Origin of the sequence: Bradyrhizobium sp. AZCC 1577 (assembly GCF_036924575.1) — a bacterium.
Taxonomy (GTDB): domain Bacteria; phylum Pseudomonadota; class Alphaproteobacteria; order Rhizobiales; family Xanthobacteraceae; genus Bradyrhizobium.
In genome coordinates this window covers 3821969-3879639 of record NZ_JAZHRQ010000001.1, presented here as the reverse complement: position 1 = coordinate 3879639, position 57671 = coordinate 3821969, and the positions used below count along the sequence as shown (strand labels likewise).

Below are 57671 nucleotides of genomic sequence, written 5' to 3'. Positions count from 1 at the left end.
CCCAATGAAGAATGCTCTCGCTCAGCATTCCCATCGCATTGATCACCTGCGAATTTCGCGCCAGCGACTCGGCCGCCGCATCGGCCTCAGCAGCATGCAGGCCTGCCTCGCTCAGACGCTCCGAGGTCGCTTTCTGGTTGAGCACCGCAATCAGCACCAGTGCCAAGCCCGACACGACAGCGATTAAGCCGAGATCTCGGTGAATGAGAAATATGACTCCGAAGTAGAGGGGCGAGAGCGGCGCGTCCATCAGCATAAGCATGACGGGGCTCGAGATGAATCCCCGCACCTGGTGAAGGCTACGAATCGCCTGGATGGTCCCGCCCTCGCCGGCCCTGGCGTTGTTGATGCTGCTCGCCAGCACTGCACCGCCGAGCACCGCCTCCATCTTGGTCGCAAAACGCCCCAGCACCTGCCGACGCAGAATGTCGATGATCGAGAGGATGCCGATGAACGCCAGCGCGAGAGCCGAGAGCATCAGCAGTGTTTCGAGGCTGCGGCTCGTCAGCACGCGATCGGAAATCTGGAACAGGTAGATCGGCAGCGTGAGCATCAGCAGATTCACGACGACCGAAAATGCAGCGACCGCAATCAGGTTCGTGCGCGCGACCGAACGCCAGGTGGCCAGCGGATTGACAGGTCCAACATAGTCGCGGGCCTCGCCGCCGGGTGTGACGCGAAGGTGATCTGCAGAATGGCTGCGCGGCGGATTGTCCAGTATCTCGACGGCCGCCATGTTCGCCCCCGCTATAGGATAGCAAGTTCAGGGTCTGTTGGCTGATTCGTATCCGCGATCTCGGGAGGCGGCGGCGCAGTGTCAGACGCCGACGCGGCGTCGGCCGAAGACCCGGTATCCTGCGGTGGAACTGCGCTATCGCTGCTAAGGTTAACGCCGTAATCGGTGTACTCGGTTCCGGTGTGCAGAGCGTTTTCTGGTGGCGGTGGCTCATCGTTCAAGGCGATCACGTCGCCTGCGGCCTTATCGACCGGCGCCGCATCCGCAACAGTGTCGCTGGCCACGGTCCCGGTGTCGGCCGGATCTGACACGTCGCTGGCCGGATCGCTCACTGTGGCAGCTGTTGTCGTCGGCGCCGGCTCGGTCGTCTCAACTGGCGCCGCATCCGCAACAGCGTCGCTAGCCACGGTCCCGGTGTCGGCCGGATCTGACACGTCGCTGGCCGGATCGCTCACGGCGGCAGCTGTTGTCGTCGGCGCCGGCTCGGTCGTCTCAACTGGCGCCGCATCCGCAACAGCGTCGCTGGCCGCGGTCCCGGTGTCGGCCGGATCTGACACGTCGCTGGTCGGATCGCTCACGGCGGCAGCTGTTGTCGTCGGCGCCGGCTCGGTCGTCTCAACTGGCGCCGCATCCGCAACAGCGTCGCTGGCCGCGGTCCCGGTGTCGGCCGGATCTGACACGTCGCTGGTCGGATCGCTCACGGCGGCAGCTGTTGTCGTCGGCGCCGGCTCGGTCGTCTCAACTGGCGCCGCATCCGCAACAGCGTCGCTGGCCGCGGTCCCGGTGTCGGCCGGATCTGACACGTCGCTGGTCGGATCGCTCACGGCGGCAGCTGTTGTCGTCGGCGCCGGCTCGGTCGTCTCAACTGGCGCCGCATCCGCAACAGCGTCGCTGGCCGCGGTCCCGGTGTCGGCCGGATCTGACACGTCGCTGGTCGGATCGCTCACGGTGGCAGCTGTTGTCGTCGGCGCCGGCTCGGTCGCCTCAACGACTGGCGCCGCATCCGCAACAGTGTCGCTGGCCGCGGTCCCGGTGTCGGCCGGATCTGACACGTCGCTGGTCGGATCGCTCACGGTGGCAGCTGTTGTCGTCGGCGCCGGCTCGGTCGCCTCAACGACCGGCGCCGCATCCGCAACAGCGTCGCTGGCCACGGTCCCGGTGTCGGCCGGATCTGACACGTCGCTGGTCGGATCGCTCACGGTGGCAGCTGTTGTCGTGAGCACCGGCTCGGTCGCCTCAACGACTGGCGCCGCATCCGCAACAGCGTCGCTGGCCACGGTCCCGGTGTCGGCCGGATTTGACACGTCGCTGCTCGGATCGCCCAAGGTGGCAGCTGTTGTCGTGAGCACCGGCTCGGTCGCCTCAACGACTGGCCCCGCATCCGCAACAGTGTCGCTGGCCACGGTCCCGGTGTCGGCCGGATTTGACACGTCGCTGCTCGGATCGCCCAAGGTGGCAGCTGTTGTCGTGAGCACCGGCTCGGTCGTCTCAACGACTGGCCCCGCATCCGCAAGAGCGTCGCTGGCCACGATCCCGGTGCCGGCCGGATCTGACTCTGACACGTCGCTGGTTACGTCGTTGGTCGGATCGCTCACGGCGGCAGCTATTGTCGTCGGCGCCGGCTCGGTCGTCTCAACGACCGGCGCCGCATCCGCAAGAGTGTCGCTGACTGCACTTAACGGTTGTGCCACGTCACCGGTCACCGGCGCGATCGTCCCGCCCATGTCATCGGTCAGCGTACCCGCGCTGTCGCTCACCGTTGCGAGCACCGGCTGCGCCGCCGCCTCGACCGGCGCGATCGTCCCGCCCACGTCATCGGTCAGCGTGCTTACGGTGTCGCTTACCGTTGCCAGCACCGGCTGCGCCGCCGCCTCGACCGGCGCGATTGAGCCGCCGACGTCATCGGTCAGCGTGCTTACGGTGTCGCTCACCGTTGCGAGCACCGGCTGCGCCGCCGCCTCGACCGGCGCGATCGTCCCGCCCATGTCATCGGTCAGCGTACCCGCGCTGTCGCTCACCGTTGCGAGCACCGGCTGCGCCGCCGCCTCGACCGGCGCGATCGTGCCGCCGACGTCATCGGTCAGCGTGCCCACGGTGTCGCTTACCGTTGCCAGCACCGGCTGTGCCGCCGCCTCGACCGGCGCGATCGTCCCGCCCATGTCATCGGTCAGCGTACCCGCGCTGTCGCTTACCGTTGCCAGCACCGGCTGCGCCGCCGCCTCGACCGGCGCGATTGAGCCGCCGACGTCATCGGTCAGCGTGCTTACGGTGTCGCTCACCGTTGCGAGCACCGGCTGCGCCGCCGCCTCGACCGGCGCGATCGTGCCGCCCATGTCATCGGTCAGCGTACCCGCGCTGTCGCTTACCGTTGCCAGCACCGGCTGCGCCGCCGCCTCGACCGGCGCGATCGTCCCGCCCACGTCATCGGTCAGCGTGCTTACGGTGTCGCTCACCGTTGCCAGCACCGGCTGCGCCGCCGCCTCGACCGGCGCGATCGTGCCGCCCACGTCATCGGTCAGCGTACCCGCGCTGTCGCTTACCGTTGCCAGCACCGGCTGCGCCGCCGCCTCGACCGGCGCGATCGTGCCGCCGACGTCATCGGTCAGCGTCGCCGCGCTGTCGGTCACCGTCGCCAGCACCGGCTGCGCCGCCGCCTCGGCCGGCGCAATCGTGCCGCCGACGTCATCGGTCAGCGTCGCCGCGCTGTCGCTCACCGTTGCGAGCACCGGCTGCGCCGCCGCCTCGACCGGCGCGATCGTGCCGCCGACGTCATCGGTCAGCGTGCTTACGGTGTCGCTCACCGTTGCCAGCACCGGCTGCGCCGCCGCCTCGACCGGCGCGATCGAGCCGCCGACGTCATCGGTCAGCGTGCTTACGGTGTCGCTCACCGTCGCCAGCGCCGGCTGCGCCGCCGCCTCGACCGGCGCGATCGTGCCGCCGACGTCATCGGTCAGCGTGCTTACGGTGTCGCTCACCGTTGCCAGCACCGGCTGCGCCGCCGCCTCGACCGGCGCGATCGTCCCGCCGACGTCATCGGTCAGCGTGCTTACGGTGTCGCTCACCGTTGCGAGCACCGGCTGCGCCGCCGCCTCGACCGGCGCGATCGTCCCGCCGACGTCATCGGTCAGCGTGCTTACGGTGTCGCTCACCGTTGCGAGCACCGGCTGCGCCGCCGCCTCGACCGGCGCGATCGTCCCGCCCACGTCATCGGTCAGCGTACCCGCGCTGTCGCTCACCGTTGCCAGCACCGGCTGCGCCGCCGCCTCGACCGGCGCGATTGAGCCGCTCACGTCAGGGGTCAGCGTACCCACATTGTCGGCCATCGTCGCGAGCACCGGCTGCACTGCCGTCTCGGCCGGCGCAATCGTGCCGCCGACGTCATCGGTCAGCGTAGCCGCGCTGTCGGTCACCGTCGCCAGCACCGGCTGCGCCGCCGCCTCGGCCGGCGCAATCGTGCCGCCGACGTCATCGGTCAGCGTCGCCGCGCTGTCGCTCACCGTTGCGAGCACCGGCTGCGCCGCCGCCTCGACCGGCGCGATCGTCCCGCCGACGTCATCGGTCAGCGTCGCCGCGGTGTCGCTCACCGTCGCGAGCACCGGCTGCGCCGCCGCCTCGACCGGCGCGATTGAGCCGCCGACGTCATCGGTCAACGTCGCCGCACTGTCGCTCACCGTTGCGATCACCGGCTGCGCCGCCGCCTCGACCGGCGCGATCGTCCCGCCGACGTCATCGGTCAGCGTCGCCGCGGTGTCGCTCACCGTCGCGAGCACCGGCTGCGCCTCGACCGGCGCGATCCCTCCCACCACGTCATTGCTGAGACTGTCGACAGCTCCAAGCAGGGGAGCAAAGCCGATCATCGACGGGCTGAAAGAGTAGCACGTTGGACTGAACGGACTCGAGCGTTGACCCACCATGCATTTGAGTGCTTCCGAGGTGGGAATCCGCTGATAGCGGGTTGAGGGAACTATCTTCGATTGAGATGTGAGCGTTATGATGGCGGGACTCGGCATCATCGCCGCCTCCGCCGCCCCCTCGGCGGCGACTGCCTCATTGCGGGCCGTGCCCGGCTTGAGCGCATCGTCATGCGGCTGCGACAAAAGCCCCGTCGGATCGAGCTGGGCCGCAGGCGCCCCCGACGAGGCGGTGGGCCTTTTGACCGTCTCATCCTCTGCGCCCGTTTTCGAGGAATCAATAACCGGCGGATGGTCATTCGCCATCTGCGGCGCGGCGCCTGCCTGAGCCGTTTTGGCGACCTCCTGCTCGGCCGCCGCGGATTTGAAAATGCCGACAAGAAACTCGTCGCAGGCAATCAGCGGGGCAAGGAAGAACGACCAGGTCAAGAAATTGAAAGAGCCGGATCGCTTGTCCGCACGCTGCACCCCAGCTTCGAAGATTTTCCGCTCTTGTTCGAACAGTTCGCGTTTTTCTACTTCGTTCATCACTGCCGCCTTTTTTCTCGTTCGAATCAGAAATTACTCTCGCGCATTCCGTGCCGGGCGGGTCTTTCGGCGCATCAGGCGTCCGTGTCGTGCGACATGTCTGCCGGCATATGGAAATGCCCTCCATCAAATTGATCCGCGGGGCCCATTTGGGCGATCGCGTATTCGAGCGCGTCGTCGGACGACATCGAAGCGAGCGCGACCTGCATGTCACCCGAATGATCCGGACTATGCGCGCCGAAATTACCATGTGAGAAGTCGAACTTGGCCAACGCGTCACCCGGGTTACGATAAGTGTCGCCCTTGCCGCAGTCGTCGGATGGTTCGGGGTCGCAATAGTCCTTCTGCGGCGGGCCGTCGTCGTTCTTGGAGTCCTTCCAGCCGCCATCGTGCTTGGAGTAGTCCTCGCGACCCTCGTGAGCGTCATTCCACTTGACGTGCTCGCCGTTGCCGCCGTCGTCGAGCGTGGTTGGCTTGTGTTCCTCGCGTGGGACGCCGATTTCCGGAATCTTTGCCAATCCGAGAACGCTCGTAACCCAGCTCAGGATAGACATGGTTTCGCTCCTAACTTCGCGGTTGCGACGGGCCCATGCCTGCTCCGGATCCCGGCGCCCTCCCCCTACTGTCGTCGACGCGCCCCGATGGATGCAGCGCGCAAAACAAATTCACTCCTCATTCGAGCTGCCGCCGCATGGCCACGAGTTCTCTCCGGATCCACGCCTTGACCGTTCCCACCGGAACCCGGAGGTATTCGGCGATCTCCTCATGCGTATGCCCGTCGATGATCGCCAGAAGCAGGCTCGCGCGGCGCTTTGGCTCGAGTTGATCGAGCATGGTCCGTAGGGTCATGCTGTCTGGGATGCGAGACGCGGGGTTCGAAACCGTCTGTTCCCGCTCGCAGACGGCGTTCAGCGTGTGGTCTTCGAGCGCGAGTTCCCGCCTGGCGTTCTTCTGCATCCTGAGTGCTGTGTGACGGACGATCGCGTAGATCCAGCCCCGCGCGGATCCGCGTGCAGGATCGAAGCTTTTGGCACATCGGAGAATTTGCGCGAATGCATCGTGGATGACGTCCTCCGCACGCGACCTGTCGTGGACGATCCGGTGCGCCACCGCGCGCAACTGGTCCTTCTCCCGGGCGTAGATCTCGCCAACGGCAAACTGCGATCCGGCGGCGCACTCGATTAGCGCCGTTTCGTAATTCAGAGCCGTCTCGCAATTGAGATAGGTATCATCCTGCGCTGCGTCGGAGCGAGACTCTACCTTTGTGAAGTCGGCTCCGTGGTGGGGCATGGTCGAAGTCACCCCTTCGTAACGCAGACGCAACTATTCCCGTGCAGCGAATATCGCTGGCTTGCATTTCCAGAACACTGATGGCTTGCATTTCCAGAAAACTGGTGGCTTGCATTTCCTGATGCGGAATGAGCCGTTGGAGGAAATCAACTTTGATGCTGAAAATTGTTTCAATCTACGCCATCACAAAATCGTGACGCTTTCGTCAGGGCGCAGCCGGCGCTTAACACTTCATGCTCGCTTGCCACGCGAGTGATGCTCACTTGCCACGCGAGCCGCGGTGACCTGCACGCGATGGACATGATTTTGATTTTGCAATTTGATTTTGCCCCGGCGAGTAACACTTCTTGCTCGCTTGCCACGCGAGTGATGCTCACTTACCGCGCGAGTCGCAGTGACCAATCGCAGCCCGCGAGGGACATGATTTTGATTTTGCCTCGGCGAGGGTTCCAGCCTCGCAGCACCGATAGACAATCTCGTCGACGGATTTCAAAACGCGAAATTTTAGAGCCAGTCATGGCGCATGAAGGTCCAATGTTTTCTTAGTTCGAAGTGCGCGCCAGGAACTGGACGTCGCTCGGAACCTTAAGGGGCCTGGACGTGCCATCTCGCTTGATCGAGGAGGAGTGGCGTGAGCGCCTGCAGTGATTTTGATTGCGATCTCCTCGAGTTCACACGGCATCGACAAGCGTTATTGAACGACAAGCGTCATTCCTTATCGGCAAAATTCGAGCGACGTTGCATCCAGATTGGCGGTTTCTGACTAGAGAGGTGGATGGCAGCTGTTACTACAGCGCCATCAACACCCAAGGAATGTAACATGACGGCACAACACGTTGACAGCGACCTTATCCTGTTTGAGGGCTGAGCACATGGACCTGCACGATGATACCATCGACGAACTGAGCGGCGACGGCGCGATCATCATCGGCCAAGCGAAAGCGGGCGCCATCTGCTACTGGCTCACGATAGTACCGGTGGCAGGACCTGTCGTCGCAGAAGGCTCCATCACTGGGCCTGAGGAGTTCATGAGGATGATCATGAACGCGACTGGTCCGAAGTTGGTTATGCAGGATGGTTATGTCGTAACGCTCCGATGCGAGGGCGGCGCTACGGGCGTTCGATGGGTGAAAGCTCTCGCGGACTGTGATCCGACAGAACAATGCCCTTCTCGGAACGATGCCCTCCCAGTCCTGTATTGAGTGTTAGAGGGCAGCGCTTAGGTCTCGCTCCGAAGCCGAACGGAATTGGCGAATCGAATCGTCACCATCGAAAACGCAGACATTCCGGTGAACAGTGTTTCGCATGCTTCCAGGATGGGCAAGTCCAAGCCATCGCTGGACCCCAATCAGAATGATTTAGATGCACCTCATTGACCCAGCCTGGACTTGTAGCTGGTCAACTCGGCAATGGCAGCACCGATCGCCTATCCGGTCGGCGGATTGAAACGTGAATTTAGGGACTCGTTGTCCCGCATGACGGCCATTGTTTTTGGCTGCTGGAGTGCGCTTGATCGAGAATGGCGCGAGCGCTCGCAACGAGCTTGATTGGGATTTCTTCGACGACGAGCGGCATCAATGGACGGCAAGGGTTATGCCGCGCAAAAATTTACGCGACGTTGCATCCAGATTGGCGACTTCCGACTAGAGGATAGTGGTAGCCGTTAGTAACGGCGCCATCAACATCACGAGAGAGTACAAGGAGAGTAACATGCATGAACTTACCCACCCTGTTGAACTGCGCGACGAGGAACTCGAGCTCGTAGCCGCTGGCTCCGGCTGCCGCTGCCACAACGGCTCACTCATCAATGTCAGCGATAACGTTGTGCAGGCCAACGTCGCTGGAATCGTTGTGGGTGACAACAAGCAAACGAACTTCAACATCGGCTAATGCAATGAATTGGCGCGAGAACCGCTTCTCCGTAGCGGAGAGCGGTTCTCGACCGCATTGTGCGGTACCCATCCGCAGCCGTGCCGCGGCGGAGAGATACTACGCGCAGCCCTTGAATTGACGAATGAGAGCGTAACAACAAGGTGCGACCATGGCGACACGGCCAGCTCTATTTCGCCAGGAAGCAATCGACTTTCTGCATCAGCGCCACAGCTGGGGCGAGGTCGTATCGCTGCAGCCGATATCGAGCATGATGCTCAGCTGGACTCTCGCGGGCCTTGTTGCATTCATTTTGGTTTTTATCTCCATCGCTCAATACGCCCGCAAAGAAACCGTCACGGGCTATCTAACTCCCACCTTCGGAACGGCCAAAATTTTGGTGCCGCAACAGGGCTTCATCAAAGAACTCCACGTCAAGGAGGGTCAGGAGGTTGCCGAGGGCGCCCCGCTCCTGACGATAGTCACTTCCCAAATCAGCGCCAACGGCGATGACGTCAATGCCGCCGTTCTCGAAGCGCTGACGCGGCAACGCAAGGTGGTCGAGCGACAGATCGCTGCGGAAGAGCGCCGGACCACCTCCGAACACGAGCGCCTCGCCTCTACGACCAAGGCGATCGAGGGGGAGATTGCCCAACTCGAAGACCAGCGCAATATCCAGAACGAACGGCTGAAGCTTTCCGAGAGTTTTGTATCGACGGGCGCTACGCTAATAGCGAAGGGGGCGTTGCCGGCCATCGAGCTGAAGCGCCGCGAGCAGGCGGCGCTCGAGCAAGCGCAGAACCTAGCGTCGCTCGATCAGCAGATCACTGTACGACGCAGCCAGTTGACTGATGCCCGGCATACGCTCGAGCAACTTCCGACCGTTGCCGCAGAAAGGCTTCGCGTACTGCGCGGCGATCTCTCCTGGATCGAACAGCGCAGCGCCGAGGTAGACGGACGACGGGCCTACGTTATCAAGGCGCCGACGAGTGGGCGCGTGTCCACGCTGCAGGCGACCGTCGGCAAGGTCGCTGATCCAAAGCATATGCAGCTCGAAATCATCCCGCTTGATTCGAGCTTGCAGGCGGAGCTGTTCTTTCCGACGCGCGCGTCCGGATTCGTGCGCCCCGGCCAGCAGGTCAGGATACTTTACGATGCGTTTCCCTATCAGAAATTCGGCACCTACCGCGGCACCGTGGCAAGGGTCTCTCACACGATCCTGACCGGCAATGATGCTACCGGGCCGATCACCCTCAAAGAGCCGGCGTACCGCGTGACTGTGCTTCCCGAGCGGCCCGATATCGATGCCTATGGGCGCAAGATGCCGCTTCAGCCAGGCATGCTGCTCAAGGCCGACGTGATCCTCGAGCAGCGCTCGCTGATGTGGTGGCTGCTTGACCCAATGTTGAGCGCAAGGATGTAGCCACATGCAGGGACTGTTGAACTTCAGCGGACGCGGGTTCCTCCCGGTCATCAGGCAGACAGAGGCAGCGGAATGCGGGTTGGCATGCCTTGCCATGGTAGCGTTCTATCATGGCCATCGAACTGACATGAATAGCCTGCGGCGGCGGTACGCAGTCTCGCTGAAGGGTGTCACTCTCCGCGACCTCATGGAGATAGCGGCTCACCTGGGCCTCGCGTGCCGGCCGCTGCGAATCGAGGTTGACCATCTGTGCCAACTGCGTCTCCCGGCTATCCTGCACTGGGACATGGATCATTTCGTTGTCCTGAAGGCGTGCAAGAAACACGGAATCGTGGTTCACGATCCGGCCGCCGGCGAGAAATGGTTCCCCATCACGGAAGCATCGAGACATCTCACCGGAGTCGTACTTGAACTCTCACCCACCGAAGAGTTCTGCCGCACAGACCAGAGAGTGCGACTACCGTTCTCAGCATTCTGGAGCGGAATGAGGGGAAACTCTCATGTCTTAACGCAGATATTGGTTCTCTCGGTGGTCATCGAGATCCTTATCCTCGCCGCTCCCTTCTACATGCAGCTCACGGTTGACGAGGTCATCGCCAGAGGCGACGTCGATCTTCTGCTCGTACTCGGGCTTGGATTCGCGCTACTCGTCCTGATCAAAGTCGCGTCGACCGCGACCCGCTCGTTCATTGTTCTTCTTCTGCAGAATACGCTGAGCTTTCAGATCGGTGCCCGGCTGTTTCATCATCTGGTGCGTTTGCCTCTCTCATTTTTCGAAAAGCGGCACATCGGCGACATCCTGTCGCGCTTTGGCTCGATCGAGCCCATCCGCAACATGCTCGCGGAGGGACTGATCACTGGCTTGATTGACGGTCTCATGTCCGTGTTGATGCTGGCGTTGATGTTCGCATACAGCGTCCAGCTCGGATTTATCGTCCTGTTCGCGTTCGCGCTGTACGCCGCTTTGCGACTCGCTCTCTTCAGGATCTTCCGACAACGGAGCGAAGCGGCCATTCACAGCAAGGCACAGGAAGACTCCACCTTCATCGAAACCGTGCGGGCGGTGCAGAGCCTGAAGCTCCTCAACCGAGAGAACGAGCGGGAGAGCCAGTGGCTGAACCGCTATGCTGAGTACGTAAATGCCAACGTGCGGCTAGGCCGGGCGAGAATCAGCTTCAAAGCCATCAACGACACGATATACGGCCTGGAGAACGTAATCACAATCTACCTTGCCGCTCGCCTCGCACTAGACAACCTTATCACGGTTGGCATGATATTCGCGTTCGTCAGCTACAAGCTGCAGTTTGCCGAACGGACGGCGCTGCTAATCGAGAAGCTGGTGGACCTGCGCATTCTCGGACTGCACCTGGAGCGCCTCGCCGATATTGCGCTCACCCCCCTAGAGCGGGGGCACGACCAGGATTTGTCGTATGTGCGACCGATCCGCGGCTCGATCGAGCTGCGCAACGTGTGCTTCCGCTATGCAGAAGCAGAGCCTCTGATTCTCAACAACGTCAATCTGTGCGTTGCGCCGGGACAATTCGTGACGATCATGGGACCTTCCGGCTGCGGCAAGACAACTCTAGTCAAGATTATGCTTGGGCTGCTCGAGCCAACGAGCGGAGAAGTCCTGATAGACGGCCTTCCGCTAGGCCAGATCGGACCGCGCGTTTATCGCGAACACATTGGCGCGGTGATGCAGGAGGATCAATTGCTGTCAGGATCTATTGCCGACAACATCTGCTTTTTTGAGACGACATTCGATCGGCAATGGATGATCGAGTGTGCGCAGATTGCCGGCATCCACGACGATATCATGGCAATGCCGATGAGCTACAATAGCCTCATCGGTGACATGGGAAGCTCATTATCCAGCGGGCAGAAACAGCGAGTACTGCTTGCGCGCGCGCTCTATCGCCGACCAAAGATCCTGTTTCTGGACGAGGGCACGGCACATCTGGACACCGAAAAGGAAAAAGAAATCAATGCCAATCTCCAGCATTTAAATATGACTCGTGTGAGTATAGCACACCGACCTGAAATCGCCCACGGAGCGGACATGATCATCCGTCTTTCCACGGCGGCAGGGCCGTTTCAGGTCGGAGTCTCAGGTAGCAGACCAGCAGCGGCGCCTGCGCGCGATGCTGGCCACACCGGATTTGCCGCCGAAGGTGCGAAATCGACCAAGCTCGCGCAGGGCCACGACAACTGCTCCGATGACGGCCGCAAAGGCGACTATTCGAAGAAGGCCGGGAAGTTCGACTACTCGAAAGACGGCAAGGGTGAGTGCTCCAAGCACGATGGTGGCTGGAAGGACGCCAAGAACGATGACGGCCAGCCGCAGAAGGATTACTGCGGCCCGAAGCCATCCGACGGTTGCGGCAAGGGCGACATGGATCGTAACCCGGGTGAAGCGCTGGCCAAGTTCGACTTCTCACATGGTGATTTCGGCTCGCGTGGTCCGGATCATTCGGGTGATATGCAGGGCTCGGCGCGTCGAGATGGGGGTCGTTCGTAGGAATTTCCTGCGTGCTGCGCATGGCCAAATCTCCGCGACGGTGCATCCAGATTGTCGCCTTCCGACCAAAAGTAACATGGCAGCCGCTACAGCAAGCTGGCGCGCCGGGGGCTGGAAGCAACGGTGGACGCCCAACCGCATACCCTGCGCGAAAGGCAGCTCTGCGTGAGTTTCTCCGTTTTGAGGGTGAACCGATGGACGTGCATGAAGAGGCAATCGATGATCTAATCGGCGAAGGGCTCGTCGTCATAGATGGACGCAATGAGAAGGTCTCTTATTGGCTCACCGTTTCTCCTGAGGCCGGTCCCGTAGTTGCTGAGGGCTCAATCACGGGACCGGAACGGCTCATGAGAAGTGTTAGGAAGGCGAAAAGGGTCAAGCTTGCGCTGGGCGACGGGCCGGTTGTCACCCTCAAATGCCAAGGCGGCTCAGGCGACGTACAATGGGTTAAGGCTTTGATGGCCGAAAATCACAAGACTAATGTCGACTCACGGCGTACATCGCGGTTGCCGAGGGCAACTCCTCCAGTGCGTATCATCTGTACGCGGACCGGCTGAGGCAAGGTAGATGATGCTGGCGAGATCGAGATTGGCGTGCGGCTGGGATTTGGCCCATTACTGAAATGCGCCAACAGTATCGTCGCTCGATAACACCATCAGGTGATTGCCATCGGTAAAGATCACCACGCTGGCGTAACGCCTTATCCGCTTGCCATCTTCCTCGCTTGTGAAGCGATATGGCAGTTGCTCTCCAGCCGGACAGCGATAGGCGTCCTCCTCCGGCAAATAGACAAAGTCCTGCTTGCCGAAGCGCCCACCCTTCTGAACATCGGTCAACTTGGCCTTTGCGGCCTCCAGGGCGACACGGGCGTCATCGAGTTGCTTCGTGATCTTGCTCATCGGTAAGTTCGTCCTTGGGTGGGAGGCGGGAGATAAAGCCCGAGCGAGTTGGCGGCGAGGCTACGCCGGAGACGTCCCACCGACGTCCCGCTGCGGCTGTTTCACGTCCCATAGCGTCCCATTCGGCCGCAGAAACGCAGCAAACCGGCTGCGCGAGATCCGGTACTCTGCTTCGTCACCATCGAAGTAGGCGAATCCATCGGCGTTGCTGATTGGGTGAGCACGGCAGAGGCGATGCAACGTTGACTTCGGAATGGCGAACTCGTGGATCACATCGCCCGGCCTCATAAGGTCGCCGGGGAGACCATCGTCGCCTTGCGCCGGCGCGCGTTCCGACGGCAGCGAGTCCCGTATAGCTTTGACCGCTGCCTCGATAACATCAAGTCGCGCGGCGATTTCGGCAGCGTCGGTCATCGTTGGCCCACCCCGGGTTTGGCTAGCTCGAATAATTTGTGACCACGCCGCGCGCCCATGCGACGCGCCTTGCCGACAAATGCGACCTTGCCGGAGGACACCAAACGCCGGAGCGCTCTCCGGGTTGCGACAACTTCGGCATTGGTCGGTATGCGCCAGCCCGGCCGAATCATGGGCCGCCGAAAGCAATAAGCGCACGATGCGAGCTCGCGGGCTGTGAGGCAGGGACGCTGGTCTAGAATGTGAAGGATCGCCCGCCGCAGCGCCTTGGGGGCGGAACGCGAAACCCCTAGTCAGCCGAAAGTACGATGCCATAGGAATATTTCCTGACAACGAAACCGCGATTTTGAGCGGCCCAAATATAGTGAACACGGGCAAGGCTCGGCCTCGCGGTGCGTATCCCTCCATACCGGTCCCTTGGAAATTTCGGCGGTTGATGGCTGATTGACGGGCTTGCCGTGCCCCTGGCGCGCCCGATCGATCTCGACCGCAAGAACAGCGGCCAGGCGGCCGTGCGCGCATGAGTGGCGACTGTAGACGGTCGATTGCTGGCGATTACGGACGTGCTGGTGCGGCTTTGCTTCCTGCTCGGTGTCAGGCCCGCTCGATTGCTGTGTGTCGTGTACGTCTCGTGTTCGTGCATCTCTCCTCACTCGTAACCTTAGAGGCATAGCTTCGCCCCTTTCATCCCTTGAGAATGGTAGAGCCCTCTACCCTCAAGACCGCCGACCAGGCGGAAGCTTCAAAGCGAAGCCCGATTACTCAGTGTCCTTTCCCGGCGTTGCCGGCACGACGTTGTCCCCGTCGTGATCCCTGAGCGCTTTCTTCGGCACGCTCGGTCTTGTTCTCGCCGCGCGGTCGGAGGTCATCCCGATTGACACGCGGCGGAGCCTTTTCACCGTCCCCGGGGTTGCCGGGTTCCTCATTGGTCGCGGGTGTTATGGGTCACACTTGCCCGCACTACTTTGTTTCCGGTCGCGCGACGGCGTTTAGCGTCCGGCTCGCTGCCGCTAATTGAGCGCGCGGCGCGCTGCGGTCATTCATCTGCGGGCGTGGGGTCCCCACGTTTCCGGCGACGAGATCATGGCCGATCTCGACTTGTCGCTATTGTCGCGACGATCGATCCGTGTTCGTTTGATTGCGGCGGGAGCCACCGAGCAGACCCGCGATCTCGCGCACTAGGTCGACCGAACGCGCGTGTTCGATCAGCGCAAGCGGTCGCTCATGACGGCGCCCTGCTCGGAATTTGCTTGCAAAAAGCGATACGCTGGCGTATCCATACTGTTACTCATTGGTTGCGGTGCTGGTCACACCCGAACGACGCCTCCGGTTTTTCCGGAGGCGTTTTTCGTTTGTGGAGTGACCTATGGTTGGCCATGGCGACGGCCTCGGCGAATGATCGCGCCTCAAATGGCCCCAGCGGCTCAGCCAGCCCGACCTCGAATAGGCCGTCGTCACGCTCGAAAACTTGCGCGGAGCTCATGCCGCACATCCATCGTTGTCGCGAAAATCGTGGTGATAAATCCCGCCACGCCTCTGCAGTTTTTCGTAGGCACGCTCGATGGCTCGCAAGCGGTACAAGCCGTCCAACACGACGGCAAGTTCCTGCCGGGCGGCCTTCGATCCGATTTGCTTCCAGAACTCTGGTAGGCCGATCTCGTCGATGCGATCGATAATGGGATCGAGTGCGCACAGACCGACGCGCAGGGCGTTGGCGAGGCCTGCCACTTCGGCAGGACCAGGAGGATTGCTGCCGTCGCTCTGCGGGACATCAGCCTTTGATGGCGGTTGGTAGTTTGGGTTTTTATTGGAGGAGCCAGCGCCGGTGCCGGCACGATGACCGCGCATCGCCGCTTCTGTAACGACCTGACGCAGAGCCGCCTTTGTCGGCTCCTCGCCCTGCGCCAGCCTTTCGTCGATGCTGCGGCGGACGATGCCAGGGTCGGCCGCCTCCGCGTCGCGGATGATGCGCGCTTCGTGAAGCTGGTCTGGCTTGATGCCTTCAAGTTTGGAGCTCTCAAACTTGAACTCGTCAGTCTTCCTATCGCCGCCGTGGCCGTTGATCTCGCCCCGCTCTTGCGCGGCGTCGTACTCATCCGCCAGTCGGTGCTTTGCTCCGGCTTCCAGTTCCAGCGCGTCTCCCTGCGCGCGGTGAGCGGCGGCGACCACCTCATCATGCGCTCCTTTCGCGGCGGCCATGCGTGCGGCCTTCTTCGCGATGTCATAGATGATGCTGGCCTCGTCCTTGGCTTCAAGGATCTCCGCGGCTGTCCGAGCATTGGCCAGCGCCTGTCGGGCGCGATCGATCAGTGCGGGGAGCGGTGTGGTGACGGCAATGTTCATGTCAGGACGCGCCGACCTGATCGAGCCCTAGCTGCCGGCGCAGCACCGCCGTCGGGACCTTCAGCCGACCGCCGATTCGGATCGTCGGAATGTCGCCCTTCGCTGCGGCGTTATAGGAGCCGTTGCGGCTAAGGCCGTAACAAATTCGGCCGACGTCGGGCACATCTGCGGTGACCCCGGAAAGCAGGTTCCTCAGCTCTTCGTTCATGGTTATTCCCTTGGAAAAGTGTTGGCCGATGTACACCTCTTCACACCTAGGTGGAGATTTTTGATTCGCAATGGATTATTGGTGTACAACGTCCAATATTTTGGTACTGTTTCCCATGTCCAGCTTGAAGACGTATCTCCACGGGATCGCCCCGATCATCGGCCTCACCCCTGGCGCGCTGTACGAACGGCAGCGCTCGCTGGTGAAACTCGGCCTATTGACGCCCGCCCCGGGACGAGGCCCGGGAAGCGGAGTTCTCCTCACCCCAGAGAACGCCGCCGCGGTCATCATTAGTGCTCTGGCGGCGGAGGGGCTGAGCGATGTGGACGCGCGTGTCGTCGCGCTTTGCGAGGCGCGGTACGGTGGCACTCTCTCGAGGGGTGTACATAGAGCGCATTGGGGAGCGGCTGGGAAGCCGACATTCCGTTCCGAAGTTGCCAGCGTTCTCTCTGGCCAGAACATTCGCTCTGGGCCCGCTTACCGATACTCTGAATATCACGGCATCCGCGTTTCTCGCTGTTGGCGCGGCCAAATCATGCGCGGCCATGGCCCGGTCGCGATCGATTTTTTTGTCGATGGGTACGATCGCCAGGTTTCATGTCGCCAGATTAGCGTCACGGCCGAAATCGAGACTGAGATGCTTCATTATCTGGTTGCCTACACCCAAGACGCGCTTAGCCAAACCACCGAGCTTGACGAAGAGGGCTAGCAATGAAGCGATCACACGGCGACGGCAGCGTTCAGAGGCGCGGCGAAAATTCTTGGCGGCTGCGCTATTACGTCGGCGACGTCAGGCACTCCCTCACCTTCCGCGGCACGCGAAAAGAAGCGGCAGACAAACTTCGCGGTCTGCTGGCGGATGCAGGCAAAGGCGTGCACGTTGCCGCCGACAAGAAGACATTGTCGCAATGGGCCGACGATTGGATTGCGCTCAAGACGGCAGAACGCCAGCACAAGACGGTGGCGCGCTATGAGGACTTGCTCAAGAAGCATGTGCTGCCGAGATTGGGCGAGCGGCCGCTACAGCAAATAAAGCCGATCGAAATCCAGAAGCTGTATGCCGAGATGACTGCGCTGGCGCCTCGCACCCGACATCACGTCGCGACCGTGCTCAAGGCTTGCCTGCAGGCGGCCGTTGATATTGGCAAGCTGCTTCAGGCTAGCCCGGCAGCCGCGATCAAGAAGCCATCGGCCGGCGACTCCGATATCGGCCAGGCGCTCGAGCAAGAGAAGATCACGGCATTGGTCGAGGGCTTTCGCGGGTCCACGCTTTTCGATTTTACGTTCTTGATGGCGTTCACGGGCATGCGCCGCGGTGAATCGCTGGCGCTGCGCTGGTCCAACTTCAATCCGACCGCAAAGACGCTGCGCATTGAGCGCGCCCTGGAATACACAAAGAAGCACGGGCTTCAATTCAAGGAGCCGAAATCGGAGCGCGGCAAGCGCACGATCGTACTCGACGACACTCTCGTCGCGCTGCTGCTCAGCTTGCGGGCGCGCTTTCAGCGGTTGGTCGCTGGTGCACCCGACGGCATCGAGGTTGACCTGAGCCTTGTGCGCATTCCGGATGACTGGCTGGTGTTCCCAACCCCGGATGGCCAGCCGAGCGAGCCCCGGCATCCTGACAGCGTCACGAAGCAGTTCACCAAGCGGGCTGAGAAGATCCTCGGATTCTCGATCCGCCTGCACGATCTTCGGGTATCGCACGGAACTTGGCTCCTCGATCAAGGGACGCCTGTGCACGTCGTGGCAAAAAGGCTGGGCCATGACCCTAGCGTTTTGCTCAAGGTCTACGCTAAGAGAACCCAAAAGGGCGACGAGTCGGCCGCCGAGAAGATCGGCCTTCTGACGAAGGGCTTGATCATTGGGCCAATTTAGGACCAAGGTTGCTGAAACGTTCGATCGTGAATATCAACAACCCCTTGATAAACTAGATATTCGCCGGTTTAGCTCAGCGGTAGAGCAGCGGTTTTGTAAACCGAAGGTCGGGAGTTCAATCCTCTCAACCGGCACCATTTAAGAGCGTCAGGCGGACGAAACCGTTCGACCGAGCCAATACCCGTTCAGGCCTCTACCATTGCTGGGAATTCCACGGGAAGTTGTTGGGGGAACACCATCTCTGCCGATGTCCCGAGCTCTGCCGATTTTCCAAGGCTCCGCGTTGAATAGGGATCGAGCGACGCTTTCCGATTGCTTACCCGCTCTACACGCAACTGCAATCCGAACGCCCCGAGAATCGTCAGGACAGTCGTAAATTCGGGAGAACGATCGCCCATGAACGAGCGGTAGAGACGTGTTCGGCCAATCTGTATTCGTCGCGCGAACTCAGTAACATTCTCCTGGGCTCGGATGATCTCACCAAAGGTAGAACAAATGGCGCGAAAATTGGATGTTGCAAAGGCAGGATTCAAGAGCTCGGCAACTCCCGCCGGAGTGCTGTAACGTAAATGGCCATGCACTGGCTGTTGAGAGCTATATCTTTCGACCGTGGATGCGGACGGTTGCACTGTAACCAGCCTCAGACGTAGTGCCGTAATCACCTTCGTCACCGTGGAAAGCCGCGGCCCCCTCTCTGATGCAAAAGCCCCGTAGAGGTGTGCCCGCTCTATTCCTGATTCGATAGCGATCGTCGTGACATTTTGGGTCCGGACTGCTTCACCGAGAGCCAGGCAAACCTGACGGCTATCGGTGGTTTGAAACGCCTGATTCAAGAATTTTTCAAGCTGAGCCGTGCTAGCGTATTGAGAGCGACGAGCCGTCTTGGCCATCTGGTGCCATCCGAGTCTGCACCGGGCGCAATCAGAAACAGCCCTCAAGAGGCCGAAAAACCTCTGGCCGGGCATGGCCAGAGGTTTCGGAGGTATTTCTGAAGATGCTGGTGCGCTTCTCCATGAGAAGCCGCCAACCGATTTGGCGGCTACGCCTTAAAATAATACATGAGTTACTCAAGTTATTACAACATATATTTTAGTTACACACATCGGCGCACCGCTCCGGCGGAGACGCTTTGCCCGGGCTTCGATGGTGTGCGGGGCGACAAGGCTTCGCTGAAGGCTCGTCGCTCGATGCAGCGTTCAACGGCGCGACGGAGATCTCGCGAACATTCTGATGACGGGACGCACTTCCGAGTCTTTGAGCGCTTCAGCAAGCTTGCGCGCCGCTTTTGCGCCAGCAGATTTCTTCTCAAGAATGTTTCGAGTATTTGGCTGAAGTTTGAGAACGGAGTGCTGGCGTGGAGCTTTCCAAAAAGAGACCCCCGGCAGTGAAACTGCCGGGGGTCATTGCGATAGTTCAGATCAGGATCAGAAGTTGCGCTGAGCGCGAATGTTCAGGAACACAGTGCTCTGGTCCCGGAACTCGTAGGTCGCACTCGGCTTCGGGCTGGTCGCGCCCGGAGCTTGTGCCGTGATCGCACCCGTCATCTTCTGGTCAAGGAAGAACGCGCCGACTTCAGCCGAGAACGTCAGGTTCTTGACAGGAGTCCAGCGGGTGACCGCACCCACCATCGCAACATCGAAGTCCGGGTTGCAGGTGAAGTCGCCACTGAAGCTGCGTGCGGATATTACAGGACCGCCCGCAGCGGGGCCCGCAAAGGCCGCACAGTAGGCCGCGGTCGCTGTACCATTGTAGCGAACCTGGGCGTAGCTGCCCCAGAGGCTGGTCGACCAGTAGGGATCCCAGTTGTGGTTGAACGCACCACGGACGCCCCAGGCATCCGTAAGCTGGATATCGCCACCCGGGACATAAACGCCGTCACTGGTGTAGCCAACGCCGTAGCTCTGATAGGCTCCCGCACGGCTGGTATCACCGAACATCGCAAAGCTCGGCGACGTGCCGCTGGTGGAGATCACCGACTTGGTGGAGCCCTTGGCGTAGGTGGCGTCGATCTTGAAGTCATCGCCCGCACCGGTCGGCAGATTCTTGATCTGCAAGGCCGCCATCACCGCACCGCCCCACTTGCTTTCGGGGTGACCGGAGATTTCCGACAGAGCGGTCGGCACGCCCGTCGGGCCTAGCACGTTGTACGAAGCGTTCACGAGATGCGCCAGACCGCCGATCTGGAACAGACCCCAAGCCTGGTCGACCCGGATGTTGCCGACGATGTCGGGCGCATGCACGCCGCCATAGGCGTTCGGCGCAATTCCGAGCGTCGAGACCGAGCTGGCCGGATTGGTTGCGAGTGCCGTGGGAGTAGCAGCGGTTGCCGCGAAAGTTGCAAGATATCCGATGCCCGTGCGGCTGTACACGGTCGGTTCGTCCAGACCGATGGTGCCCGACACGCCGTTGCCGAACTGAGCGGTGTACTGGATGTTGTTGACGCCGGTCACGTAGTCCGGACCGCCGATCAGGTTCGAGTTGTTGTTGCCCGGATAGCCGTTCCACGGCGACGCAAAGGCCGAAACCGACTTACCGAAGGTGAAGCCCGCGAACTGCAGGAAGATCTGGTCAATTGACACGTAGCCGTTGCCGGCGGAGTCAAGCAGGTTCGTGTTGTTGCCCAGGCGCGTGTCGAGCGAGTTCGGATTGAAGGTGTTGTTGCCGAGTGTGCTGAACTGGAAGTTGGCCTGACCGAAGGTGCGGACAACGCCGTATTCAGTGGCGGTGCGGGTATCAACCGACAGCGACATACGGGAGCGGGCCGCGAAGTAATTGGCGTAGCGGTTGCCCTGACCGATGTCGCCGTTCCATGCCGGCGAGCCGTAGATGCCGCCGTTGAACGTGGTGTCGACGCGCAGGTAACCACCAATCTTCATGCAGGTGTCGGTGCCGGGGATGTAGTAGAAGCCAGCGCCGTACAGGGAGCAGATCTTCACGTATTCGACCGCTTTGGCCTTGACGGGAAGATCGGCGGCCTGTGCTCCACTCACGGCGATGAGACCCGCCGCTGAGCCGAGAACAAGGCTCTTGATCATAGTCATGTTAAACCTCCAAGTTGCTCTGCCAGGACGAGGACGGACCTGTGGCTGTTCCCCCAGGAAAGATCCGCCCTCGCCTTTGAAAAACCGCTCAGTCGTTTCGCGTCTTCGGACACACCCGCATGAACGCGAGGGACTTAAGCGAACCACCTGCAACGGAACGACCCAGGACCCCCCTCGGCCGTCTTCAGAACTATGCATGCGCAACTTACGTAATCAAAATAGTTTATGAACTCATCTATCTCTATCCTGTTCGACTGTGTCGCTGTGGCAACACCGGCTGCTCGCAAAATCGTGTTCGGGGAACCGCCAGAAAGGCGTCCACTTGGATGATATTGTTAGGTAAATCAGTTAAGTTAGTAAACGCTCGCTCGGATGAGAGAAACTATGGGACAAGAACTCCGCAAGGGATCGGACTCATCGAGCCGCGGCAACCGCGGAGGGCCGAATGAGGTCGGCGGAAAGAATCAGGACATCGCCCGGCAACTCGCCTGGGAGATCGCCGCCATCAACGTGCACCTCCAGGAGATTCGTTACTTCTGGGCAAAAGCCCTCGGCATCAGCGGCCCGCAATGGATGATCCTGATGGCCCTGGCCGATCTGGATAAAGGTGAGGGCGTCCCGGTGAAGGTCGTCTCAAAGATGCTTCACGTAGACCCGTCGTTCGTCACGACTCAGTCGAAAATGCTCGAGAAGAAGGGTTTCATGCGCCGGAGGACGTCGGCAGACGATGCAAGGGTTGTGCAGATGTCGTTGACGGACAAGACTTATAAGCACATTGCGAACCTGGCCTCCGAGCAGGAGGCCCTCAACAACTTCGTCTTCGCGGAATTCAGCGACCGTGAACTCAGCGAGCTCACCGGCAAACTCGCGACCCTGAAGAGCCGTCTCGAGAAGGCGAGCCTGAAGATAGCGATGGGTATATGACCTCTCTGACGGTAACGAGCTAGACCGGTACCGAGTCAAGGCGATCGGCCATCCAATCAAAAATGAACTCGTTGGCGAGCGTGGGATTATCGCAATGCCCATGCGCGGCAGCAGTTTCAGAGCTATCGAAAATCCTTAGTGAAATGTCGGGCTGGCTGGTCTTGAGTCGTTCGAACAGACCGGTCACATGGTTGCTTTCGAGCCAGCCCTGCTCACCCATGGTGATCAGAACCGGGCAGCGAAATTTTCGCCGCGGCCAGCCGCCTTCGCCTCCTTTACACGCGGAACCCAGCGAGAGGCGGTCCATCAAGAAGGTGCGCTCGTGCATATCCCAGATTCCGCCGTCACAAACCGCGGCAGCGAAACGATTGTCGAGAGCGACGCCACGCGCCACAAAGGACGATCCCGGACCGTCGCCGAGAATCGCCACCCTGTTTTCGTCGATGTCGCCCCTCGTCGTGAGGTAATCCATCACGTGGCTTACCGCCATTTCGAGATCGGGACGGCCCATGACCTCATCGAATTTTGCGCCGGTGCCGGATCCAAGGAGATCCACGGCCAGCAGCGACAATCCCCTGTCGCGGGCGTAGCGCGCCACCTTGAAGAGATATTCTTCCTTCCGATGCCCGGGATCGCCCATGCACACCACGACAGGCGTTCGATGCGGAGCGGCCGGGGCAGGCAAAAAGTAGCCTTCCAGCGGATAATCTTCCTGCCAGGGAATCTCGACGACCTCGCCGGCGGGAGTGAGATCCGCAATGTAGCGGCGGGCGCAGGCCCGCATGGTTCTGAGCACGCCTTGCTGTTTCTCGTCGGCAGCGTCGAAATCGAACGCTGATGCCTGATAGTAATTGATGGCACGGAGCCAGTTGCTTTGTGCGGTCAGCACGTGACCGCGCTGGAAGGCAGCGTTGGCGCGCTCGTTGCTGATATCAGCCATCCTCAGCCATTCCCGATACCAGGAATCGCCGCCATCCTTTGGGTCAATCCGACTTGCGACAAGGAAGCATTCCGAGATCAGCGAGCCCCCTTCCTGAGCCAGGCCGAGCAGCCTCATGAACTCGATTGAGAACTCTTCGCTGTCTGGCCATTGAACCCAACCCGCCGGACCAAAATGAATCTTCATGCCGGAAGCAAACCTGTGAACCTCAATTGATAAAATTAGTTATAGATTGTAACTTAAATCGTGAGGTCGACATGCTGCAAGCCCCCCAAACGTCCCATGCCGCAGATATGGTTAGCCCGACCGAACGGCTCCCAGCCTCAATAGCCAGGCTGTGTACGGCCATCGCCTGAGAGGCACCTCGGAAAATGTATTGCACCGGGCGGAACTAGGGGAAAGTGCTTGTTGGCCCATTTATGGGGCAACGTGCTGTTTTTTCGGCGATTCCCGTAGTTCTACGGTGCTGAATGCGCCACCTGGCGCATTGTCAGCGCGGCTTCTGGCCTGGACGAGATAGTAGTTCAACGTACCGGCCGATGCGCCACCCGCGGTTGTGGGATCGGACACTCACTCTCTGACTGGCCAGGAAACCAACCCCCACCTCCCGCGTTTTCCCGGCATGAGAATTCGCGAAGAAAACTGCAACATGGTGCTGCTCGCTATCGTCGCGTGTTTCAGCGTGACGATTGCCGGTGGCGCTATGCTGCTCGGGTTCGACGACAAGCCGGTCCGGTTCGCCCACCGGACAACCGCCGGCGTCGAGCGTTCGCCGGCAGCCGACCAGCGGATCATCTATGTCGGCGACCAGCCGCCGGTGCGTATGATCGGCGCGCCCTTTGTTCCGAACACCAATCCCCGCGACCGCTAGTCACTCCGCTTCGCGCGATCAGGTACATCACCCTCATGCGCCCGCGCCATGTCCACGTTGGCAGTCACGAACTGTCACCGTTTTGTCACCTCGCGCGCAAAAGAGCGGCAGTTATCCCCAGTTACGTCGCCGCCCGCTTGATTCCACAAAAGCCGTTTGGTGGAATGACTTGGGCCGAGGTGTCTCATGAAATGGATGAGGGAACGCGATCTCCTGATCGCGCAGACGATGGCGTTTGTTCAATCGGTGACCGGCAAGCCGCCGGAGGCCGAGAAGACGGGCACGACGTCGGTCACCGTCCTCTCCGTCCAGGCATCCGAGCCCACCCGTCCAGCCGCGCCGCTTTCTGACATCCAGGCCCTGCTGGCGGAGACGATGCCCATTGCCCAGGCGCCAAAGGAAGCGTCGAGGGAAATAGCGAGGCTGGCCCCTCTCGCGCGTCCTGACCTGCGGGACGACATCCAGTCCGAGATCAAGGCGCGGGTCGCGAGTTTCCGTGCCCATCAAGAGCGGTTCAACCGCGAGCGCGAGGCCTATTGCACCGCGACCATGGCAAAGGTGCACGCGGCGCTCCGAGAAGGCGAGCCGCTGGCGCGGCCGACTAAGTAGATCCCAGACATCTTGCTGCGTTCTCCGCCCCCGCCCCCGATGTTCAGAGCCAGGCATAGACCAGCGCCATGTTGGCTGCGCATGCAGCCAGCAGGCACACGGTCAGCGTGAGTTGGACACGCTCGCAGGAGGTCTGGAGGCTCGTTCTCATGGCCGGAAACATCCGGCGATTCTGGCGACTGAGTCTCGGGGATTCTTTTTTCGGGAGTTTACGGCTCGTTAAAGACTCAGAGACTCCACGAAAATGGGCCGAAGCGAGCCAATTTGCTCCCGAAACAGCCTGTGGAATGGCCGCATGGCAGCCAAGCCTGAAACCCGGCCCCCGCTTCCGCGTTGACCGTTTTTACCGGAGCTAACAATGCCCTACGCGCTGTTCTCAAACGATGCCAAGCTGAGCAAGGCCTATCCAACCGCAGCCGATGTCTGGAAGATCGCCCAGAAGAGCGGTCTCGTCGTCGACGTCATCGCCGGGCGAGACAACACGGGTCCCCGTCCGGTGCTGGACCATGACTACGAGATCAAGCCCTGCCAGCTTGAGCCGCACGAAGACCCCGCCCGCAACAAGGCCGACGCCGAGCGCGACGCGCAGACGGAATTGCAGCTCGCGTCGTAAGGTCGGCCGCAAGCGGCCGACACGCGACAGGTCCCCGCGAATGAACCGATTCGTCGGGACGACATCCGAGACGGAAAATCGGATCCTACGGCGTCGCCGAGACCAGCGATACCTGTTCCGAAGCAAGGGTGACGCAGGCCTTGCGCCGCTGCAGTCCCCTGATCGCACCGGTTACCTTGCGCACCTTGCCGGCCCCGCACGAGGGATCCTGCACGAAGGCGACTTCATAGGGAGCAAGGATAAGCGGTTCGGATTTCAGGACAGTTTGAGCAAGGCACGGAGACGCCGCTGCGGAAAAGATCAGCCCTAACGCAAAAGCACGCATGTTACGATGTCCAACCAGCCGGCTGAGACCATAATAGCGCATCATGACGAAAAGTTGCGTGCAGCGCGAAAAATTTTTTGACGCGCTCTGAGGACGCGCGCGGCGAGGCAGGCCGCACGCGGCCGCTCGGCATTCGCTGACAAAAAAGCCGGCGTAGCGCCGGCCTTTCGTGTCGATACGGAGGGCCGCATCAATATTTGGCGGCCGGACCACCCCAGCCGAACCGGTAGTTCACGCCCACCTTGGCCGTATGCTCGTCGTTGCGGAAGGTGCGACCGTTGATGTCGGCAGGACCGGACGTGAAGGTCGTGTCGCCGAAATTGTAATACTGGTACTCGGCCTTGGCCGACCAGTTCGGAGCGAACATGTATTCGAGGCCGCCGCCGACCGTGTAGCCGTCCTTGTGGTTGCCGTTGGTGGTGAAGCCTGCGGGCACCCCGGCCACCGATACGCCAAGATTGTTGCTGTCACGCCAGGCGTAACCGCCCTTGGCGTACAGCAGCGCCGGACCCCAGGTGTAGCCGAGCCGGCCGGTCACCGAGCCGATCTGATCGGTGTTGGAGGTCACGAGCGTCCCGTTCGGAAACAGCACGCCGTTATTATTGTTGCTGGGCAGCCAGCTATACTGGGCTTCGGCGCCCAGCACCCAGTTCGGCGCGAACTGATAGTCGAAGCCACCCTGCACGCCGCCGAGGAAGCGGACGTCGCTGCCCTGCAGGGAGTTGTCACCCGCGAAGGCGCCACCGGCATGGCCGCCGATATAGAACCCGGTCCAGTTATAGACGACCTGAGGCGCCGTATAGGCAGGCGCCTTGGTGTACGGCCGGGGCGGCATGTCGGCCGCAAAGGCTGGAGCCGCCATGACGGCCAGCGCGGCAGCCCCGAGCAGTATCTTCTTCATCCTATTTCCCCGTTACGAACGTCGCGGATACCAATCCAAACAACGTGACTTCATTTAGGTTGCTTTGCGGCAAGCGCCCGCGACCGGATGGCGCGCCACTGTGATGGCACAGCAACAAAGCGGTTTAGTTCCCTCGCACGCCAGGCTTTTTCCCGGGTTAAGAGGTGATTCCCCCGCTTAGCTGGTGTCCGGGATGACTAAGGCAAGGTTCAACCATCGCCGAAAAGTGATCCGATTTCGTTCACGGTTCCTTCCGGGGAATACTTCCCCGTGCCGGCAGTCGTCGCGACTGCCGGCTGCAAGACCGTCCGTCTTCAAGAGCGAGCCGCTTCGACGACGGCGTCGGCAAATGCCTGCGGCGCCTCCTGCGGCAGATTGTGCCCGATCCCGCCGGCGATGAGACGGTGGGCGTATCTGCCGGAGAACTTCTTGGCGTAAGCCTTCGGGTCCGGATGCGGTGCGCCGTTGGCGTCGCCTTCGAGGGTGATGGTGGGCACGGTAATGACCGGAAATTCGGCCAGCCGTTTTTCCAGCGCGTCGTATTTGGTCTCGCCCGGGGCGAGACCAAGCCGCCAGCGATAATTGTGGATCACGATGGCGACATCATCCGGGTTGTCGAAGGACGCCGCGCTGCGTTCGAAGGTCGCGTCGTCGAAATTCCATTTCGGCGAGGCAAGCTGCCAGATCAGCTTGGAAAACTCGCGCCGGTATTTTTCGTAGCCCAGCCGGCCGCGGTCGGTCGCGAAATAATACTGGTACCACCACTGCAGCTCGGCCGATGGCGGCAGCGGTTTTGCGTTGGCTTCCTGGCTGCCGATCAGGTAGCCGCTGACCGAAACCAGCGCCTTGACGCGTTCCGGCCAGGCCGCGGCGACGATGCCGCCGGTTCGGGCGCCCCAGTCGAAGCCAGCCACCACCGCTTTTTCGATCTTCAGCGCATCCATCAGCGCGATGACGTCGGTGGCAAGTGCGCCCTGCTGGCCGTTTCGCGGCGTATCGCTTGAGAGGAACCGCGTCGTGCCGTAGCCGCGCAGATACGGCACGATGACCCGGAAGCCTGCCGATGCCAGCACGGGAGCCACGTCGACGAAGGCATAGATGTCGTAGGGCCAGCCGTGCAGAAGAATGGCGACGGGACCATTGGCGGGCCCGACTTCGGCGTAACCGATATTGAGAACGCCGGCTTCGATCTGTTTCAGCGCAGCAAACGAGGCGTGGGCGCCCAGCCTGCCCGCGCCTGCTCCTGCGTCGCCGGACTGTGCGAACAGAGCCCCGCTTGTGGCAAACGGTGTGGCCGCAAGGGTAGCTGCCACGATGCCGAGGAAGCGGCGGCGGTCAGGCGTGATGGAATGGGACATGGTCTTTCTCCGCTCTATATCTCATGCGATCAAATCGCATGCGATATAAATGGTCGGAGATGATATGTATAGGCGCGAAGCATCACACTCTCGTGTGAAGCTCACGGCACGCGCGCGAATCTAGCGCGTCAGTTTCTCCAGTTCCGCAAATGGCGCGTAGGCCAGCCCCGCACAGGGCTCCGCGGCGTTTTCGATGATGCGGTCTAGCCGGCCGTCGACAAAAAGGATGGCGCGTTCGCGCGGCTCGCGGTAGCCGCCGTCGGATTCGCGCGGGCTGAATCGGAGACAGACGACATAGCGCAGCCGCCCGCCGACCACGCGCTCGGTCGGCTCGGCCATCACGGCGCCGCGTACGCCGACGGGATCATTGAGATAAGTCTTCAGGAACGCCAGCACTTCCGTGCGGTAATTTTTCGGAAAAGGCTGGCTGGAGACGCCGCGATCGTCGGTAAACGTGATCGGCTTGCTCTCGTCGCTGGCGGCGCAGGCCGACAGCGCGAGCGGCAACAGTATCACCGCCGCAATTTTGACTGAACTTCGCAAGCGAAATGCTTCCCCCGCCCCCGTTGGGCCGTCTCATAGACTGCCCGGCGGCGAAATGGAATTCGCATCTCGGTTACTGGTCCCGAACAGATCGAAGCAGCGCCAGCCCACGGCCATCGGGGAAGCAATGGCACGTGGGCTGGTCCGATATCCGCCGACGCGGGGGCGAAACGCGCCGGCGGATCAGATTCGATCGCGCTGGTTCAACTGCGCTTGGCGGCAGGCGCGGCGGGTTTGACCACGGCACGCTTCTTCGAGAGGCCGACCTGCTTCTTGTGGCTGCTCGCATTCGCGTTCAGCGCCTTCGATTTTCCCTGTTCGGCCTTGGTGGCCGGAGCCTGCGTACTCTTGTTCACCGGAGCTTGCGCGGTTTTGCCCGCAGTGCCGGCAAACACGGGCGCGGCGAGAACGGACACGGCAACGAGCGCTGCAGAAAAGGTCTTGAGCATAGCTGTCTCCTCTTCCATGGGGACCTGCGGGCTCTCCGGTCCGAATGGCCGGGCTCGCCGATCATGCGCGCGACGTTAGGCACGGCGCAGTGAACCCGTCCTGAATCGAACGTGCGGACTTCGTTCATCTCCATGGCAAGTTCGCCATCTTTTGAACGCGAACTGCGGCCGCCAAATCGGCAGAATCCAAAATCGGAAGAATCGAAGGCGGATGGCGGGAATGTTCTCAACTGCCGGGTGTTCACATCAACGGCCTTCGGTGTAGGATTGTGGAACCGGCCATCAGGAGAGATGCATGAACAAACTAGCGATCAGGCTTTTGACGCTCGCAATGTTGTCGCTTACGCTCGCGGCAGCTCCTGTCGTCACCGCCGTCTACGCAAATCCAGACAACGAGCCGCCTCAGCCGCCGAAGAAGAAAAAGAAATCCAGCGAAGCCCGCCCGGCCATTGAACAAACCGCATTCGTCGATGGCTATCGCGCTGCTTACGCCGCGATCTACGAGCGCCACGACTATGCGTCGGCGATCGAGCAGTTGAAGGCGCTCGGCCGTGACGACTCCGCCGCCGTCGCCAATCTCATCGGCTATTCCTATCGCAAGCTCGGCGACTACAAGGTCTCGCAGATCTGGTACGAGCGCGCGCTGAAGGCCGATCCGAACCACGTCAAGACCTGGCAGTATTACGGCCTGTGGCAGGTCGAACAGGGCAACCGCGATCAGGCGCAATATCACCTGAACCGGATCGCGCAGCTCACCGGCACCTCAAGCGAAGAATATCGCTCGCTCGCCGCCGCGCTCGAAAAGCCGCCGGGCGCGGGATTGGTGTACTGAGGCACGACTTTCTCCGCGTCATTGCAATGACGAAGGAAACACCGGCGTAGTCATCAAGACTGCGCCGGTTTTGTTTGAGCGCTACTTCATCACCTTCTCAACTTCCGCGCGGAATGCCTGGCGCGCGCCGTCGCGCGAATAGAACATGTGGCCGCCGGGATAGACGACGAGTTTGACCCGGTCCGACCGCGCATAGGCCGGCAACTGGTCGAGAACTACCTTCGAGGCAAAATAGGGCGTGGCGAGATCGAAAAGCCCGTGACCGACCAGCAATTTCATTTTCGGGTCGAGCGCGAGAATCTGGCGAAGCTCCGAAACCGACTCGGCCGGACCGCGACCGAAATCCCAGGCCCTGTACACAGCTGAGTTAAGCAGGTGATACGAGCCATCGGGACGCCAGTTGAGTTTGCGCGTGGTGAGGTCGACGGCTGCGCTCGTCAGCGGCGCCGTCAGGGAATCGCCGGAAGGATCGCCGAAATGCGCGTTGTTCGAATCCGGATAGGGATCGAAACCTGAGACCGAGCCGTCATAACGTCCCGTCACACGGCCGTTGCGGCGGTCGAATTCTCTGCGGAACTCGCCGACCTCGAAACGCCCTCCGAGTCTGCGGCTCACCGTTTGATCGATGCCGGTCAGCGCGGCCACCTTGTCGGCAAGTCGCGTCGCGGCCTCGCGGTCCGCCTGCCCCTTGACGAGATCGGTCACAAACTCGCCTTGCGCGTAGCGCTCGACGTCAGCGAGATCGGCGCGCGTCACCGGTCCCTTGGCTTCGCGCGCCACCGCCGCCATGCTTGGCAGTGTGTTCATATACTGCAACAGGCTCGAGCCGGAAAAATCGCGATAGTCGAACAAGGGTGAGACCAGGATCAGCCCGCGCACGCCGACGCCCTGCTGGGTCTGCAGGTTGCGAACGATTTTGGGTCCACGGATGCCGCCATAACTTTCGCCGGTCACGAATTTCGGCGAGAGCAGACGATCATTCTTTTCCAGCCAGCGCCGGATCACGAGTGCGATGGCGCTGACGTCGCCGTCGATGGAGTAGAATCGCTTGCGCGTGTCCTCGCCGGTCGCGACGAAACGGCTGTATCCGGTGCCGACGGGATCGATGAATACGAGATCGGTAAAGTCGAGCCAGGTCTCGGCGTTGGGCAGCAAATCGGGCGTCGCTGACGACACTGCGCCCTCACCCGTGATCGATATGCGCCAGGGTCCGGCGTCGCCGAACTGCAGCCAGGCCGAGGACGCGCCCGGGCCGCCGTTGAACAGAAACGTCACCGGCCGGCTTGCGCGATCGGTGCCGTCGAGCTGGTAGGAGGTATAGGCGATATCAGCCTGCGGCTCGCGCTTGTCGTCGAACAGCCGGATCGAGCCGGCGGTGGCGGTGAAGTTGAGCGTGCGGCCGGGCAGCGTCAGCGTTTGCCGGGTGGTGGAATCCGGCGGCAGGCGATGTTGTTCGGCTGCCGGCGATGGCGTCGCGGCGGGGCCCCGCCCTGCTTCACCCTTCTGGCCCGACGGAGACGGCGATGGCGTCGCTGCGGCGGGCTGCTGCGAAGTCGGCGAACTCGCCTCCTCGGCGCGTATGCCGGTCGCGCAACACAGGACCAGAATCGCGGCGGCCAGACGCATGGGACGCGTTGCCATAAAACGAGAAGCCATGCCGTTCACTCCCAATCTGCGCCCGACAGCGCTGTTGGTACACAAGGGCAGGAAACCCGCGGAAATCACAATCCCGACAGCATCGCGTGAGAGGGTTGGAATGCCCTGCACTGCGCCCGATGGCTGTCCTCGGCGGCCGTTAGGTGATATCGGTCGGTTCCGCTGGCCTACCGGCCAGATATTTTGATCTATCCATGAAACCATTCGAGCGCTGGCGCGACTAACGAACCTGCGCTTTTTTATGGGGTCTTAGAATGAAACGTTCGATTGCTGTTTGTCTCGGCCTGCTGGCGCTGGCTTCTCCGGCGGCCGCAGATTCGCCGGCCGCGGTGGTCGAAGACATCAAGGGCAAGGTCACCGGTGCGGAATTCATGGACTATGTGACGCCCAAAGCGGTCATCAAGATCGGCGACGGCGGCTCTGTCATTCTGAGCTACCTGAAGTCATGCCGGCGCGAGACGATCAGCGGCACCGGCACCGTTGTCGTCGGCACCGAGGAGAGCGCCGTTCACCTCGCCGAGGTCAAAGCCGAGAAAACCAATTGCGATGCCAACCAGGCCAACGTGACCACGCGCGAAACCAGCGGCGTTGCCGCCACCGTGCTGCGAAGCGTCGACAGCAACAAGGCGGCCTCCCTGCCGCAGCCGCAGCTCACGCTTTACGGCGCCTCCCCGCTGGTGGAAGCCAAGGGACGCGGCAAGCTGATCATCCGGCGTCTCGACGCGGCGGGCGAGCGACAGCAGATCGACCTCGGCGGCACCCAGCTCAAGGGACGCTTCGTCGATTTTGCGAGCGAGAATGTCGCGCTGGTTCCCGGCGGCCTCTACGCCGCTTCGTTCAAGTCATCGCAGATCGTGTTCCGGGTGGACGCAGATGCCAAGCCCGGCGCAACACCGATCGTCGGCCGGCTGCTGCGCCTGGAATAGGCGTGCCGGACCGTCCAGCTTGAGAATAAGACGCAGCACGCGCGACAGAGTGGCGATCGCCGCCATTGCGCTGGTTTGCGCGGCGGCCTCGGTTTCTCCTGCGGCCCGACCGATCCGCGGGCTCTCCATCGATATTCTCACGGCGCTGCGCTGGGAGGTGTTTGGCCGAAGGCAGGATCCCGCCGCTTCGGCGGCGGTCGTCGTCGCGATGGACGAGGAAAGCCTGCGCACCGCCCCTTTCAAAGACGCGCCGATGCTGACCTGGACCGGCGAGATCGGCCGCGTGCTTTCAGCGACGCTCGAAGGCGGCGCCAAGGTCGCGGGCTTCGACGTGGTGATCCCGAAATCGATCGAGCAGTCGGAGATACCTTTCGGCGAGGGCACGCTGGGAGAGAAAGTCCGCGGATTCGACCGCGATTTTCTTCGCGCGCTCGCCGGGGCGACGGCGAACCGCAAGGTGGTGCTGGGAGAAGTCCTGGGCGGCAATCAACCGGTGGGGCCGTCGCCGGGACAGCGCGTCGCTGTGCGCCAGCAGCAGAACATCCGCCCCCTCAACGATCACACCGACAGCGACGATATCCTGCGGCGCATGCCGCTGAGCTTCACCGTCAACGGGGCAAGGGTGCCTTCGATGGCCGTCGAGCTCGCCTCGCGGGCGCTCGGCGCTGCACCCGAATTCGACGAGCGCGGCAGGCTGACGCTCGCCGGCTACCGGGTTCCTGGACGGGTGCCGAACACGATGACGCTGAATTTCGAAGGCGGCAGCGACGACATTCCGACCTTCTCCTTTGCCGACTTGCGGGCGTGCGCCGTCAAGAACGACAAGGACTATTTCCGGCGCTGGTTCGGCGGCAAGGTCGTGATCTTCGGCACCGTCCTCGATATCGAGGACCGCCGCTTCACGTCCAAGCGCTTTGCAACTGGCATCGAAGGCGCGCGCACCCCGCGCTGCACGACCGAGAGCACGCCGGTTACTGCAGGCTTCAAGAAGAGCACGATCGCGGGCGTCTATGTCCATGCCACCGCGGTCAATAATCTGATCGCGCGCAATGGCGTGGTCGAACCTGGGCCGCTCCTCCGCTTGCTTATCGCGGCACTGATTGCTGCGCTCGCCGCGGCCGCCGCCTGGCTGTTCCGGCCCGTCATCGCGTTCGCTGCCTGGACTGGAATGATCGTGCTCGGCGTGGCCGGCGCGACGGTCGCCTTCAACCACGCGCTGGCGCTGCCGCTCGTCGAGCCGATCCTTGCCAGCCTGACCGCGCTGGCCGCAACCATTGGCTTCCGCTTCGTCATCGCCGACAAGGATCGCCGCCTGCTGCAGAAGAGCTTCGCGCTCTACCTCGCCCCGCACGTCATCAACCGCATGCTGTCGTCGAGCAAATTGCCGGAGCTCGGCGGCGAAACCCGCAACGTGACGGTGTTTTTCTCCGACATCGAAGGATTTTCGCTGATCGCGGAAAAGATGTCGCCCGACGGCCTGATGGAGCTGATGAACGAATATCTTTCGGCGATGACCGACGTCATCGAGCGCCATGGCGGATATGTCGACAAATATATCGGCGACTCCATCGTGGCGGTGTTCGGCGCCCCGGCCGACGATCCCGACCATGCCGCGAACGCAGCGCGCGCTGCGCTGGACTGCTGCACGCAACTGGCGGAACTCAACGCCTCCTCTGCCGTGTTTCGCGACTACAAGCTGGCGCAGCGGATCGGCATCAATTCCGGCGAGGCGCTGGTCGGCAATTTCGGATCGCGGCGGCGCTTCAACTACTCCGTGATGAGCGACGCGGTGAACCTGGCCTCGCGGTTGGAGGGCGCCAACAAATTCTACGGCACCACCGTGATCGCTTCCGAGACGACTGTTGCGCTTACTGGCCAAGCCTTCGCCTGGCGCGAACTGGACGCCATCAGGGTGAAGGGGCGAACCCAGGCGCTGAAAATCTACGAGCTGCTGGCGCTGTCGGCCGGGCTGACGCCCTCGCAGCAGACGGTGATCGCCAACTATGCCGACGGGCTGGCGCACTGGCGGGCCCGCGAGTTCGAGCGCGCCGCAGCATGTTTCGGCCGTTCGGCCGATATCGACCGGCCGGCATCGCTGTTTGCCGCGCGGGCCCGGGAATTGGCCCAAAACCCGCCGGGCGACGACTGGGACCCGATCCGGACGTTGCAGGAAAAATGACGGCCCGATGACCGCCGGTTTAGGTTACCGGCACGAAAGTGCTTGACGGCCATCTCGACAAGCCTGTCCAAGGTGTATAGACGAGCGCGGCGCAATCCGGCGCCAGGTATGAGTTCGTCGTCCGATGGCCAACCCCAAGCGATACGACCGGATCGCCTTCGTCGCGAGCGCAGGCGCAGAGGCGCAGACCGCGCTGGCGCAGCTCGTCAAGCTCTACGGCAATCATGACGCCGACGACGCCGACGTCGTGGTGGCGCTTGGCGGCGACGGATTGATGCTGCAGACGCTGCACGCCCACATGCGCTCGGGAAAGCCGATCTACGGCATGCATCGCGGCACCGTCGGCTTCCTGATGAACGAATTCGCCACGCATGATTTGCATACGCGGCTAGCGGCGGCGCGGGAATCCCTGATCAATCCGCTCTTGATGCGCGCGACCGACGTGAACGGCGTCGTGCATCTGCATCACGCCATCAATGAAGTCGCGCTGTTTCGCCAGACCAACCAGGCCGCGCACCTGCGCATCCTGATCGACGAGCACGAGCGGATGGCGGAATTGATCGCCGACGGCATCCTGGTGGCGACGCCGGCCGGCTCCACCGCCTATAATCTGTCGGCGCAGGGACCGATTTTGCCGATCAACGCCGCGCTTCTGGCGCTAACGCCGATCAGCGCGTTCCGACCCCGACGCTGGCGCGGCGCCCTGCTCCCGAACTCCGCTTTTGTGGTGATCGAGGTGCTCGAGGGTGAGAAGCGTCCGGTCGCGGCCGCCGCCGACCATGACGACGTGCGCGACGTCCGCCGCGTCGAGGTGCTGTCCGACAAGACGATTTCGATGCGGATGCTATTCGATCCCGGCCACAGCCTCGAGGAACGCATCCTGCGCGAGCAGTTCGGGTATTAGAGCCGTCGTCCCTGCGAACGCAGGGACCCATAACCATGGGCGTTAGTTGTCGCGAAAAGCCGTCAATTGTCACCTCCCTAGACCGAGAAGCCGCGGCGTATGGGTCCCTGCTTTCGCAGGGACGACGAGTTCAGGCGCCGGTTTTGCAACCATTCCTTAACCGGCGCCGCGATATGGTTAACGCCAGTATACCGTTTTGCTGGGCCGGGCCGGACCATGTATCGCATTGACTTCAACAAGCTGCGGTTTCTGATTTGCGACGACAATCCGCATATGCGCCGCATCCTGCGGACGCTGTTGCATTCGTTCGGCGCGCGCGAAGCCTATGAAGCCGAGGACGGCGCCACCGCGCTCGAAATGTACAGCCACTACGTACCCGACATCGTCATCACCGACTGGGCGATGCCGATCTTCGACGGCCTCGAACTGGCGCAGATGATCCGGCAGCCGGAATCGAAGGGTAACCCCTACGCGCCGATCATCATGCTGACCGGACATTCGGAGAAACGGCGCGTCACGGTCTCGCGCGACGCCGGCGTCACCGAGTTCCTGGCCAAGCCGATCTCGGCCAAGGGACTCTATCAGCGCATCCTCAACGTCGTCGCCAATCCGCGCCCCTTCATCAAGACCAAGACCTATTTCGGCCCCGACCGGCGGCGCAACACCAACAACGCCTATATCGGCCCCGAGCGCCGAGTCGGTGGCGAGATGGAAGTGATGCAGCAGCCGTCGTTGCTCGACAAGGCGCGGTCGAACGTTTAGCGCGAGCCTGGAGAGACCATCATGGCGAAAGAAAAGCCGGGGACGATACAGGTCAAATCGTTTGCCGATCATCACGTGATCACGCAGCCCAATCCGTTGCGCAAGGTATTGCTGCGCGTTCCCGAATCCGATCTCGACGATCCTGTCGGGCGCGCGGAGAAGGCGCTTGCAGGACTATCCGGTGAATTCAAGAACTGGATGACGATCGAGGCGGACCGGCTCTCGGCCGCGCACGCGGCCATTCTCCGCGACGGCTTCACCATCGACAACCGCGAAGAGCTGTTTCGCGCCGCCCATGACATCAAGGGTGATGCTGCCACGTTCGGCTTCCCTTCCGCCGGCGCTGCCGCCGAAAGCCTGTGCCGCATCATCGAACACGCACCTGATCTCGACCAGGTCCCATCCGAGCTGATCACCCATCACATCAATGCCATTCAGGCGATCGTGCGCGAACGAACCAAGCTCGACACTGCCATGATGGCGAGCGCGCTCAGCAAGCAGCTCCGCGGCGTCGCGGATGAATTCCTGCTCAAGGTCAACCGCGACCGCCCCGAACATCTCGAAGCGATCCTGGCGCCGAGCATCGTGCCGGCAGAGTAGCCCGCGATATCTCCACACCGTCGTCCCTGCGAACGCAGGGACCCATACGCCGCGGCTTATCGATTAAGAGCACGCTGGTCGATGACCTTCACCCAACCACAAACGACTGTGGTTATGGGTCCCTGCGTTCGCAGGGACGACACCGGTCGTGTTGCAGGAGTTCGCCTACGCCGCGATCAGATCGCGCACGGCTGGCACGAACGCTTCGTCAGCGACCAGCTCCTCGCAGAACAGGCGGGCTTCCTCGCGCGCGGACTCGGTTGCGAACCGCCGCAGCAGGATCAAGAGCGGCTCGGCGGCCTTGCGGTCGGTCTCGCAATGGGTCAGCACACGCTCGACCATGCGGCGGCGCAGCCTCGCGGCGCCGCCGATCGTGTCGACAAAGCCGGTCTCACGGCTGACTTCGAGCGCGATACGGAAGGCTCCGAATGTCGATTCGGGAAGGCCCGCGCGGATCAGGAGCGCCTGCAGGCTGGCGCCGCCGCGGTCGTGCAGCAGCGCGGTGACGCGGGCCAGCGGCAGGTCAGCCAGTTCGGCAAGCGCCGCATCGAACAGTTCGAGATTGCCCGACAATAGCGCGCGCAGGATCAGGCCGGCGGTCAGTTGCCCGGTGGCGCGCAGGTGCCGCACCAGGCCCAGCATATCATCGCCGCGCGAACACGCCGCAATGTTCACGGCCGAGCGCTCGCGCGCTTCGCTCGCCAGCCGCCCTGCCCGGTCGGCGCTCAGCCAATTCCGCGCGACGACGAATTGCGCCAGCGTCTCGGAGAGTTTCGCGACCAGCGCTGCGCGGGTGGCAGCCGGCAAGCCTTCCAGCACCAGCATCGCTTCCCTGATCGCGGCGAGATGGCCGTGACGTTCGACGATACGGTCCCATGAAAACGGCGCCAATTCCGCGTAGGCATTTTCGATCAGTTCGAGCGCCGCGGCCGCCGAGCCAACTTCGGCAATCGCGGCGGAAACCGAGGGCGGCAGGTTGATGCGGCGGGCGATGGCGCATTGCGTGTCGCTGTTGCCGGTGGCGACGATGTCGACGAGGTCGGCGTCGATCAGAAGCGGCGAATGTTCGAGCACGGGAAGCGCGATCGAGGGTTGGTCGAGCGAGAGCGCCTGCACGATCGCGGCCGGCGCGTCCGAGCTGCGCGCGAAGACTTCCGACATCGCCTGGCGCACCAGCGGCGACGGATCATCGAGCAGCATCAGCAGCGCGCCTTCGGCGGCGATGCGATCGTCCTCGGAAAGATCTGAAATCAACCAGGCCCGCGCCAACGCCCGCGTCGCCTCTGCCCGCTCGCCTGCCGGAGCGGTACGAATCCAACTGATGAACTGCCGAACGATCATGGTCCTGGCTACGCAACCTGAAACGACACCGTGACGCGGTGCCACTATTAGAAAAAATAAACCATGACGCTTAACAAAGGGTTCACCATAAACGGCTGGTTTTATTGACGTTTTGTTAAGGGTGCGAGGACGGTTGCGATGTCTCGTTCCCCGGATGCTGCGCAACACGCAGTGCTGCGCTGCTGATCCGGGGTCCATCCGAGCTCGCCCACCGCGATGGGTCCGGTTCTGCGACGCATCGCTGCGCGCTGCATCGCGGGTCAGCGTCAGCTACTGAACGTGCCGTTGCGGTCGCTGAAGAGGTCGAGTCTTCCGGGTGCGCGGACTTCGGGCGCATGTCCCGACAATGCGGTGCTCGCAGAGGCAACTGACACCGAATTGCTGCCCCACAATTCCTGCACCGCCGGCGAAATCGGCTGCGTGCGTTCGCCGCCCTGGAACAGCGAGCGGAAGATCGGCTCCGTTGACGCCGACGCGGTCTGCGCCGTTGCGGAAACCGGCGTCACCGCGCGAGAATCCGGGAAGCTCGAGAGATAGGCGGCGTTGTCGATCGCCATCGCTGCCGGCGCGGCGCTTGCGACCGTGATGCGCCGTGGCAGATCGCCGCCGGCGGCCGCCATCGCCGTGCGCGTCACCGGCGAACTGGCGGCCGCCGCATAGCGCGTGCTCAGCACCGAATAGACCTGTGAGACGCTGCGCGGCTGCCCGGAGCGATTGTAGAAGATCGATTGATTGGCCGCCGCAGCGTTCGGAAACATCCGCACGGCCGACGCGTTCGGATTGTCCTCGGCGTTCTGGATCAGCTTGCCGGCGCCGCCGACGCCCATGAAATGCGCCATGTAGAGTTCGGCATCGGTCGGGCGGCGCCCGATCTTGCCGGTCAGCCTGAAACTGTTGGATTGCGTCAGCACCGCCGCCATCGAAGAGGCAGCTTCGGGATCGTCGCGCAGCCGCATGATCGCGGCGCGTGCCGCGGGATCCTCGACCGAATAGCTGCCCGACGGATTTTTGGCGATGGCGTCGGCATATTTGCCGTAGCCGAGATGGGCCCCCGCCTCCTTTACCGTGCCGAGCCAGGTCTGGTCGATGAACTGAAACAGGCCGCGTGCCGACGAGGTGGTTGCGGCGGCCTTCGGGTTGAAATTGGATTCCATCTTCGCGGTGGCAAGCAGATATTCGAAGCTGGCGCCGGTCGTGGATGCGGCCTGCTTGATCGAGCCCGCAATCCTCGCGCGCGCGGGATCGACACCTGCCGCAGCCGTGGCGCTTGATGTGTCGACCGCCATATCCGTGGTGCCCCGCTCCTCGCGAAACCTCGCGGGCTCGTGAACGCCGCCAATCCGGCGCCTCACCGACCCAGCCTGCGACATTTATGGTTAATGCCGGGTTAAAATGCCGCATTTCCAACATAAAACAGGAATGAACTTTTCGGTCGTTCGACCGACTGAATATTTGACGTTGGATCTGACCGGCTCGCAAAGAGGAGACGTTCCGGGCAATCACGACCGTCCGCACTGAAAGCAAGGCTTCCGCAGTCTTCCCTGAGAGGATCAAGATCATGACAGACCATGCACTCCACTCCCCTCCCGCAAAGACCATAACCGGCGGCTTGACGGCTATGCTGTACGGCACGCTTACGTACCTGCTGTTTCTCGGTACATTTCTTTATGCGATTGCCTTTGTAGGCAACTTGCCGGTACCAAAGACCATCGATAGCGGCACCGCCGGGCCGCTCGTTCCTTCGCTGCTCATCAACGTCGTTCTGCTTGGCGTGTTTGCAATCCAGCACAGCGTGATGGCGCGTCCCGCCTTCAAGCGCTGGTGGACAAGGATCGTGCCGCAATCGGTCGAGCGTACGACCTACGTGCTGTTGGCCAGCCTTGCGTTGCTGCTGCTCTACTGGCAATGGCGGCCGATGACTGATGTCATCTGGTCGGTGACCGATCCAGTTGCGGCAATTGTCCTTCAGACGATTTCCTGGATGGGCTGGACGGTGGTGCTCGCCAGCACCTTCATGATCAACCATTTCGAGCTGTTCGGCTTGCGCCAGGTGCTGGCGCGGCTTCTTGGGCGCGAGTTGCCCCCGGCCGAGTTCAAAACGCCGATGTTCTACAAGGTGGTCCGGCATCCGATCTATCTCGGCTTCCTGCTTGCGTTCTGGGCGACGCCGGTGATGACGTTCGGTCATCTGGTGTTCGCCATCGCCACCACCGGCTACATCCTGATCGGCATATGGCTGGAGGAGCGCGACCTGATAGCGCTGTTCGGCGACCAGTACCGCCGCTACCGGCAGCAGGTCTCGATGCTGATCCCGCTGCCGCGAAACAAGGCGAAGGTCGGGTGACGTTTGTTTCACGGTGTCCGGCATGGCTCCGGGCATCGGTTTTCCGGCCGGTAGAGGGTTGAAACGGCAAGGCTGGCCTTCTCAGCCGGAATGCATGTAGCGTCTTGACGCTTCCATCACATCATGAGGTACCATGGCGCGCGCGGCAGTGAAGAAGATCGAAACCAGCACGAGCTTGCTCGAAGCTGCCAAGAAGGTGTTGCGCCGCGCCGGCTATGCCGGACTTTCCACTCGCGAAGTCGCTGCAGAAGCGGCCGTGCCCTTAAGCCAGATCCACTACCATTTTGGCTCCAAGCAGAACATGGTTCTGGAGCTGTTCGAATATCTCAATGCTCAACTTCTCGACCGGCAGAACAGGCTGTTCGAAGATCCATCGCTAAAACTGTCCGAGCAGTGGTCCCGCGCCTGTGACTACCTCGATGAGGATATCGCTTCGGGCTACGTGCGGGTGCTGCAGGAGCTGATCGCGGTGAGCTGGCATGACGCGGAAGTAGCAAGGGTGATCCGAGCCGGCCTCATGGGCTGGATCGACCTGATCGTAGGCGTGGCGCGGAGGACCGAACAGACGATCGGCCCGCTCGGCCCGTTCTCGGCAGAAGAGGTCGGCGCGATCGCCGCCTCCAGTTTCATCGGCGGCGAAAGCCTGTTCCTGCTGGGACTGGAGAAAAAAGGCTCGCCGATACGGGCGTCGCTGCGGCGCGTCGGCGACCTCATTCGGATTGCGGAAGGATCTTCACCGGAAAAAGGATGACAGCATGCGAGCAAAGCTGGCGGACAGCGAAGGTTTCATCGCCCGCGACGGCGTGAAACTCGCCTACGAAAGCTACGGCGCGGGCGCGGAAACCATGCTGTTTATTCCGCCATGGAGCATCGTCCACTCCCGGATCTACAAGGCGCAGCTTCCCTACTTCAGCGAACATTTCCGCTGCATCGCCTATGATGGCCGCGGCAATGGCAAATCCGATCGACCAGAAGACGTCACTGCCTACACGCTCGACAACTACCTCGCCGACGCGCTTGCCGTGATGGACGGCCTCGAGGTGGAGCAAGCTATCCTGGTCGGACTTTCGTTTGGCGGGTTGCTCGCCTCCATTCTCGCCGCCTATCACCCGACGCGTGTGCGTGCAGCCATCCTCGCCGGCACGGTCTCGACCATCGGACCTGCGCACCAGGCAAGATTTGCGGCCTCGCATTTTCTCGCCGAGAGAGACAGTTACGACGGCTGGAACAAATTCAACCGTGACTATTGGCTGAAGAGTTACCCTGATTTCGCGGAGTTCTTCGTTCGCAACATCTGCAGCGAGCCGCATTCGACCAAACAGATCGAGGACGGGGTCGGCTGGGCTGCCGAGACGGATGGACCAACCCTGATCAAAACGGTCGAGGCGCGAAACATTCCTCCCCAATTCGATGTCAGCGCGGAAATGTATCGCAGCATCCGCTGCCCGGTTCTGTTCATCCACGGCGACAACGACCAAATTCAGCCCTGCGAACGCGCCCGGGCGGCCCACGCCGCGGTGAGCGGTTCGGAGTTCGTAACGATCAGAGGCGGCGGTCACAATCCTCTCGGCCGGTATCCGGCCAAGGCTAACGCGCTGATCAACGACTTCATCGATCGCCGGCTCGCCATCCGTCAGCCTGCACGTGAAACTTTGCCGCACGGCGCACGCCAGAAGCGCGCCCTCTATCTCTCCTCGCCGATCGGCCTCGGCCATGGCCGCCGCGACATCGCCATCGCGCGCGAGCTGCGCAAGCTTCATCCTGACCTCACGGTGGACTGGCTGGCGCAAGATCCGGTCACGCGTCTGCTGGAGGCCGGCAACGAACATGTCCATCCGCTAAGTGCAAGGTTGGCGAGCGAAACGCGGCATATCGAGCTCGAAAGCGGCGAACACGAATTGCACTGCTTTCAGGCGCTTCGCCGCATGGACGAGGTGCTGATCAAGAACTTCATGATCTTCCAGGACGCCGTCGAGCAAGGCGCTTACGACATCGTGATTGCGGACGAGGCCTGGGATATCGATCACTACTGGCACGAGCATCCCGAGCTGAAAAAGGCAAAACTCGTCTGGTTGACCGACTTCGTCGGCTACGTGCCGATGCCGTCCGGCGGCAAACATGAGGCGCTGCTGACGGCGGACTACAATGCCGAGATGATCGAGCATGTCGAGCAGCATCCTGGCGTGCGCGATCGAGCGATCTTCGTGGGCCAACCTGAAGACGTGGTGCCGCTATCGTTCGGTGCGGATCTGCCCCTGATGCGCGATTGGGTACCGAGGCACTTCGATTTCGCCGGCTACGTCATCGGCGAGCATCCGCAAACCTTCGGCAACCGCCAATTTCTTCGTGAAGCGCTAGGCTACGGGAGCGCCGAGCAGATTTGCATCGTCACCGTCGGCGGATCGGGGATCGGGGCTCACCTGATCAAGCGCGTCCTGCAGGCCTATCCCATCGTGAAGGCCAAGCTGCCGGCGTTGCGCATGGTGGTGGTCGCCGGTCCCCGCATTGATCCAGCGTCGCTGCGTGCGCCGGAGGGCGTCGAGATAAGGTCGTTCGTTGCCAATCTCGACCGGCATCTCGCAGCGTGTGACCTGGCGCTGGTTCAGGGCGGGCTCACCACTTGCATGGAACTCGCGGCTGCCGGGACGCCGTTTGTCTATTTTCCGCTGCGAAACCATTTCGAGCAGAACTTTCACGTCGCTCACCGGCTCCGCCGCTATGGCGCAGGCATCCAAATGGACTTCGCTTCGTCGACCCCCGATATGATCGCCGACGCCATGATGTTGGCTATGTCGAGGCCGGACAGACCGAAACCGGTCGAAGCCGATGGCGCAAGACGCGCAGCCGCCATGATCGGTGAGCTGTTGGCATGACCAGCCCGGAACCGACGCCAGTTATTTCCGGTAAACATTGTTCGGATCGAACTGCCGGTCGGCATCGACGAACGTCAGCAGCGCACCGCCCCCGGCGGCGTCGATCTTGCGGTAGAAGCAGGAATGCCGCCCGGTGTGACACGCAGCGCCCTGCTGCTCGACGCGGATCCAGATGGCATCCTGATCGCAATCAATGCGCATCTCGACCACGCGCTGGGTCTGACCTGACGTCTCACCTTTTCGCCACAACGCATTGCGGGACCGGCTGAAGTACCAGGCGTCGCCGCTTTCGATCGTCTTGCGCAGCGCTTCCTCGTTCATGTGCGCGACCATCAGCACGTCGCCGGTCGCAGCATCCGTCGCCACGCAGGTCACGAGACCGGACGCGTCGAACTTGGGCTGGAAGGCCAGCCCCTCTTCACGTTCATTGGTCGTTGCGGAGGTGGACACGACGGGGCCTCGCGGAGAAATTTCGGCGAGGCTACCGGTTGGACCCTCGCACCAGGGACAGGAAACGCTGCTGCTCCGCCGGGTTGTCGCGGAACATGCCGGTGAAGCGGCTGGTGAACGTCATCGCGCCATGCTTGGCGACGCCGCGCACCGACATGCAGGTATGCTCCGCCTCGATCAGCACGGCAACGCCGCGGGGTTTCAGCACCTCGTCGATCGCGGCCGCGATCTGGGCCGTCAGGTGCTCCTGGGTCTGCAGGCGGCGGGCGAAGATATCGGTGAGCCGCGCCAGCTTCGACAATCCGACCACCCGCTCCACCGGCGTATAGGCGATATGCGCCTTGCCGTAGAACGGCATCATGTGATGCTCGCATTGCGAGGTGAACTCGATGTCGCGGACCAGGACAAAGTCGTCATAGCCGGCGGTTTCGCCAAAGGTGCGGTCCAGCACCTCGGCCGGGCACTGATGATAGCCCTGATAGAGCTCGTCGAAGGCTTCGACCACGCGGCGGGGCGTATCCAGCAAACCCTCGCGATCGGGGTTTTCGCCGATATAGCTGAGCAGCGTGTGCACGGCATGTTCGGCCTCGGCGCGCGACGGGCGCGGCAGGTCGGCGCGGACGGCAGCGGCCAGGAACTCGGCCGGATCGAGCTCGGTCGGGCGGGTTTCCGGGGCCACGTCGGGCGATTTCACTTCGGAAGGCTTCAAATCGGAAGGCTTGCCAGGGCGGAGGGATTTGATCAATGCGTCCATGTCTTCTCCGTTCGACCGGCCTGCAGAGACCGGAGTGTCACCGGGCAGACGGGGCGGTTTTGCCGCCGGGCGCCTGAGTCCCATCCACAACACGTTGACGGCCGAACTGGTTTCCATGTCTGGTCCATGTCCGTCCGCCTACGGCAAACGGCCGGGCTGTTTTTCCGCCGTTCCTGTCCATATATAGGACGATGAAACCCAGCCGCCAAGGGCGCTCGGATCGCCGCCCGGGACACCGATTCTCATGCTGAACGACATCTACAACAAGCGGATCATTGAATTGGCGGGCAATATTCCCCGCCTCGGTCGCCTCCCCGACCCCCACGCCAGCGCCACCGCCCACTCCAAGCTGTGCGGCTCGACCGTCAAAGTCGACCTCAAGATGGACGGGCCCGTGGTCAGCGACTTCGCCCATGACGTGAAGGCCTGCGCGCTCGGACAAGCCTCCTCCTCGATCATGGCAAGCCATGTGGTGGGCTCGACAGCCAGCGAGTTACGTGAATTGCGAGAAACCGTGCGCAAGATGCTGAAGGAAAACGGCGGTCCCCCGCAGGGCAAATGGGCCGACATCGCCCTGCTCGAGCCGGTGCGCGACTACAAGGCCCGCCACGCCTCGACCATGCTGACGTTCGACGCCGTGGTCGACGCCATTGGCCAGATCGAAGCCAAGGCCAAGCAGCCGGCGCAGGCGTAAGGGAAGTCCCCGCCTATACCCAATCCTGTCATGCCCGCGAAGGCGGGCATCCAGTACGCCGGGAATTCCCGTTTGATCACAAGCGCCGCGGCGTACTGATCATCCGCTTTCGTTTTCGCGGATGATGACACCGAGTGTTGGGGACGCAGCCTATTTCTGTTGCGGCTGATTCTGTTGCGGCTGAGCCGGCTGCACCGGCGCGGTCGCAGATCCGCCGGTCGGAACCGCGGCTTCGGCAGTCTTGGTCGACTTGCCCGCCTGCGACTGCGCGTCGCCCTCCGTCGAGGAACTGACGAAGCGATCCTGCGGCTTGGAAGGCTTCGCCTCGGCCATCGGCACCGACGCATTGTCCTGCGGGAACACGTCGGCGATCGCATCGGTCGTGACGAGATTGGCCAGGCGCAATTCATCGCGTGACAACTGGTGCAGATCTTCCCACGGCGGAACACTGAGCGCGAGCGACAGCAAATCGCCGGTGCCGCCCATGTCGAAGGTATATTTCGTGAGGCGACCGATGTCGCGTTGCACAATCATCAGGTCCTGCGCGCTGTAACTCGAGGCCTTGGCGTCATCGGCGCGATCACCCATCCAGATCTGGTGCACGCGGACGTGCGCGACCGGCGGCACGTAACGGGTCTTGCCCGCGAGAAGCAGGAACACGCACATCGACTCACAATAGGCTTCCGGCGCCACGCTGACGCGTTCACCACGCGGGGTCTTCGTGCGCACGGTGGCGCCGACCGTGGTCAGCGCGCCGAGACTGCGGAACCGCCGGCCAAGCGCGATGGAATCGTTGACCGAGCCGCCGCTGGAATCCAGCACGATGGTCGCGCCCGCGAGCTGGCGACCCTTGGCGAATTCGTCGAACTCCCGCGGACTATCCGCTGTGACGATGCCGACGGCCGAGACCCAGCCCCTGCAATCCGGCTGGCATGCATTCCACTTGAAATGCATTGGCTGTTTGCGTTCTTCGAGGGTGCCACCGGCATATGCCGAATTACCCAGCATCGTGATCGCGCCCGGCAATGCGAGACAAAAGGCGGTGGCACCGAGAAGGGCCCAACCGCGAAGTTTCAGCGACGTCTCAAACCTCAATTTGGTTCCTTCCCCCAAGCCCCGTTTACGACTAGTGGCAATGGCCCCGTTTTAGCGCGAGATGATTCTGTCATCGATCCGTATGAAAACGGTAACTGTGCTGACGTGTGTCGTCCATAATACCTTGGCTTGGTACGCCGCATTGCAGTGCGATAATTCCTAAGTGTGGCTAAATATCTGCAGGAATTGAGTTCCTTGCTTGGGAACCCCCGCAAGACTACGTACATAGTGCTGCATGGCATCGGCAGGTCCTTCATCGTCACAGCAAAAACAATGCACGGATTGTGCCAGCATCGCCCGTCGTCTGCCGCGCAATGCCGGACGCGCGCTGATATGGATCTATCGGCATTCGCTGTCGCTGCTGGTCGGCTACAACTGCCGGCATCTGCCGACATGCTCGGTGTATGGCGACGAAGCGATCGAACGTTTCGGTTTGTGGGGCGGCGGCTGGATGACGCTTGCGCGGCTGTTGCGCTGCCATCCCTGGGGCACGTCCGGGATCGACAACGTGCCGCTTACGGCGCCCGCGGGTGCGCGATGGTATCTGCCGTGGCGCTACGGACGTTGGCGCGGCGTCAACGCTTCCTGAGTACGACGCTTGCAGCGATTGCGGCTTAGCGCCAGACGAAGAACCCGCCGCCCCATGGCTGTGGTCCGCCCCATTGCTGCGGTCCGATATTCGCAGGCGGCCGCGGCCTGCGCGGGCGCAGTGGTGGCGGCGCCGCCTCCGCCGATGCCGTGGCGTCGATAGCGGGCGATCCATCGTCCGGCAATCTCACCGACAGCAGCACATTCGTTTCCGGCGTGCGCCAGCGATAGCCGATGCCGAAATCGACCGGCTGTGCGCGGCGGAACAGTGCAGCATACGACTCCTGGTAACGCCCCGCGAATTCGTCGATCGGTCCGAGATAGCGGCCGAAGGGGAACAAGCGCCATTTCCTAGTGCTGTAGTAAGCGAGCGGAATTCCGGAATCGTCCTGGATGATGGTGGCGCTGTTGTTGAGCAGGAAGTCGCGCACCGTGGTGAAGTTGCCGGAGTGCAGCAGATAGGACGCGCTCTTGACCAGGCTGTTGCCAGGCGCGAGCGTCGCACAGAATTTCAGGAAACCGCTCGCCTTGACGCCGGAGTTGGAAAGATCGGTCGAGAAATAATACAGCGTCTTTTCCTGACCGTCGGGGTCCACGAAGATGATGCGCACGCCGCGCACGGCATTCGGCCCGGGATTTTCGCCCGCGAAATACGCCGCGCCCTTGTCGTCCAGCGAGATCGGACTGACCTCCCTCACAGTCATGCCCGAGCGCGCCAGGAACACGTAGAGGATCGGCAGCGTGCCGCTGATCTGCCCTGCCTGCAGATCGGTCTTCATCTGCTTGGTGATGAAAAAGCTGAAGCTCAGGATTGAACTGAGTGAACGTTCGACGTTGTAGAGCGCCGACGCGATGCCGCCGCGCGGCAGCCTTGTCAGATCGGGCACCGAGCCGACCGGCTCCAGCGCACTCAGCACATAAGTCGATGCCTTCGAATAGAAGGCATTTGCGTAGAGAAAGTCCGGGCCTGAGAACATGTAGAACATGGTGGGCTTCGGCGCCGCCAGATTGGTATCGGCCCAGGTGCGGATCCGCGATATCTGGCGCTGCTCGAGTTGGCCGAACGCAGTGTCGAAGAATTTGGCGTGCCGTTGCCAGGCAGGATCTTTGGTGAGCGGCGCCAGCGGCGAGTCCGCCGAGGGCATCAGGCCTGCGAGAAATTTCGCGGTGTCGTCCACCGTTGCGGTTTGGGCGCGGACGGCAGCCACGGCCGCCAGCAGCATGACAGCAGCAAGCGTCGCCGTTCTCAGACAGTGCAGCATGCTCATTCGCGACCCGTTGCGGCCACGGCGACTTGATCTGCCCGCTTGCGGAAGACGGCGTAAATCAAGAGACCTGAAAACATGATCAAAAGACCCAGCAGCGACTGCAAGGGACGTTCGGTCAGAAGGTAGTACATCATGAACCCGGTCACGAGCAGGAAAACCACAGGAGTTACCGGGTATCCCCAGGCACGGTAGGGCCGCGGCAGGTCCGGCTGCGTGATGCGCAGCTTGATCACCCCTAGCACGGTAAAGAACGAGCAGAACAGCAGCGCGAACTGGATGAAGTCGAGCACCGCCTCGAAGCTTCGCGTAAGCAGCATCAGGCTCGCGACCGTGAGCTGAAACAGAATGGCGTAGGCCGGCGCACCGCTGGCCGAACGGCCGGCGAACGGCCGCAGCACCGGAATGTCCTCGCCCATCGTCATCATGACGCGCGGCCCGATCCACATCATCGCGCTGATCGAGGAGATCAGCCCGAAGCAGATCATCGCGCCGACGATGCGGCCGCCGAGCTCGCCGAAGATGTAGCTGCCGGAGATGCGGGCGACGTCGAGCTGGCCCGCAAGCTTGTCGATCGGCGCGGTGTGCAAGAACACGGCGTTGAGCGCGACATACAGCACGAGCACGATCAGTGTTCCGACCAGCATCGCCCGCGGCACGTTGCGCTCCGGCAACCTCACCTCGCCGATAATGTAAGTTGCCGCGTTCCACCCTGAGAACGAATACATCACGAACACCAGGCTGATCGCGAACGGTGCGCTGACGATATGGGTGAAGTCGGACGCCGATGGCGCGAACGAAACCGGCTGCGCGGTGCCGATCACGAAGCCGCAGACCAGGAAGGCGATGATGAGTACCACCTTCAGGATGGTCGCGACCAGTTGAAAGGTCGAGGAGTGCCTGATGCCGGCGAGTTGCACCAGCGACACCAGCCAGACCACGCCGATCGCAAGTGCCAGCGGCGGCGTGTTGGGCAGCACCGACTTGCCGTACTCGCCAAACGCCATGGCGGCGAGCGCCACCGGCGCTGCAAAGCCGACCGTCGCCGACACCCAGCCCGCCACGAAACCGAAGGCCGGGTGATAGGCCCGGCCGAGGAAGTTGTACTCACCGCTCGAGCGCGGAAACATCGCGCCGAGCTCGCCGTAGGAAAACACCCCGCACAACGCGACGATGCCGCCGACCGTCCACAGCAGCAGGATGGAAAAGCCCGAGGGGATATCCTTGACCTGAAAGCCGAGGCTGGTGAAGACGCCGACACCGACCATATCGGCAACCACGATGGCAACCGCCACCAGGACCGAAACGGTCGAGCCGCTGCCGGAGCGCGAGCCAGGCCAGACCGGGCTTCCCGTTTCTGATGCCGCCATCTCGGACCGTACCTTCAGCGCGCCCAGCCAGGAGCTCATCGTGCAGGCTGACGCGCTTCAATTCAAGCAATGTTAACAAGGGTTTAAATTGAGACATAAAATAGGTTGCATGGTACCTCCAGCTGCCCGTGCCACTACTGGATTGCGAAGACATCGTGGCGGTCCCACAATCGCGACACGATTGCATGGTCTCCTTTGGGCTTCCGGATGCGGGGAGTTTTTCCGGACGCTTAACGTCGCCTAAAGGCGTGCGAGCTTACGCCGGTTGACGGTGGATCTTGGGACATTGGGGTGGATGGTCGGAGCTAATCCGAATTTCCCGACAGTTGATCGCGCCAGCCGGGCGACGTCTCCGGCCATGCCGCGCCGTGCGCTGCCCCTTCGATGGCACTGGGCGGCGATAGCCGCGCTGATCGTGCCGCTATCCTTCGTCCTGGTTCAATGCGGCAAGGCGCCGACCCCGGAAATGCTGGCGGCGAACACGGATGGCGCCAAATCCCGGGCCGCCAAGCCGCAGGCTTCCGCCGACGCGTTCGACGACCGTTTCCCCCAGCCGCAATTTGCCGACCGTTTCCCGACCGCGGGTGAAAGCCTGCCGCAAGTCCAGCGCCAGGTCGCACTGGCGCCGCAGCCGCACGCGGTGCGTACCGAGCCAATGCGGGTCGCCTCGCTGACGCCAACGCTGACGCTACCCCGCAATGAGCGTGAAGAACTGACCACGCTGGTCAGCATGAAATCCTCCGCCTTCCCTTATTTCGGCACCAATCCGCGCTCGGAAGAACCGTTCCTCAACATCGTCAAAGGCGACCGCAAGGGCCATCGCAGCTACAGCGGCAAGGTCTACTGGCAGGACGAGACCTACAACGACAGCCGCGTGCTGGTACATGTCCCCGAGACGTTCGATGTCAGGAAGCCGGGCGTGATCGTGGTGTTCTTCCACGGCAACGGCGCGACGCTGGAGCGCGACGTCCGCGACCGCCAATTGGTGCCGCAGCAGATCTCGGATTCGGGCGTCAACGCCGTGCTGCTCGCCCCGCAAATGGCTGTCAACGCCGCCGACTCCTCGGCCGGCAAGTTCTGGCAGCCGGGCGGCTTCAAGCGCTTCATCGAGGAGTCGGCAAGCCATCTCGCCCGCCTCCACGGCGATCCGAAGTCGGCGCAGGCGTTCGCCAACATGCCGATCGTGATCGTCGGCTATAGCGGCGGGTTCCTGCCGACGGCGTGGAGCCTCGAAGTCGGCGGTCTTCCCAACCGGGTCCGCGGTGTGTTCCTGCTCGACGCCGTCTATGGCGAACTCGACAAGTTCGCTTCATGGATCGAGAAGAACCGGACCGGCTTCTTCGTCAGCTCCTATACCCGCTACACCAAGCGGCACGATCTGGAGCTGATGCAGATGCTTCGCGACAGGGGCATCAGCGTCACCGAGAGCATGGACGGGCCGTTGAAGCCCGGCAGCGTCGTGTTCGTGCAGACGCCTGACGGCGTCACCCATCGCGATTACGTCACGCAGGCCTGGACAGAGCATCCGGTCAAGGACGTGCTGGTCAAGATGGCCGCAACGCCCGCTTTGACCCGCGTCGCCGGTGCGCCCGACGCCAATCGCTAACGGCCTCGGCGCGGTATCGCGGCGTGCCTGCCATCATCCCGGATCGAATGGTCATCTTGATTGCGCGTGTCCCATGTCCGAACACGAACGCTTTGCCGGCCTCGGAAACCATGCGCGTCGCAGCCGGCGGAGCACGACGACGCCTGCTGCGAACGAGCATTCCAGGATCTACCTACCACCGCGTACGGAGAGAAAGCTCGAAGGTCCGCGGCGCGCCGAGAATGACGTAGTTCGCATCCGTAGCCCAAGCTGCATAGACCGCGTCGGTGATATTACGAACGCGGAATGTCAGGTCGGCGTTTTGCGCAAAACGGTAGGTGGCAAAAACATCCGCGATGGTGGCCGACGGCAACGTCACGAGGTTGGCATCGTCAGCGTTGATGGAGGCCCTGTGATTGATCCACGCGCCGACCGCCCAGTTTGTAAACGGCTGCCACGTGGCACCAAAGTTCGCCACGACCTGCGGCACATTCGGCGGCGTATTGCCCGTGTAATTCGCGGTCGTACTTGTTCGATATTCGTCATACCGGGCATTCACGTAGGCAAAGTTCGCCTCAAGGCGCAAAGTCTCGATCGGGCGATAACTGCCGGAAATCTCAAAGCCGCGGGATGACTGCTTGCCCACCTGAACCGTAAATCCCGTCAGAGGATCGGTTGAGGGGATATCGGTCTTTTCGATCTGATAGACGGCAGCCAACAGCTCACCTCGTCCGTTCGCGAAGGCGTGTTTGATACCGCCCTCCACCTGGCGCGCATTGGTGAGGCTGAAGGGAGTGTCGGTGACGCCCAATGTGAACAGAGCGAAGCGCGGCTCAACCGCAGTTGCATATTGCGCGTAGAGCGTCGTGTCGGCGCGAATGTCCCACAGTGCACCCATGCGATAGGTGCTGGGTTCGAACGTTTTGCTGTAGAGCTGGTTCGCCGGCCGCCGATTGTAGTCCACCTCCATTTGATCGACTCGAAACCCGCCAACAATTTTGACCCCTTTGAGCACCTCCAGGCGCGCCTCGCCGAAAACCGCCTTCTGCGTCAGATCCGCGCGCACGTTTTGTGTCCGTGCAGTGCCTCGGGTGAAGAAGTCCGTCGGTGCGGGATTATAGGGATCGACGAGTTGAAGCGATGTCACCTCGTTGCGCGGACTGTCCCATCGCGTGCTTGCAACCTCAACGCCCATGACCGTCGACAGCGGCATCGCTCCCAAGCTGCCGTTCCAGTTCACGTCGAAACGATCGCCGATAAAGCGATGGTCGTAGCCGAGATTCTCCCATGTTTGCCGGCAGACTTGGTCTGTACCGGTGTTGTTGAGGAGGTTCTGCCCGCGGAAAGAGCAGGTGCCGCCTGCGGGAATATAGGCAAAGCGGTACGTGTTGATCCAATCGCGATCGGATTGATAGGACCAGAAGCGATTGCGGATCTTTAGCTCCTCGGTGTCATACGTCGTATTCCAGCGCAGCCACAGCACACTGTCGTCGTATTTGTTGTTCGGCAGGTTGTTGTAGTTGACCTCGCGGAGATCGGAGCGGATTTTCCCTCGCACCAGGGGCGTGCCCCAATACGCGTTCTCGATTTTCGATTTCATGTAGTCAAAGTCGACGGTCGATGACAATTGCGGCGTCACATCCCAGCGCAAGGCACCTGCGACATTGCCGTATCTGACCTGGTTGTCATCGACCGGGCCGTTGTATCCGTTGACGACGCCGTCGAGTCGATAAGAGAAGCCATTCCCCAGCGGACCTCCCTTTCCCACGGCCTGGCGGACGCCTTCGCGAGTAGTGAGCGAGGAGATTGTTTCCGACGGCTCGGTGACCCCGCTCGGTTGCTTGCGAACGAGATTGACGGCGCCGCCGATGGCGCCTTCACCGTAAAGGACCGACGCCGGTCCGCGCAGCACGTCTACCCTATCGAAAATGAAGCTGTCGTAGTTGCGCGTGCTGATCGTGGTGTTGGTGACACGGATTCCATCATAGAGCACTGCGATGCCGTTCTCGGTGAACCCCCGCGTCGATGCAACGCCGGCAGCTCCTGGCCGGACGGCGGACGTAAAGCCGGTCAAGCCTTGAAGGGCGTCCACCCAACTAGTCTTGCCTCGCTCCTGCATCGTCGCCTGATTGACGCTCTCCGCGCTGCCCGGGATGTCGCGAGCCGTGCCCGGCAGTCGCGATCCGGTCGTATTGGGCACGTTGAGATCGGTCGTCGAACGGATGTGGTCGCGCGGCAAGCCACCTGGCCATCCGTCGATTGGGCCTTGCGGCGCTCGATCCGCGCCGGTCTGCGCCTGGCGCGCGACGGACGCAGCCCGCATCTGCAAGCGCTTGCTCGTTCGCTGCTTTTGCTTGGTGGCTGGCCGTCCTTCCACCGTAATCGGAGGCAGGACAGCCTGAGGAACGGTTTGAGCAATGGCGGGCCGTGCACCGCCCGCGGCAAAGGATGCTGCGGCCAGAACTGCCAAAAACCGCATTCGGCGTCCGATCCGCCTCCCGACTTCACACCAATTGCCAATCTTTTCCATTACTTACAGCCCCATAGCGCAATGTTATAACATTACATATATGGAACTCGCGTAAGGATGTCAAAAGTCTTCGGCCAGCATCAGCGCGGTGCGCTTCCCTGGCCCTTTTTCGGCTTGGTTAGAATCACCGTCACCAGCGCCAACGCGACAAAGGTCGCCCCGACATAGCCATTGGCGAAGAGCAAATCGCGCGCGTACAGAAAACCGCCGATGGCCGAACCAATGGCCTGTCCGACGTAGAGCACGGATGTGTTGAGCGACACCGATGCGGACGCCAGCGCAGGCGCGGCGCCGACCAACCTCACCTGCTGCATCGAATTGGTGGAAGCAAATCCAATACCCCAAATCGCGACGGAGACAGCCATCAGCGGATAGATGCCGGCGCTGAGCGCCCATCCGCCCACGCCAGCCAGCAACACCGACGTGAACAGCATCGAAGTCTTCCATGCGCCCCAGGAATCGACGATCCGGGTTCCGATCGCGGTGCCGATGACACCACAGATACCGTAGACGGCGAATACCACGGCGATCGGGTCCGGGCCCGCCGCCGTCAGCCGCGCTAGCAACGGGCCCATATAGGTGAACACCACGAATTGGCCGGACATCTGCGCGGTCGTGATCAGCAGCAACAGCAGGATCATCCGGTTGCGGCCGATGGCCGCCCAGGTCTTGAGGTCGACCGGCGCACCCATCAGCCCGCGGGGCAGACGCCACGCCAGCAGGAGGAAACTCAGGCAGCTCATTGCACCAATGGCGCCATAGACCGCCTGCCAGCCATAGCGGCTGGCGATGAAGGTGATCGCCGGCAGGCCGACGGCTGCAGCCAGCGACCAGCCGAGAAAGATATAGGCGATGGTACTGCCGCGTCTTGCTTCAGGCACGATCAGTGCGGCCGTTCCCGCCGCTTGCGGCGTGTAGAGCGCGCCGATTGCCAGCATGACCAGGCGAATGGCGAGCAGGCTCGCATAGTCAGGCGCAAAGGCGGAGGCAATGTTGGTAAGCGCCAGCACCGCAAGGGTGGCCGTCAGCAGGGTGCGGCGCTCAATCTTGGAAGTCAGCCACGCCGTGACCGGCGAACCGACACACAGCATGATCGCGCCGAAGGTGATCAGAAGACCAGCGGTGCGGATCGAGACGTCAAGACCGGCAGACAGTTCGACCAGCATGCCCGCCGGGGCCAGCACCGAGCAGCCGGTGACGACGTTGCCGAGCATCAGCGCAGTCGGTGCAAAGCGGCGCTCGGCGTGGACGGGCCCGGGCACATGTTTCATGCAGATGCATGTAGACTGTGGGCCGTGCCAAGAAAAGGACGCGATACCGGATTATTTGTCATCGCTCGTTATGAGTTTCATTGATTTGACGGCGCTGATGCCGAGCGGCTCTGCGTACGTCGCCGTGACGGGGAAGCATTCTTTCCCGGACGATGGGGCCAGATGTTTGCCCTGCGGCCCTGCCATCACGGCCTATTTCGCGAAATTGCCCGATTGCAGGGGCCGAATCCCCTGCTATACCGCTGCTTTCCCGCTTACCTGCGCTCGTTCGCAGGAGTGAGCTTTAGGAGACGCCAATGCCTGACAGCAATGCACCCGCATCGGGGTTCCAATTTGGCCTTGCGAATTTGAAACCGGCCGAACCCGTGCAAAAAATCACCCTCACCTTCCCCGACGGCGCGAAGCGCGATTTCGCCAAGGACACCACCGGGCTCGACGTCGCCAAGGGTATATCGCCCTCGCTCGCCAAGCGCACGGTCGCGATGGCGCTGGACGGCGTGGTCGCCGATCTCAACGATCCGATTTCGCACGATGCGAAGATCGAACTCATCAGCCGTGAAGACCCGCGCGCGCTCGAACTGATCCGGCACGACTGCGCGCATGTGCTGGCCGAAGCGGTGCAGTCGCTGTGGCCGGGCACGCAGGTCACGATCGGCCCGGTGATCGAGAACGGTTTCTATTACGACTTCTTCCGCAACGAGCCGTTCACGCCGGAAGATTTCGCGGCGATCGAAAAGCGGATGCGCGAGATCATCGCGCGCGACAAGCCCTTCACGAAGGAAGTCTGGGATCGCGAAAAGACCAAGCAGGTGTTCCGCGACAAAGGCGAGGCCTTCAAGGTCGAGCTGGTCGACACCATTCCCGGCGACGAGCCCATAAAAATCTATTTCCAGGGCGACTGGTTCGACCTGTGCCGCGGCCCGCATATGAGTTCGACCGGCAAGATCGGCAACGCCTTCAAGCTGATGAAGGTGGCGGGCGCCTATTGGCGCGGCGATGCCAACAACCCGATGCTGACGCGCATCTACGGCACGGCATTCGCCAGGCAGGAAGAGCTCGATACTTACCTCAAGCAGATCGAGGAAGCCGAGAAGCGCGACCACCGCAAGCTCGGCCGCGAGCTCGATCTGTTCCACTTCCAGGAAGAGGGCCCCGGCGTGGTGTTCTGGCACCCGAAGGGCTGGACCATTTTCCAGGCGCTGATTGCCTATATGCGCCGCCGCCTGACTGGTGACTACGACGAGGTCAACGCGCCGCAGATCCTCGACAAGGTGCTGTGGGAAACCTCGGGTCACTGGGACTGGTACCGCGAGAACATGTTCGCGGCCCAATCGGCCGGCGACGAGGCGGAGGATAAGCGCTGGTTTGCGCTGAAGCCGATGAACTGTCCCGGCCATGTGCAGATCTTCAAGCACGGGCTGAAGAGCTATCGCGACCTGCCGCTACGCCTTGCGGAGTTTGGTGTGGTGCATCGCTATGAGCCCTCGGGCGCGATGCACGGCCTGATGCGCGTGCGCGGTTTTACGCAAGACGACGCACATGTCTTCTGCACCGAAGCCCAACTCGCCGAGGAATGCCTCAAGATCAACGACCTGATCCTGTCGACCTACGCCGATTTCGGCTTCGAAGGCGAGCTCACGGTCAAGCTCTCGACCCGGCCGGAAAAGCGCGTCGGCACCGACGAGATGTGGGATCATGCCGAGCGCGTGATGGCCACCGTGCTGGCGGAAATTCAGGCCGGCGGCAGCAACCGCATCAAGACCGCGATCAACCCCGGCGAAGGCGCGTTCTACGGGCCGAAGTTCGAATATGTGCTGCGCGACGCCATCGGCCGCGACTGGCAATGCGGCACCACGCAGGTCGACTTCAACCTGCCCGAACGGTTCGGCGCGTTCTACATCGATGCCGACGGCTCGAAGAAGGCGCCGGTGATGGTGCATCGCGCGATCTGCGGCTCGATGGAGCGTTTCATCGGCATCCTGATCGAGCACTTTGCCGGCAATTTCCCGCTCTGGCTGGCGCCCACCCAAGTTGTGGTGACGACCATCACCTCCGAAGGCGACGAATACGCCAAGGTGGTCGCGGCTGCCGCACGAAGGGCCGGCTTGCGCGTCGAGATCGACCTGCGCAACGAGAAGATCAATTACAAGGTCCGCGAGCATTCGCTGGCGAAAATCCCTGCCCTGCTCGTCGTCGGCAAGAAGGAAGCCGAGACCCATTCGGTCTCGATCCGCCGGCTCGGCAGCGACGGGCAGAAGGTGATGCCGACCGACGAGGCGCTGGCCGCCCTCGTCGAGGAAGCAACGCCGCCGGACGTGAAGCGGATGCGGGCGGCCGCCTGATCATAATCGGTCTAAATCGGCTTCCGCTGAAGCGGCTGTGCCACTATCTCTGGCACAGCCATTTCCGACGAAAGAGACCCTTGTGCCCGACGCCCTTGAACTCCTGAAGATCCGCCGCTCGGTAAAGCCCCGCGAGATGAGCGGGCCCGGCCCGACGCCAAGCGAACTCGAGACTATTCTGACCATCGGCGCGCGGGTGCCGGACCACGGCAAGCTGACGCCCTGGCGCTTCATCGTGTTCGAGGGGGACGGGCGCCTTCGCGCAGGCGAGGTCATCGCCACGGTGTTTGAACGTAAAAATCCGTCGGCGCCGGCCGCCGATATCGAGATCGAGAAGCGCCGGCTGATGGACGCGCCGCTGGTGATCGGTGTGGTCAGTTTCACCAGGCCGCATCCAAAAGTACCGCCCCTGGAGCAGGAGCTGTCCGCCGGCGCCAGCGCGATGAACATTGTCAACGCCGCCACCGCGCTCGGTTACGGCGCCTGCTGGCTGACCGGCTGGTTCGCGTTCGACCGCGACGTGCTCGACGGGCTCGGATTGAAGGCGGACGAAAAACTCGCCGGCTTCATCCATATCGGCACACCGTCGAAACCGGTCGAAGATCGCCCTCGCCCGGCGCTGTCCGAAATCGTGACGCGGTTTTAGGCCTAGGCAGCCCTCGAGGCGCGGGCGCCAAAATCGGACAGCAATGCCTCGAGTTCGGATGCCGGCTTCGCCG

At 62.1% G+C, this 57671-nt stretch carries 53 protein-coding genes and 1 tRNA gene (2 of these 54 running past the window's edge); 26 read left to right on the top strand and 28 right to left on the bottom strand.

The features are described 5' to 3' along the window. The 4 genes from V1278_RS18020 to V1278_RS18005 all read right to left on the bottom strand — a co-directional run. Positions 1-736, bottom strand: partial view of a type I secretion system permease/ATPase gene (locus tag V1278_RS18020; RefSeq protein WP_334381742.1) — the start only. Its footprint begins 1085 nt before the window's first position; 736 of the gene's 1821 nt are visible here — the first part of the coding sequence; its start codon is at positions 734-736; its stop codon lies off the left edge, out of view. Positions 737-747: 11 nt separating this feature from the next. Continuing rightward, the gene (locus V1278_RS18015; protein ID WP_334381741.1) at positions 748-5175 is read right to left on the bottom strand and encodes a beta strand repeat-containing protein; all 4428 of its coding nucleotides are present in this window, start codon (positions 5173-5175) and stop codon (positions 748-750) included. Positions 5176-5249: 74 nt separating this feature from the next. Further along, entirely contained in the window at positions 5250-5729 is a 480-nt protein-coding gene (locus V1278_RS18010; protein WP_334381740.1) for a hypothetical protein, read from the bottom strand. Between the two features lie 118 nt (positions 5730-5847). Next, positions 5848-6357, bottom strand: coding sequence for a sigma-70 family RNA polymerase sigma factor (locus V1278_RS18005; RefSeq protein ID WP_334384207.1), 510 nt, complete (start codon positions 6355-6357; stop codon positions 5848-5850). Positions 6358-7337: 980 nt separating this feature from the next. Between V1278_RS18005 and V1278_RS18000 the strand changes: the two genes are divergently transcribed. The 4 genes from V1278_RS18000 (at position 7338) to V1278_RS17985 (ending at position 12275) form a co-directional block, all read left to right on the top strand. Beyond that, complete coding sequence (locus V1278_RS18000; RefSeq protein WP_334381739.1) at positions 7338-7667, top strand: hypothetical protein; 330 nt, start codon at positions 7338-7340, stop codon at positions 7665-7667. A gap of 508 nt (positions 7668-8175) precedes the next feature. Next, entirely contained in the window at positions 8176-8355 is a 180-nt protein-coding gene (locus tag V1278_RS17995) for a hypothetical protein (RefSeq protein WP_334381738.1), read from the top strand. Between the two features lie 151 nt (positions 8356-8506). Beyond that, positions 8507-9757 carry an HlyD family efflux transporter periplasmic adaptor subunit gene (locus V1278_RS17990; RefSeq protein ID WP_334381737.1) on the top strand — a complete coding sequence of 417 codons (1251 nt, stop codon included), beginning with the start codon at positions 8507-8509 and terminating at the stop codon, positions 9755-9757. A gap of 4 nt (positions 9758-9761) precedes the next feature. Continuing rightward, positions 9762-12275, top strand: coding sequence for a peptidase domain-containing ABC transporter (locus tag V1278_RS17985; protein ID WP_334381736.1), 2514 nt, complete (start codon positions 9762-9764; stop codon positions 12273-12275). Between the two features lie 614 nt (positions 12276-12889). On the opposite strand, the gene V1278_RS17980 is transcribed toward V1278_RS17985, so the two are convergent. The 5 genes from V1278_RS17980 to V1278_RS17960 all read right to left on the bottom strand — a co-directional run bounded on the left by V1278_RS17980 (position 12890) and on the right by V1278_RS17960 (position 16139). Beyond that, positions 12890-13174 (bottom strand): hypothetical protein, encoded by a 285-nt coding sequence (locus tag V1278_RS17980; protein ID WP_334384339.1) that lies wholly within the window; start codon positions 13172-13174, stop codon positions 12890-12892. A 60-nt stretch (positions 13175-13234) separates the two neighbouring features. After that, entirely contained in the window at positions 13235-13588 is a 354-nt protein-coding gene (locus tag V1278_RS17975; protein ID WP_334381735.1) for a hypothetical protein, read from the bottom strand. 1288 nt (positions 13589-14876) lie between these two features. Next, positions 14877-15071, bottom strand: a complete 195-nt coding sequence (locus V1278_RS17970) for a hypothetical protein (RefSeq protein WP_334381734.1) — start codon at positions 15069-15071, stop codon at positions 14877-14879. Then, entirely contained in the window at positions 15068-15931 is an 864-nt protein-coding gene (locus V1278_RS17965; RefSeq protein ID WP_334381733.1) for a hypothetical protein, read from the bottom strand. Before V1278_RS17965 ends, V1278_RS17970 begins: the two co-directional genes overlap by 4 nt. A gap of 1 nt (position 15932) precedes the next feature. Beyond that, positions 15933-16139 (bottom strand): DNA-binding protein, encoded by a 207-nt coding sequence (locus tag V1278_RS17960; RefSeq protein ID WP_334381732.1) that lies wholly within the window; start codon positions 16137-16139, stop codon positions 15933-15935. 115 nt (positions 16140-16254) lie between these two features. Here V1278_RS17960 and V1278_RS17955 point away from each other — a divergent pair, with 115 nt between their 5' ends. From V1278_RS17955 to V1278_RS17945, 3 genes are all read left to right on the top strand, one after another. Continuing rightward, positions 16255-16848 carry a hypothetical protein gene (locus V1278_RS17955; protein ID WP_334381731.1) on the top strand — a complete coding sequence of 198 codons (594 nt, stop codon included), beginning with the start codon at positions 16255-16257 and terminating at the stop codon, positions 16846-16848. Positions 16849-16850: 2 nt separating this feature from the next. Then, the gene (locus V1278_RS17950; RefSeq protein ID WP_334381730.1) at positions 16851-18017 is read left to right on the top strand and encodes a tyrosine-type recombinase/integrase; all 1167 of its coding nucleotides are present in this window, start codon (positions 16851-16853) and stop codon (positions 18015-18017) included. 62 nt (positions 18018-18079) lie between these two features. After that, positions 18080-18154 (top strand) — tRNA-Thr (locus tag V1278_RS17945). A gap of 48 nt (positions 18155-18202) precedes the next feature. On the opposite strand, the gene V1278_RS17940 is transcribed toward V1278_RS17945, so the two are convergent. Both V1278_RS17940 and V1278_RS17935 read right to left on the bottom strand, forming a co-directional pair. Further along, on the bottom strand, positions 18203-18907 hold the full coding sequence (locus tag V1278_RS17940; protein ID WP_334381728.1) for an addiction module antidote protein: 705 nt from the start codon (positions 18905-18907) through the stop codon (positions 18203-18205). A 534-nt stretch (positions 18908-19441) separates the two neighbouring features. Further along, positions 19442-21058 carry a porin gene (locus V1278_RS17935; RefSeq protein ID WP_334363426.1) on the bottom strand — a complete coding sequence of 539 codons (1617 nt, stop codon included), beginning with the start codon at positions 21056-21058 and terminating at the stop codon, positions 19442-19444. Positions 21059-21442: 384 nt separating this feature from the next. Here V1278_RS17935 and V1278_RS17930 point away from each other — a divergent pair, with 384 nt between their 5' ends. After that, positions 21443-21982 (top strand): MarR family winged helix-turn-helix transcriptional regulator, encoded by a 540-nt coding sequence (locus tag V1278_RS17930; protein WP_334381726.1) that lies wholly within the window; start codon positions 21443-21445, stop codon positions 21980-21982. 19 nt (positions 21983-22001) lie between these two features. Here the strand turns inward: V1278_RS17930 and V1278_RS17925 are convergent, their stop codons facing one another. After that, positions 22002-22922 carry an alpha/beta hydrolase family protein gene (locus V1278_RS17925; protein ID WP_334381725.1) on the bottom strand — a complete coding sequence of 307 codons (921 nt, stop codon included), beginning with the start codon at positions 22920-22922 and terminating at the stop codon, positions 22002-22004. Here V1278_RS17925 and V1278_RS17920 point away from each other — a divergent pair. The 4 genes from V1278_RS17920 (at position 22872) to V1278_RS17900 (ending at position 25015) form a co-directional block, all read left to right on the top strand. Then, positions 22872-23051, top strand: a complete 180-nt coding sequence (locus tag V1278_RS17920) for a hypothetical protein (protein WP_334384338.1) — start codon at positions 22872-22874, stop codon at positions 23049-23051. The genes V1278_RS17925 and V1278_RS17920 overlap by 51 nt on opposite strands. Before the next feature lie 493 nt (positions 23052-23544). Then, a complete protein-coding gene (locus V1278_RS17915; protein ID WP_334381723.1) occupies positions 23545-23793 on the top strand; it encodes a hypothetical protein in 249 nt (82 codons plus the stop codon). A gap of 186 nt (positions 23794-23979) precedes the next feature. Then, complete coding sequence (locus V1278_RS17910) at positions 23980-24402, top strand: hypothetical protein (RefSeq protein ID WP_334381721.1); 423 nt, start codon at positions 23980-23982, stop codon at positions 24400-24402. 358 nt (positions 24403-24760) lie between these two features. Further along, on the top strand, positions 24761-25015 hold the full coding sequence (locus V1278_RS17900; RefSeq protein WP_334363432.1) for a hypothetical protein: 255 nt from the start codon (positions 24761-24763) through the stop codon (positions 25013-25015). An 85-nt stretch (positions 25016-25100) separates the two neighbouring features. On the opposite strand, the gene V1278_RS17895 is transcribed toward V1278_RS17900, so the two are convergent. The 5 genes from V1278_RS17895 to V1278_RS17875 form a co-directional block, all read right to left on the bottom strand. Beyond that, positions 25101-25340, bottom strand: coding sequence for a hypothetical protein (locus tag V1278_RS17895; RefSeq protein WP_334368940.1), 240 nt, complete (start codon positions 25338-25340; stop codon positions 25101-25103). A 190-nt stretch (positions 25341-25530) separates the two neighbouring features. Beyond that, positions 25531-26241 carry an outer membrane protein gene (locus V1278_RS17890; RefSeq protein WP_334363433.1) on the bottom strand — a complete coding sequence of 237 codons (711 nt, stop codon included), beginning with the start codon at positions 26239-26241 and terminating at the stop codon, positions 25531-25533. Between the two features lie 314 nt (positions 26242-26555). Next, the gene (locus tag V1278_RS17885; RefSeq protein WP_334381720.1) at positions 26556-27599 is read right to left on the bottom strand and encodes an alpha/beta fold hydrolase; all 1044 of its coding nucleotides are present in this window, start codon (positions 27597-27599) and stop codon (positions 26556-26558) included. A gap of 120 nt (positions 27600-27719) precedes the next feature. Continuing rightward, on the bottom strand, positions 27720-28142 hold the full coding sequence (locus V1278_RS17880; RefSeq protein ID WP_334381719.1) for a hypothetical protein: 423 nt from the start codon (positions 28140-28142) through the stop codon (positions 27720-27722). 203 nt (positions 28143-28345) lie between these two features. Then, complete coding sequence (locus tag V1278_RS17875) at positions 28346-28591, bottom strand: His-rich protein BRANT (protein ID WP_334363436.1); 246 nt, start codon at positions 28589-28591, stop codon at positions 28346-28348. Positions 28592-28886: 295 nt separating this feature from the next. Between V1278_RS17875 and V1278_RS17870 the strand changes: the two genes are divergently transcribed. Then, on the top strand, positions 28887-29423 hold the full coding sequence (locus V1278_RS17870) for a tetratricopeptide repeat protein (protein WP_334381718.1): 537 nt from the start codon (positions 28887-28889) through the stop codon (positions 29421-29423). An 81-nt stretch (positions 29424-29504) separates the two neighbouring features. Here the strand turns inward: V1278_RS17870 and V1278_RS17865 are convergent, their stop codons facing one another. Beyond that, on the bottom strand, positions 29505-31079 hold the full coding sequence (locus V1278_RS17865) for a S10 family peptidase (protein ID WP_334381717.1): 1575 nt from the start codon (positions 31077-31079) through the stop codon (positions 29505-29507). A gap of 254 nt (positions 31080-31333) precedes the next feature. Here V1278_RS17865 and V1278_RS17860 point away from each other — a divergent pair, with 254 nt between their 5' ends. The 5 genes from V1278_RS17860 to V1278_RS17840 all read left to right on the top strand — a co-directional run bounded on the left by V1278_RS17860 (position 31334) and on the right by V1278_RS17840 (position 36450). Next, a complete protein-coding gene (locus V1278_RS17860; RefSeq protein WP_334363439.1) occupies positions 31334-32005 on the top strand; it encodes a hypothetical protein in 672 nt (223 codons plus the stop codon). Positions 32006-32030: 25 nt separating this feature from the next. Next, on the top strand, positions 32031-34184 hold the full coding sequence (locus V1278_RS17855) for an adenylate/guanylate cyclase domain-containing protein (protein WP_334384206.1): 2154 nt from the start codon (positions 32031-32033) through the stop codon (positions 34182-34184). Positions 34185-34308: 124 nt separating this feature from the next. Further along, positions 34309-35088, top strand: a complete 780-nt coding sequence (locus V1278_RS17850; protein WP_334381716.1) for an NAD kinase — start codon at positions 34309-34311, stop codon at positions 35086-35088. Positions 35089-35304: 216 nt separating this feature from the next. Continuing rightward, a complete protein-coding gene (locus tag V1278_RS17845) occupies positions 35305-35850 on the top strand; it encodes a response regulator (protein WP_334381715.1) in 546 nt (181 codons plus the stop codon). Positions 35851-35871: 21 nt separating this feature from the next. Then, entirely contained in the window at positions 35872-36450 is a 579-nt protein-coding gene (locus V1278_RS17840) for an Hpt domain-containing protein (RefSeq protein WP_334363442.1), read from the top strand. A 165-nt stretch (positions 36451-36615) separates the two neighbouring features. Here V1278_RS17840 and V1278_RS17835 read toward each other — a convergent pair whose 3' ends face one another. Beyond that, entirely contained in the window at positions 36616-37791 is a 1176-nt protein-coding gene (locus V1278_RS17835) for a DUF2336 domain-containing protein (protein WP_334363443.1), read from the bottom strand. Positions 37792-38057: 266 nt separating this feature from the next. Next, complete coding sequence (locus tag V1278_RS17830; protein WP_334384205.1) at positions 38058-39077, bottom strand: transglycosylase SLT domain-containing protein; 1020 nt, start codon at positions 39075-39077, stop codon at positions 38058-38060. A 272-nt stretch (positions 39078-39349) separates the two neighbouring features. Here V1278_RS17830 and mddA point away from each other — a divergent pair, with 272 nt between their 5' ends. The 3 genes from mddA to V1278_RS17815 all read left to right on the top strand — a co-directional run bounded on the left by mddA (position 39350) and on the right by V1278_RS17815 (position 43008). Then, positions 39350-40135: a methanethiol S-methyltransferase gene (mddA, locus tag V1278_RS17825; RefSeq protein ID WP_334381714.1), complete on the top strand. Its 786-nt coding sequence runs from the start codon at positions 39350-39352 to the stop codon at positions 40133-40135. A 148-nt stretch (positions 40136-40283) separates the two neighbouring features. Then, positions 40284-40886 carry a TetR/AcrR family transcriptional regulator gene (locus tag V1278_RS17820; protein WP_334363445.1) on the top strand — a complete coding sequence of 201 codons (603 nt, stop codon included), beginning with the start codon at positions 40284-40286 and terminating at the stop codon, positions 40884-40886. A gap of 4 nt (positions 40887-40890) precedes the next feature. Beyond that, positions 40891-43008, top strand: coding sequence for an alpha/beta hydrolase (locus V1278_RS17815; RefSeq protein ID WP_334381713.1), 2118 nt, complete (start codon positions 40891-40893; stop codon positions 43006-43008). A gap of 21 nt (positions 43009-43029) precedes the next feature. On the opposite strand, the gene hisI is transcribed toward V1278_RS17815, so the two are convergent. Together hisI and folE are read right to left on the bottom strand one after the other, a co-directional pair. Next, entirely contained in the window at positions 43030-43458 is a 429-nt protein-coding gene (gene hisI, locus V1278_RS17810; protein ID WP_334363447.1) for a phosphoribosyl-AMP cyclohydrolase, read from the bottom strand. Positions 43459-43489: 31 nt separating this feature from the next. Beyond that, the gene (gene folE / locus V1278_RS17805; RefSeq protein WP_334381712.1) at positions 43490-44212 is read right to left on the bottom strand and encodes a GTP cyclohydrolase I FolE; all 723 of its coding nucleotides are present in this window, start codon (positions 44210-44212) and stop codon (positions 43490-43492) included. A gap of 244 nt (positions 44213-44456) precedes the next feature. Between folE and V1278_RS17800 the strand changes: the two genes are divergently transcribed. Beyond that, positions 44457-44906 carry an iron-sulfur cluster assembly scaffold protein gene (locus V1278_RS17800; RefSeq protein ID WP_028349133.1) on the top strand — a complete coding sequence of 150 codons (450 nt, stop codon included), beginning with the start codon at positions 44457-44459 and terminating at the stop codon, positions 44904-44906. A gap of 150 nt (positions 44907-45056) precedes the next feature. Here V1278_RS17800 and V1278_RS17795 read toward each other — a convergent pair whose 3' ends face one another. Further along, positions 45057-45914 carry a hypothetical protein gene (locus V1278_RS17795; RefSeq protein WP_442893838.1) on the bottom strand — a complete coding sequence of 286 codons (858 nt, stop codon included), beginning with the start codon at positions 45912-45914 and terminating at the stop codon, positions 45057-45059. A gap of 322 nt (positions 45915-46236) precedes the next feature. On the opposite strand from V1278_RS17795, the gene yidD reads away from it, so the two are divergent. After that, entirely contained in the window at positions 46237-46590 is a 354-nt protein-coding gene (gene yidD / locus V1278_RS17790; protein WP_334363450.1) for a membrane protein insertion efficiency factor YidD, read from the top strand. 25 nt (positions 46591-46615) lie between these two features. Here the strand turns inward: yidD and V1278_RS17785 are convergent, their stop codons facing one another. Both V1278_RS17785 and V1278_RS17780 read right to left on the bottom strand, forming a co-directional pair. Beyond that, positions 46616-47851: a hypothetical protein gene (locus V1278_RS17785; protein ID WP_334368943.1), complete on the bottom strand. Its 1236-nt coding sequence runs from the start codon at positions 47849-47851 to the stop codon at positions 46616-46618. Between the two features lie 2 nt (positions 47852-47853). Then, positions 47854-49224 carry an APC family permease gene (locus tag V1278_RS17780; RefSeq protein ID WP_334384204.1) on the bottom strand — a complete coding sequence of 457 codons (1371 nt, stop codon included), beginning with the start codon at positions 49222-49224 and terminating at the stop codon, positions 47854-47856. Positions 49225-49519: 295 nt separating this feature from the next. Between V1278_RS17780 and V1278_RS17775 the strand changes: the two genes are divergently transcribed. Continuing rightward, on the top strand, positions 49520-50830 hold the full coding sequence (locus V1278_RS17775) for an alpha/beta hydrolase (RefSeq protein ID WP_334381711.1): 1311 nt from the start codon (positions 49520-49522) through the stop codon (positions 50828-50830). Between the two features lie 172 nt (positions 50831-51002). Here V1278_RS17775 and V1278_RS17770 read toward each other — a convergent pair whose 3' ends face one another. Then, positions 51003-53339, bottom strand: a complete 2337-nt coding sequence (locus V1278_RS17770) for a TonB-dependent receptor (protein WP_334381710.1) — start codon at positions 53337-53339, stop codon at positions 51003-51005. An 80-nt stretch (positions 53340-53419) separates the two neighbouring features. Continuing rightward, complete coding sequence (locus tag V1278_RS17765) at positions 53420-54610, bottom strand: MFS transporter (protein ID WP_334363455.1); 1191 nt, start codon at positions 54608-54610, stop codon at positions 53420-53422. A 296-nt stretch (positions 54611-54906) separates the two neighbouring features. Here V1278_RS17765 and thrS point away from each other — a divergent pair, with 296 nt between their 5' ends. Together thrS and V1278_RS17755 are read left to right on the top strand one after the other, a co-directional pair. Next, positions 54907-56952: a threonine--tRNA ligase gene (thrS, locus tag V1278_RS17760; RefSeq protein ID WP_334381709.1), complete on the top strand. Its 2046-nt coding sequence runs from the start codon at positions 54907-54909 to the stop codon at positions 56950-56952. Positions 56953-57034: 82 nt separating this feature from the next. Further along, the gene (locus V1278_RS17755; protein ID WP_334363457.1) at positions 57035-57598 is read left to right on the top strand and encodes a nitroreductase family protein; all 564 of its coding nucleotides are present in this window, start codon (positions 57035-57037) and stop codon (positions 57596-57598) included. A gap of 2 nt (positions 57599-57600) precedes the next feature. On the opposite strand, the gene V1278_RS17750 is transcribed toward V1278_RS17755, so the two are convergent. After that, positions 57601-57671, bottom strand: the 3' end of a protein-coding gene (locus tag V1278_RS17750; RefSeq protein WP_334381708.1) for a putative bifunctional diguanylate cyclase/phosphodiesterase. Its footprint extends 2413 nt past the window's final position; the window shows 71 of its 2484 coding nt (coding positions 2414-2484); the start codon falls outside the window, past its right edge; the stop codon is at positions 57601-57603.

Coding starts and splice junctions, on each gene's coding strand:
- V1278_RS17925 (WP_334381725.1), bottom strand. CDS start 22,922: ATGGCTGATATCAGCAACGAGCGCGCCAACGCTGCCTTCCAGCGCGGT.
- V1278_RS17815 (WP_334381713.1), top strand. CDS start 40,891: ATGCGAGCAAAGCTGGCGGACAGCGAAGGTTTCATCGCCCGCGACGGC.
- V1278_RS17850 (WP_334381716.1), top strand. CDS start 34,309: ATGGCCAACCCCAAGCGATACGACCGGATCGCCTTCGTCGCGAGCGCA.
- V1278_RS17795 (WP_442893838.1), bottom strand. CDS start 45,914: ATGCTGGGTAATTCGGCATATGCCGGTGGCACCCTCGAAGAACGCAAA.
- V1278_RS17840 (WP_334363442.1), top strand. CDS start 35,872: ATGGCGAAAGAAAAGCCGGGGACGATACAGGTCAAATCGTTTGCCGAT.
- V1278_RS17870 (WP_334381718.1), top strand. CDS start 28,887: ATGAACAAACTAGCGATCAGGCTTTTGACGCTCGCAATGTTGTCGCTT.
- V1278_RS18015 (WP_334381741.1), bottom strand. CDS start 5,175: ATGAACGAAGTAGAAAAACGCGAACTGTTCGAACAAGAGCGGAAAATC.
- V1278_RS17930 (WP_334381726.1), top strand. CDS start 21,443: ATGGGACAAGAACTCCGCAAGGGATCGGACTCATCGAGCCGCGGCAAC.
- V1278_RS17780 (WP_334384204.1), bottom strand. CDS start 49,224: ATGGCGGCATCAGAAACGGGAAGCCCGGTCTGGCCTGGCTCGCGCTCC.
- V1278_RS17955 (WP_334381731.1), top strand. CDS start 16,255: ATGTCCAGCTTGAAGACGTATCTCCACGGGATCGCCCCGATCATCGGC.
- V1278_RS17765 (WP_334363455.1), bottom strand. CDS start 54,610: ATGAAACATGTGCCCGGGCCCGTCCACGCCGAGCGCCGCTTTGCACCG.
- V1278_RS17885 (WP_334381720.1), bottom strand. CDS start 27,599: ATGTCCCATTCCATCACGCCTGACCGCCGCCGCTTCCTCGGCATCGTG.
- V1278_RS17770 (WP_334381710.1), bottom strand. CDS start 53,339: ATGGAAAAGATTGGCAATTGGTGTGAAGTCGGGAGGCGGATCGGACGC.
- V1278_RS17865 (WP_334381717.1), bottom strand. CDS start 31,079: ATGGCTTCTCGTTTTATGGCAACGCGTCCCATGCGTCTGGCCGCCGCG.
- V1278_RS17835 (WP_334363443.1), bottom strand. CDS start 37,791: ATGATCGTTCGGCAGTTCATCAGTTGGATTCGTACCGCTCCGGCAGGC.
- yidD (WP_334363450.1), top strand. CDS start 46,237: ATGGCATCGGCAGGTCCTTCATCGTCACAGCAAAAACAATGCACGGAT.
- V1278_RS17890 (WP_334363433.1), bottom strand. CDS start 26,241: ATGAAGAAGATACTGCTCGGGGCTGCCGCGCTGGCCGTCATGGCGGCT.
- V1278_RS17915 (WP_334381723.1), top strand. CDS start 23,545: ATGAGAATTCGCGAAGAAAACTGCAACATGGTGCTGCTCGCTATCGTC.
- V1278_RS17830 (WP_334384205.1), bottom strand. CDS start 39,077: ATGGCGGTCGACACATCAAGCGCCACGGCTGCGGCAGGTGTCGATCCC.
- thrS (WP_334381709.1), top strand. CDS start 54,907: ATGCCTGACAGCAATGCACCCGCATCGGGGTTCCAATTTGGCCTTGCG.
- V1278_RS17910 (WP_334381721.1), top strand. CDS start 23,980: ATGAAATGGATGAGGGAACGCGATCTCCTGATCGCGCAGACGATGGCG.
- V1278_RS17960 (WP_334381732.1), bottom strand. CDS start 16,139: ATGAACGAAGAGCTGAGGAACCTGCTTTCCGGGGTCACCGCAGATGTG.
- mddA (WP_334381714.1), top strand. CDS start 39,350: ATGACAGACCATGCACTCCACTCCCCTCCCGCAAAGACCATAACCGGC.
- V1278_RS17845 (WP_334381715.1), top strand. CDS start 35,305: ATGTATCGCATTGACTTCAACAAGCTGCGGTTTCTGATTTGCGACGAC.
- V1278_RS17970 (WP_334381734.1), bottom strand. CDS start 15,071: ATGAGCTCCGCGCAAGTTTTCGAGCGTGACGACGGCCTATTCGAGGTC.
- V1278_RS17940 (WP_334381728.1), bottom strand. CDS start 18,907: ATGGCCAAGACGGCTCGTCGCTCTCAATACGCTAGCACGGCTCAGCTT.
- V1278_RS18010 (WP_334381740.1), bottom strand. CDS start 5,729: ATGTCTATCCTGAGCTGGGTTACGAGCGTTCTCGGATTGGCAAAGATT.
- V1278_RS17935 (WP_334363426.1), bottom strand. CDS start 21,058: ATGACTATGATCAAGAGCCTTGTTCTCGGCTCAGCGGCGGGTCTCATC.
- V1278_RS17950 (WP_334381730.1), top strand. CDS start 16,851: ATGAAGCGATCACACGGCGACGGCAGCGTTCAGAGGCGCGGCGAAAAT.
- V1278_RS17895 (WP_334368940.1), bottom strand. CDS start 25,340: ATGCGTGCTTTTGCGTTAGGGCTGATCTTTTCCGCAGCGGCGTCTCCG.
- V1278_RS17980 (WP_334384339.1), bottom strand. CDS start 13,174: ATGAGCAAGATCACGAAGCAACTCGATGACGCCCGTGTCGCCCTGGAG.
- V1278_RS17985 (WP_334381736.1), top strand. CDS start 9,762: ATGCAGGGACTGTTGAACTTCAGCGGACGCGGGTTCCTCCCGGTCATC.
- folE (WP_334381712.1), bottom strand. CDS start 44,212: ATGGACGCATTGATCAAATCCCTCCGCCCTGGCAAGCCTTCCGATTTG.
- V1278_RS17975 (WP_334381735.1), bottom strand. CDS start 13,588: ATGACCGACGCTGCCGAAATCGCCGCGCGACTTGATGTTATCGAGGCA.
- V1278_RS17785 (WP_334368943.1), bottom strand. CDS start 47,851: ATGCTGCACTGTCTGAGAACGGCGACGCTTGCTGCTGTCATGCTGCTG.
- V1278_RS17800 (WP_028349133.1), top strand. CDS start 44,457: ATGCTGAACGACATCTACAACAAGCGGATCATTGAATTGGCGGGCAAT.
- V1278_RS18000 (WP_334381739.1), top strand. CDS start 7,338: ATGGACCTGCACGATGATACCATCGACGAACTGAGCGGCGACGGCGCG.
- V1278_RS17995 (WP_334381738.1), top strand. CDS start 8,176: ATGCATGAACTTACCCACCCTGTTGAACTGCGCGACGAGGAACTCGAG.
- V1278_RS17900 (WP_334363432.1), top strand. CDS start 24,761: ATGCCCTACGCGCTGTTCTCAAACGATGCCAAGCTGAGCAAGGCCTAT.
- V1278_RS17990 (WP_334381737.1), top strand. CDS start 8,507: ATGGCGACACGGCCAGCTCTATTTCGCCAGGAAGCAATCGACTTTCTG.
- V1278_RS17965 (WP_334381733.1), bottom strand. CDS start 15,931: ATGAACATTGCCGTCACCACACCGCTCCCCGCACTGATCGATCGCGCC.
- V1278_RS17860 (WP_334363439.1), top strand. CDS start 31,334: ATGAAACGTTCGATTGCTGTTTGTCTCGGCCTGCTGGCGCTGGCTTCT.
- V1278_RS17775 (WP_334381711.1), top strand. CDS start 49,520: ATGGTCGGAGCTAATCCGAATTTCCCGACAGTTGATCGCGCCAGCCGG.
- V1278_RS17875 (WP_334363436.1), bottom strand. CDS start 28,591: ATGCTCAAGACCTTTTCTGCAGCGCTCGTTGCCGTGTCCGTTCTCGCC.